The organism is Polaromonas sp. (genome assembly GCF_010365105.1).
GTDB lineage: Bacteria > Pseudomonadota > Gammaproteobacteria > Burkholderiales > Burkholderiaceae_C > Polaromonas.
In genome coordinates, this window is sequence record NZ_JAAFGZ010000026.1 from 1 (window position 1) to 54,171 (window position 54,171).

Genomic DNA, 54,171 nt, shown 5'->3' on the forward strand with positions numbered 1-54,171 from the left:
TCCCATCCCGAACAGGACAGTGAAACGACTCAGCGCCGATGATAGTGCGGATTCCCGTGTGAAAGTAGGTCATCGTCAGGCTCTTATAGCCCCCCTGAACCAGCCCGGTTGATCTCACGATTGACCGGGCTTTTTCTTTTGGCTCGCGTTTTGTGTATTGGTGTTTGTCATAAACTCCGCCTTTTAATTTCAATAAATGACAGATGACACATCTTTCTCCCCAACACATATGGGAAGACATTGCTGCGGTTCGTAAGAAGTCGCCGTTAGTCCACAGCATCACGAACCTTGTGGTTATCAACTTCACGGCCAACATTCTCCTGGCTGCTGGTGCTTCGCCCGTGATGGCTCATGCACATGAAGAAGTGCGTGACATGGCTGGTATTGCAAACGCATTGGTACTGAACATCGGCACGCTTGATCCCTACTGGGTGGAAAGCATGAAACTTGCATTGGTTGAAGCGACTCGGCGAGGCATTCCGACTGTAGTTGATCCGGTAGGTGCTGGCGCCACGCCTTACCGCAACCAGACACTCGAGGCGTTGCTTGCCTTGGCTGCGCCAACAGTGGTACGCGGTAACGGCTCTGAAATCATGAGTATGTCCGGCTCTGGCATGACAACTCGCGGCGTTGACAGCAGCGCTGCTGCCGTGGATGCGTTGGATGCCGCACAAAAGCTGGCTTGCTACACGGGCGGAACCGTTTGCGTCAGCGGCCAGACAGATCACATCCTGGATGCAAAAAAACGCTGGTCGCGCCTGTCCAATGGTCATGAATGGTTGACGCGAATCACCGGGGTAGGCTGTTCAGCCACTGCTTTGATCGGTGCATTCTGTGCCGTTCAGCCAGATGCCTGGCGCGCAACCACCTCTGCGATGGCTTTTTTGGGGGTCGCCGGGGAAGTTGCCGCTGAAAAATCCCAGTGTCGTGGCTTGGGATTGGGCAGCATGGCCGTTAGCCTGCTGGATGAGATTCACTTGCTGGATCGGGCCACCTTGGAAAGTCGGCTGAAACTGCAAGTGGCAAGTTGGTGACGCTTGTGTGATGGCATGCTGCGCTTGAATCCTGATTTTCTGCGGTTGTACCTCGTCACTGACCAGTCATCGCTGCGAGGTCGGTGCCTGCTTGACGTGGTCCATGCTGCGGTGCAGGGCGGTGTGAGCTGTGTACAGCTGCGCGAGAAGAATTTAGGCACACGCGATTTTCTCGCACAAGCGCTGTTGCTGAAAAAGCTGCTGGCACCCTATGGTGTACCGCTGGTTATCAATGATCGCATCGATATTGCTCTTGCTTGTCATGCTGAGGGCGTTCATTTGGGCCAGAGCGATCTCCCTGTACTTGAGGCGCGCAGCTTGCTGCCGTCCGAAGTATTCATCGGCTGGTCGGTCGAGTCCATATCGCAAGTGCTGCAAAGTGCCCGGTTGCCTGTTGACTACCTCGGCGTGAGTCCAGTTTTTTCCACGCCCACCAAGACAGACACCCAAACCGCCTGGGGAATTGAAGGCCTGGCAGCGGTACGTGCATCTACCTGCATCCCATTGGTCGGGATTGGCGGGATTCATGCGGACAATGCGCTCGATACATTGCGCGCTGGTGCCGATGGGCTGGCTGTTGTGAGCGCGGTGTGCTCGGCATCAGACCCGCGTGCGGCGGCTGCGTACCTTAGATCCCTGTGTGATGAAGAACTAAAAACGCGTAAAAAAAGCCATGACCAATAACACCACACGGTTTCTACCAACTTTTGAATTTTTTCGTGTTCTGTCCATTGCCGGATCGGACAGCGGCGGCGGCGCGGGAATTCAGGCCGATCTCAAGACTTTTGCGGCTTTGGGTTGCTACGGCATGACCGCCATTACCGCCTTGACTGCCCAAAATACGCAGGGCGTGCGCGCTATTCATGGTGTACCGCCAAAGATGCTGCGTGACCAGATTGATGCGGTGATGGAGGATATCGGCGCGCATGCGGTCAAAATCGGCATGCTCCACTCCCCCGACATTGTGCAGACTGTGGCAAGTGCCATTGATCGCCATGCCTTGCAAAACGTCGTGCTAGATCCTGTGATGGTTGCAACCAGCGGCGCCGTGCTGATTGACAACCCGGCTGTAGCCCTTCTGGTGCGTGAGTTATTTCCACGCGCTCTGCTGGTCACGCCCAACCTGGATGAGGCGTCGCTGCTGGTCGGACGTGCCTTGCATCACGAGCAGGACATGGAAGCTGCTGCACAGGAGTTGATGGCCATGGGAGCTCAGGCGGTACTGCTCAAGGGCGGCCATTTGGCGGGCGATCAGGTGTGCGATCTGCTCCTGCTGAAAAACAGTGCGCCGCACTGGATGCGTGCGCCGCGCATCCACACCGCCAATACCCACGGCACCGGCTGCACGCTATCTTCCGCCATTGCTGCGCATTTGGCGCAGGGCGCAGGCTTGCAGGAAGCGGTGGAGGCCGCACGATGCTACGTGCGTGCCGCGCTTGAGGCCAGTGCGACAGTGCGTACCGGGGCGGGTAGCGGGCCGCTTAATCACAGCTATGCACCGCTGACCATGCGTCTCAAACCGCTGCGCTGACCTCTGGGCTGTTCAACAGACTGCGTGTCAACCACGCCAGCACAAAAGTCAGCGCCAGCGTTGGCAGTGCCGCTCCCCACTGGGGAGACAGCTGTGCGAACAGGTGGTAGCAGGCTACGCCCAGCAACCAGATGGCCACCGCACTGGTGTTGACCTTGCGCTGTGTCATCAGCTGCTCCACATTTGGCTGGCCAGCCAGTCGCGCCAGAATTACACCGTAGAGTGGAACAAACACCGAACTTAGCATCAGCAAAAATGGCTCCAGGCTGCGCATCGGCAGCACCAGCGCGAGCGCTGTGCAAACTACCGCAAGGGCCATGCCCCAGCGCCGAACACTCCAGGCCGGCTTCAAACTGTGGCCAGCGACCGAGCCCGAATAAACGTCGCCATAGGCATTGTCCACCTCGTCGATCAGGATCAGACCCAGTGCAATCAGTCCGCCCTGGGCTAATAACAATGCCGCCACCAGGTCGGTGCTGGGCGTTGTCAATGCCACCAGCAAACCCAGGGAATAACACCACATATTGGCTACGGCGTAACCCAGCCAGGTGCCCCGAAGCGCACTGTTGCCATTGCGGCCATGTCGCGCGAAGTCAGCCACCAGTGGCAACCAGGACACCGGCATGGCGATCACCAGGTCCAGTGCGGACAGGGTGCTCATGCTGCCATCGCCGGTCCGGTTCCATATTTCGGACAAACCCTGCGCACTGGCCTTGGACAGGAATTGCCAGCTCAGCCACAGCAGTGACGCAAAGACCAGCGGCAGGCCGTAACGGCCGATAAACTTGCGCACCAGCTTGACCATTGAGCCCGACAGCAGGGCCAGCAGCACGGTGCCCCAGAGGATTGTCACCAGCACGGGCCACAAGTTGGCGCTAAAACCGCCCGATTGCCGTGCAATGGCCACAGTGCCGTCCCGCATCACGACCAATTCAAACGTGGTCCAGCCGATGAGCTGGACAATGTTCAGCAGGACGGGCAGACGCGCAAAACTGCTTCCATAAGTGGCATGCATGAGGCCGGCGCTGGACAAGCCGCTGTCGCAGCCGATCTTGGCCGTCCAGGCCAGCAAGCCTGCGCCCAGCACCGAGCCAAAAACGATCACCGTCAATGCGGCACGGGTTCCAAGTGCCGGCACAAGATAAGCGCCGATCTGCATGACCAGCAGGCCCACGCCCAGGCTGAGCCAGAGCGCCGCATGGTCGCGCCATCCGAACAGACGTTCGTCTGCAGGCAAGGGCGTCAGCGCGGTGTTGCCGCCCGGTGATGAAAGAGAAGTGGCGGCCATCTGCAGTTCCGTTCGTCAATGGCAGGGCGGCTTGCCGGGCATCCGTGCCGAACGGCGGATGCTTGAGACATGCTTCCCTGCGCGAGGATTACCTCAATCAGGTTCAAAGGGACTTTCTCAGTCACCGTGCCCACCCTTGGCAAGACCCGGTAACACCCCCAGCGAAAGTGTTTTTGCAAACACAGCGGGAATTGTAGAAGGATTTCCTGGCCAAGGACTTTTCCGCCAGGGTGGCGGACACGCCGGTGGACAATGAAAAAAGCCCGCACTAAGCGGGCTTGAATTGAAAGGATATAACGCCTGTCAGTCGAAAACTGGCGACTCCACGCCCAGCACCTTGTGCAATTTCGGGCTGGTGGTGGTGTATTGCAGGTGAATTTTCTTGTCCGGAAAAATGATGGGCGCCGCACCGAACGCAGCCAGGGCGCATTCATGGAAACCGCTCAGGATCAGCTTTTTCTTGCCGGGGTAGGTGTTGATGTCGCCCACCGCAAAAATACCTGGCATGTTGGTAGAAAATTTCTCGGTGTCCACCTTGAGCTGTTTGCGCTCGATGTCCAGACCCCAAAGAGCAATGGGCCCCAGCTTGGGCGACAGGCCAAAGAACACCAGCATGACATCAAGCGGCACGACGCGCGTGATGCCATCGGCGCCCGTGACCTTGGCCGCCGTCAGCTTGCCGTCTTTTTCGTCGTAGCCGGTGACCTGGCCAATCAGGAACTGCATTTCGTACGCATCGCATAATTCCTTCATCTTGGCGACGTTCGCGGGCGCAGCCTTGAAGCCATCGCGACGGTGAATCAGGATCACGCTTTCAGCCTTGTTCGGACCTTCTGCGACAAAGTTCAAGGCCCAGTCGAGAGCGGAATCGCCGCCACCGATGATCACCAGGTTTTTGCCGGCAAAGTCGGCCGGATTTTTGACACGGTAAAACAACTGGCTGTTGTCGAACTGTTCCAGACCTTCAACGCGCAGCAGCTTGGGCTGGAATGCGCCTACACCAGCGGCGATGAAGATGGTCTTGGTGAGAAATTTCGTACCCTTGGAGGTTTCAACGAAAAAGCGGCCGTCTTCCTGCTTTTCAACCACGCTGACTTCCTGGCCCAGGTGAAAGGTCGGGCCGAATGGCTCAATCTGCTTCATCAGGTTGTCAGTCAATTCTTTGCCGGTACACACGGGAATCGCCGGAATGTCGTAAATCGGCTTGTCGGGGTAAAGCTCTATCGGCTGGCCGCCAGGGTAGGCCAGCGAGTCGATGATGTGCGCCTTGATCTCGAGCAGGCCGAGTTCAAACACCTGGAACAGGCCGACAGGGCCTGCGCCCACGATGACCGCATCGGTTTCGATGGGGCCATCGTGCTGGGCTGCGGTGTTGATCACTTCTTGGTTCAGTTGAGGTTCCATGATTTTTTGACTTGAATTTTTAAATGGCTGGCGGGTGCAACCCGAACGTCATGCGCCCGTTTGCCCATGAGGCCGGTCAGCGCACCAGTTCGGACAGCTTGTCGGTCTTGTCTTTCCATTCTTCGGCGTCCGGCAGCGCGTCCTTGCGCTTGGTGATGCTTTTCCAGCCGGGTGCGCTGGTCAGGTCGGCATTGATCTTGATGAAATGCAGCTGGTCGGAGGGCAGGTCTTCTTCGGCATAAATGGCGTTGACCGGGCATTCTGGAATGCACACGGCGCAGTCGATGCACTCGTCCGGATCAATCACCAGCATGTTCGGACCTTCGCGGAAGCAGTCCACGGGACAAACGTCCACGCAATCGGTGTATTTGCAGCGGATGCAGGGATCGGAAACGACGTGGGTCATGGTGTTATGGGCGGGTCGGTGAAAACCCTGAATTTTAAGGCAATGCCTGACAAATTCACTTGACCCAACGCATACCTGTGGAAATCAACGGATTCCCCAGGTGTTACGTCAAGCGTCGAAGCGGGTCGAGCGATTTAAAAAGCAGGGTTGAACGGTTTAAAAAAGAATTGAAGTTACAAAACCAGCGCAGCGCCAGAGGTTTTGTGCGATGCGGTATCAACCAGTACCAGCGAGCCGAGGATGCGTGAGCGCACGTAAGGCAGCGTCACCAGCGGTTCCTGCAGGCTCAGTTCGACATGACCGATGGCGTTCGGCGGCAGTTCGCTGGCATCTTCCTCGGCCAGGGTGTTGACATCGAGTTTGTGAACAATGCGTTTGACCTTGGCCTTGACCCAGCGATGGCCTTGCAGCGCCCAGTAAACACGCCCGGCCACCAGCGGCTCGTCGTCCATCCAGGCGATGGTGACGGCAATTTCGCGCGATGGCGTGAACGTGTCTGGTGCCAGCAGCCAGTCGCCGCGCGAGACATCGACTTCGCGGTCAAGCACAATCCCGGCGCTGTGGCCGGCCACGACAGATTTGGGCTGGCGGGTATGGCCCAGCACCTGCGCCACCACGGCGGTTTGCCCGCTCGGCAACAGGGTCACGGTCTGGCCGGGCTGAACGCCGCCAGTAGCAACGCGTCCCCAGAAAATGCGACGGCCTTGCGAGGTGTCAGCCGAGGCTGAAAACTTTTCGACCCACTGCACCGGAAAGGAGAAAGCTTCATCCGTCTCGGCAGGTGTGGCGGGCAGTTGCTCCAGCAGCGCCAGCAAGGACGGGCCTTCGTAGCCGCACCAGCCGGGCGTGCCATCGACGATGTTGAAACCCTTGAGTGCCGACACGGGCACGGTGGCCGTAACCGGGATTTTTGCAGCGTGGGCAAAAGCGGCCAGCGCGGCGCTGATGTTGTTGAACGCCAGCGTGGCGTCTTCCACCGCGTCCAGCTTGTTCACGGCGAACACGATGGACGGCACACGCAGCAGGTTGACCAGCAGCGAATGGCGGCGCGTTTGCTGCAGCAACTCCAGCGCCGGGTTTTTCCAGTCGAGCTTGGTGGCATCGACCAGCACCACGGCAGCGTCGGCGCTGGATGCAGCGGTGACCATGTTGCGCGTGTACTGCTCGTGGCCGGGCGCATCGCCGATGATGAACTTGCGCTGTTCGGTGGCGAAGTAGCGGTAGGCGACATCAATCGTGATGCCTTGCTCGCGTTCGGCTGAGAGGCCATCGGTCAGCAGCGCCAGGTCGGTAACGCCGGCGCGTTGCACACCGGCCAGGTGATCTTGCAGCACGGCCTTGCTGTCCACCAGCAGGCGGCCAATCAGCGTGCTCTTGCCGTCATCGACGGAGCCGCAGGTGATGAATTTCAACGCAGATTTCAGGTCTTTTTGGCCTGTAGCGCACACTGCACCTGCGCTGCCAGCTATCAAATCTATAGTAGTCATCAGAAGTACCCGTCTTTCTTGCGCTTTTCCATTGATGCTTCGGAAGTTTTGTCGTCCATGCGTGTGGCGCCGCGTTCACTGACATCGGCTGTCAGGGTTTCAATCACAATTTCAGCAGCCGTTGCCGCCGGGCTTTCGACCGGGCAGGTGCAGGTGATGTCGCCCAGCGTACGAAAACGCACGGTTTTTTCAAGCACGGTTTCGCCGGCACGCGGCGGGGTGAGTTCCGACACCGGCACCAGCAAGCCCTTGCGCTCGACAATCTGGCGGCTGTGCGTGTAGTACAGCGACGGCAGCGCGATTTGCTCGCGCTCGATGTATTGCCACACGTCCAATTCCGTCCAGTTGCTGATCGGGAACACGCGAAAATGCTCGCCGGGCTGCAGGCGCGTGTTGAACAGCGTCCACAGTTCGGGCCGCTGCGCCTTGGGCTGCCACTGGCCGAAGCTGTCGCGGTGCGAAAAAATGCGCTCTTTGGCACGCGCTTTTTCTTCGTCGCGACGCGCGCCGCCAATCAGCGCGTCAAAACGGAATTCCTCAATCGCCTCCAGCAACGTCACCGACTGGTGCGCGTTGCGCGGCTCGTCCGCATGGGCCAAGCGCACCGTGCCGCGCTTCATCGAGTCTTCGACATGGCGAACGATCAGCTCCGCGCCGAGTTCCTGCGCGCGCAAGTCACGAAAGGCGGTCACTTCGGGGAAGTTGTGGCCGGTGTCGATCATCAATAGCGGATACGGAATACGGCCAGCACCAAAGGCTTTTTCAGCGCATTTCAGCATCACCAGCGAGTCTTTGCCGCCCGAAAACAGCAGCGCCGGGCGCTCAAAGGCGGCGGCGACTTCGCGCAGGATGAAGATGGTTTCTTCTTCCAGCGCATCAAGGTGGGAATTGCTCAGCGTGTTCAGCAACTGGGGTTCGGCTCTGGCGTTCATGCGGTGGTCTCTCTGGGGGGAAGGAGGCTGGAAAGCGGTTCAAACGCGGCGGGTTCCTGGGCTTCGTGGGTGCCATCGGCAGCGACGTGCAGGCCGCATTCCTTGGCGCTTGCGTTTTCCCACCACCAGCGACCGGAGCGGAAATCTTCGCCCAGCGTCACAGCGCGGGTGCAGGGCGCGCAGCCGATGCTGGGGAAAAACGCGTCGTGCAGCGGGTTGTAGGGAATGGCGTTGACCGAAATGCAGTGCCAGACATCGCCCAGCGTCCAGTCGGCCAGCGGGTTGATCTTGGCGCGTTCCGGCTGCTGCTCGATATCGTGGACTTCGGCTCGGGCGGCGGATTGCTCGCGGCGCAGGCCGGTCAGCCAGCCTTTTTTGCCGGCCAATGCGCGCTCTAGCGGCTCCATCTTGCGGATATGGCAGCACTGCTTGCGCAGTTCCAGGCTTTGGTACATCGCTTCAAGGCCGTTGGTTTGCACAAAGGCTGAGGCGGCGGCTTCGACAGGACGGTAAACATCGACCTTGACCGGGTAACGCGCTTCAATCCGTTCAATCAGCGCCACGGTTTCAAGATGCAGCATGCCGGTGTCGAGCACAAAAATGCTGGTGCTGGCGTTGTCCAGCAGGCCGGCTTCCTGCATCAGATGCGTCACCACCATGTCTTCAGCACCCAGGCTGGACGCTTGCGTCAGCGGCGAGTAGGTGGCTGCAGCCGATTGGAGCAGCGCCAGGCTGCGCGCGCGTTTTTGCGCGAACTCCGGCGAGGGTTTGGCGTAAAGGGAAATGGCACGCATAGGGGGCTTTCTCAGGCGGCCACGGGGTCAAGGGCTGCGGCACCAAAATGCGGCAAAACATCGACGGCGTCGCCCTGGTATTTGCCCACGCCGTAGCCGGGGTAAGCCGCCAGCACGCGCCGCGCCACGTCCAGGGGCTGGTCGGCGCGCAGCACGGCCACGTCAAAACCGCTGCGTTTCATTTGCGCCAGCTGGTCGACCAGCACATCGCCGGTGGCGCGGATTTCGCCCTTGAAGCCGAGCCGGCGGCGCAGCAAGAACGCCTGGCTGAACGCGCGGCCATCACTGAATTTGGGGAAATTCAGCTGCACACGTGCCACGCCTTCCAGCGACACGTCGCGTGGATCGGCGTCATTGGTCAATTCAATGCTGTTTTGGTCATTGGCGCATACGGCGTGGTTGTTGGCTGCTATCAATTTCATGGTGTTTCTCCGGTTTAGAGGTTCGGTATGAAGGTCAACAAGCCACTCAAGCGGCAACGCTTTCGGCGGCTTCGGGGCGTCGGGTGCTCATGCGGGCGGCGTTGGCAGCCAGCTTGAACGCATCCGGGCCTGTGCGGCGCAGCGTGTCGATGAAGGTTTCGCGGCCATTGCGCTGGGCCACGTAGGTCGCAATCAAGGCTTCAATGACTTCAGGCACTTCGGCGGCAGAAAACGACGGTCCCACGGTTTTGCCGGGCATGGCTGGGCCGGACAGCAAGGTGCCGTCAGCGCCGCCCAGCGACACCTGGTACCACTCCTTGCCGTCTTTATCGACGCCCAGAATGCCGATGTGGCCGCTGTGATGGTGGCCGCAAGAGTTGATGCAGCCGCTGATGTGCAGGTCAATCTCGCCCAGGTCGTGCAGCTCGTCCAGATCCTGATAGCGCTCGGTGATGGCTTCGGCAATCGGAATCGAGCGGGCATTGGCCAGCGAGCAAAAATCGCCGCCGGGGCAGGTGATCATGTCGGTCAGCAGGCCAATGTTCGGGCGGGCCAGACCCGCAGCACGGGCCGCTTGCCACAGCTCGGGCAGGTCGTCGGCATGCACCCACGGCAGCAACAGGTTTTGCTCGTGCGTGACGCGCAATTCGCTGGCGCTGAAACGGTCGGCCAGATCAGCCGCGATGTCCATTTGTTCGCCAGTGGCGTCGCCGGGGGCCTGGCCCAGACGTTTGAAGGACAGCGACACGGCGCGCAGCGCGGGGTTTTGGTGCGGCCTGACGTTGCGTTCCAGCCAGCGGGTGTATTCGACGTTGCCCTGTGCTTGCGTGCGCAATGCTTCGTGTGCGGCTTGCTCGGCGGGCGTGCGCACGCGCTGCGTGACAACGGGCGCGACGAAGCAGGCCGATACGCGGTCGAACTCGGCTTGCGTGATCAGGTGCGGCGCGCCGTCCTGCTCGACGATTTGCTTGAACTCGGCCTCGACCTGGTCGATGTAGCGCTGGCCTTCGGCTTTCACCAAAATCTTGATGCGCGCTTTCCAGGCGTTGTCGCGACGGCCGTAGCGGTTGTAGACGCGAATCACCGCTTCGATGTAGTTCATGATCTGGTTCCATGGCAGGAACTCGCGGATCACGCTGCCAATCACCGGCGTGCGGCCCATGCCGCCGCCGACCAGCACCTTGAAGCCCAGCTCGCCAGCCTCGTTGCGCAGCAATTGCAGGCCCACGTCGTACCAGCCGATGGCGGCGCGGTCTTCCAGCGCGCCGTTCAGGGCAATCTTGAACTTGCGCGGCAAGAAGGCGAATTCGGGGTGCAGCGTGCTCCACTGACGCATGATTTCTGCAAACGGGCGCGGGTCGGCAATCTCGTCGGGTGCAATGCCGGCCAGTGCGTCGCTGGTGATGTTGCGGATGCAGTTGCCGCTGGTCTGGATGCCGTGCATGTCCACGCTGGCCAGCAAGTCCATCACGTCGGCCGCATCGCTCAGCGGAATCCAGTTGTATTGCACGTTGGTGCGGGTGGTGAAGTGGGCGTAGCCCTTGGTCAACTTGGTGTGCACCGACAGGCCGTTTTTCAGAGGCACGGCACCGAGCTTGTCCTGCATGGCCTGTGCGTCGGCCAGCAGGGCAGCGTCGGGCTGGTCGTATTCGCGGGCGATTCTGGCCAGCACGCGCAGCTGGTGGCTGGCCAGCTCGCCATAAGGCACGGCCACGCGCAGCATGGGCGCGTAGCGCTGCACATACCAGCCGTTTTGCAGGCGCAGTGGCTTGAATTCGTCTTCGGCCAGTGTGCCTGCCTGCCAGCGGGTGAGCTGGTCGCGGAACTGGCTGGCACGGGCTTTTACAAACTGGCGGTCAAATTCGGTGTATTGGTACATAGAGGTCAAAGGTCAGGTGAAAAGGGAAGAATGGATCAGATGGAAATGAGTTTCACGCCGGCGTAAGCCAGCAGCATCGACAGCAGCGAGCGAATGGCGCGATCAGGCGTTTTGCGCATCAGCTGCGTTCCGAGCCATATGCCAGGCAGCGAGCCGGCCAGCAGCTTGAGCAGCAAAGGCCAGTCCACCGAGCCAATCGACGCATGGCCCAGGCCAGCGACAAGTGTCAGCGGCACGGCATGGGCAATATCCGCTGCCACGATGCGCGGCAAGGGCAGTGCGGGGTAAAGCAGCATCAGCACAATCACGCCGATGGCGCCTGCGCCCACCGATGTCAGCGTGACCAGCGTGCCGATCACCGCGCCAAAAATTATCGGCAGCGCCCAATGGCGCGCGTGCGTGGCCTGGGCCAGCAGTTCAGGGGCAATGTGCTGGGGCGGCGTCTTGCCGCGACACACCTTGTAGAAGGTCGATGCTGCCGTCAGCAGCAGCGCCAGACCCAAGGTGGTGGTCATGATCGACTGGGTTTGCGGATCTGCCGGGCCGAGGCGCTGCAGGAAATACAGCGTGACCAAAGACGCCGGAATGCTGCCCAACGCCGTCTGCCCCACGATGCGCCAGTCAATCACCCGGGCGCGCGCCAGGCTGACCGTGCCGCCCATCTTGGTGAAAGCGGCAAACAGCAAGTCCGTGCCAATCGCCAGGTGCGGCTTCACGCCAAACACGAAGATCAGCAGCGGCGTCATCAGGGAACCGCCGCCCACGCCGGTCAGCCCGACCACGAGGCCCACGAAAAAACCGGCAAAAATAAACGCGAATTCATGCATAAGACCGAGAATGTAACGGCGCTGCTTATGAATTCAAACTATAGATTTGTTCTTCCTTTATGCGAATAAGCATATTCACTCATGCGCACGCGGGTTTGCAGGCATTTCTGACAACTGGCTGGAGAAACCAAATATTGGTTTCATGATTGCGCGCAATGCAAGCCGAACTGTGCGCGGTAAAGTCTGTTTTTTTTCGGGTTGGTTTCGTAGAGGCAAACCCACCTGATCGCCGAATTTTTTACTTTTGGAGAAAAATCTTGAAATTTGCAAAATCTGCCTTACTGGGCACTCTGTGGCTGGCCACTGCGCTGTCTGTGCAGGCCGCTTCGGATGTGCCCATCAAGATTGGGGAAATCAACAGCTATTCGACGATTCCGCAGTTCACCCTGCCTTACCGCCAGGGCTGGCAGTTGGCCGTGGAAGAAATCAACGCGGCCGGTGGCCTGCTGGGACGCAAGGTCGAAGTGATTGCCCGCGATGACGTAGGCAAGCCCGAAGAAGCGCTGCGCCATGCCATCGAACTCACCTCGCGCGAAAAAGTCGATGTGCTGGCCGGCGGATTTTTGTCCAACGTGGGGCTGGCCCTGGCTGATTTTGCGCAGAAAAACAAGCGCGTCTATATCGCCAGCGAACCGTTGACTGACGCGCTGGTCTGGGAAAAAGGCAACCGCTACACCTTCCGCGTGCGCCCCAGCACCTATATGCAGGCGGCCATGCTGGTCGAGGAAGCGGCCAAGATGCCGGCGAAACGCTGGGCCACGATTGCGCCCAACTACGAATACGGCCAGAGCGCCGTCGCCAGCTTCAAGGAGCTGCTCAAGGCCAAGCGGCCCGATGTGGAGTTTGTCGGCGAACAGTGGCCGGCCCAAGGCAAGCTCGATGCCGGCACCACGCTGCAAGCCACGATGCAAAGCAAGCCCGACGCGATTTTCAATGTCACTTTTGGCGCAGATTTGGCCAAACTCGTGCGCGAAGGCAACCAGCGCGGCATTTTTCCAAAAACGCCGGTGGTGTCTTTGCTGTCGGGCGAACCCGAATACCTCGACGTGCTGAAAGACGAAACGCCCAAGGGCTGGATCGTCACCGGCTACCCGTGGGACCAGATCGACTCCACCGAACATGCCAGCTTTGCAGCCAACTACTACCGCCGTTTCAAGGAATACCCGAAGGTCGGCTCGGTGGTCGGTTATTCGACCATGCAGGCGATTTTTGCCGGCATCAAGAAAGCCAACTCGACGGACAACGAAAAGCTGGTCGTAGCGCTGCGCGGCGTGAAGTTCAGCACGCCGTTCGGTCCGGCTGAATTCAGGGCCGTCGACCAGCAATCGACAATGGGCGCCTATGTCGGCAAGCTCGATCTGCGCGGCAACAAGGGCACGATGGTGAACTGGCGCTATGCCGACGGAAAAGCCTATTTGCCAAGCGACGCCTACGTCAAAGCCAGACGACCGGCAGAAGCGATGAAGTGAAATTGCTATTAAATAAATAGCTGCTTGCGCAGGCCCACTATGCGCAAGCGCCACTTTTCATCTAAATATCAGGTTTTCAGGACGTTAGCGTGATGTTTGGCGTATTGGGGCAGCAGCGCATCGGCCAGGCGCTGCTCCACCGGCAGCGGCTCGCCATGCAGCCGCGCCGCCAGCAGTTCAGCGCACAGCGCGGCAAAACTCAGGCCACGCGATCCCATGCCGCTGCTGACCCAAACATTCGGCACGTTTTCCAGCGGACCTAAGGAAGGCAGGCGGCTTGGTGTGGCGCAGCGGACGCCGGCCCAGCCTTGCACCTGATGATGGTCAAACTGGCTGGCCAAAGCCTGCGCCGCAACGGGCAGCAGCGTCTGCAGCTTGCTGAAGTTGTGTTGTTCGTCTGCAGGCCGGATGTCACGGCTGCGGCTGTCGCGTTCAAACGTCGAGCCGATGACCCAACCCATTCCCTGCGCCAACGGGACGTTTGGCACCAGACTTCCGTGGCCATTCACAGGAAAAGCCGGCATGGCGGACGCCGTGTCCGGCGAATGCAGCCCCCAGGACGCCTGGCCGCGAATGGGCTGCAGCGCCAGTGGATTCACCACTCCAGCCGATGTAGCCAGCGCGGCGCTGCCGTGGCCAGCCGCCAGCACCAACAGTTCGGCTTGCGCCAGCAATTGGCCTGCGGCGTCGAGCACCTGCCATTGATCCGCTTTATGCAGCAACTGACGCGCCTCGGACTGGCCGCGCCATGTCACGCCCGGCGTTGCCAGCCACGCCTGCACCAAACTCGCCGGTTTGATCCAGCCGGCCCGAACATGCCACAAGGCCGGGGTTTCGGGTGGCAGGCCGCAGTGTTTGAGTTGTTCGGCGGTGGCCAACGTAGTCCAGTCGTGTGCGGCAACGGCCAGCGCTTGCCCGGCTTGCCATGCTGCAGGAAGCTTGCGGGCATGCTCGATGCAGTGCTCCAGCACGCCGGTGGGGTGCCAGTCGGTTCCGGTTTGCAGCCGCGACTCCGCTTGTTGCAGCATCACCCGGATACCGCTACGCGACAGGCGCGACAACACGCTGTCGTCGGGCGAAACATGCGCCGCCAATACTCCGGCGGGCAACCCCGACGCGCCTTCGGCCGGCGTGCTGGCTGCATCCAGTACCGTCACCTGCCAGCCACGACGCGCCAGGCTGGCCGCCACGGCTGCGCCCGCCAGGCCTGCACCGATAACGATGCAGCGCGCTGGCGTGGGTCGATGTTCTGTGGTTGATTTTCTTTTGGGTTCCCATGCGGGCTGGTATTCGCCCTGCAGGTTGTCGCGCTTGGGCGGAATGCCGGGGACTTTCTTCACCACGAAGCCGCATTGCGCCAACGCGTCGCGCACGCTGCGCGCCACCGTCCAGGTGGCAAGGCGTGTACCGCGCCGGCAGCAACGGGCGACGGTCTTGAAGGTATGCACGTCCCAGATATCGGGATTCAGCAAGGGGCTGAAACCGTCAAGGTAAACCGAATCAGCTTCAAAATTGTGTTCACGCAGCATCGCTTTGGCGTCACCAATGCACAGCGTCAAAAGCACCTGGCCGTTTTCAAAACTCAGCCGGTGAAAGCCGGGCAACAGTCCCCAAAGCTGGCGCTGCAATTGCTCAGCAAAAGGGAGCAATTTGGGATGGCTGCGCGCGCTGCGCAAGACGTCTTCGGCGCTGGCCGGAAAAGCCTCGGTCGAGACGAAATGAAGCAGGCGAGGGCGCTGCGCATCGGCCTTCCATGCCGCCCAGGTGACCAGGAAATTCAGCCCCAGGCCAAAGCCGGTTTCCAGCACGCACCATTGCGACTGGCCAGCCCAGGCTTCAGGCAGGCCGCAGCCTTGAAGAAAAACGGCCTTCGCCTGTTCAAGGCCCCCGAGCTCACTGCGGTAGCGGTCGCCAAAGCGCGGACTGTAGGGGCTGCCGCCTGCCGTGCCGTCTTCCAGCCACTCAATGCGCTCGGCCATCCGCCGCGCTCAGACGCCGGGAGGTGTCGGCGGAACATAGCCCTGCACCGCATCGGCGCCGTCGCCGAAGAAATGCTTTTCCATCTGCCGCGCCAGGTACTGGCGGGCGCGCGCATCGGCCAGGTTCAGCCGGTTTTCATTCACCAGCATGGTTTGCTGCTTCATCCAGTCAGCCCAGGCCTGCTTGCTGACTTCTTCCCAGATGCGCTTGCCCAGCGGGCCGGGGTACGGTGGAAAGTCCAGGCCTTCGGCTTCCTTGCCGAGCTTGATGCAATTGACGAGACGTGCCATGTGAGAAGTTCTTTCTTGCTTTTGAAGTTGGGAAGTTGAGATATGGGAGGAAATTTTTTCGAATAAAAACGATGTTTTATCCGTCTTGAACAGGAACGCCTGAATCCAGAGTCCATTTTGTCCGCATTTGGCGGCATTTCTGGAACACGGCGTAAACCCTGAGGTCGTGTCGCCACTTTATCAAGCTTTGCATTCACGCCGCCATGGCAATGGTTCTGGCCGCCCCGGCAGGGGGGCGATACGGTCTGAACCCACCATGAGCGGCTTGCCGCGACGCCTTTCGGATCGGCTGCAAAGGCAGCCCGAAAGACCGCGTTGCAAATCAGGATAGTGACGGTATTCGGTTTTAACGGTAAAATGCGGCTCCAACCCACGACAGGCAAGCGTGAAAAGCTATTAAAAATATAGCGCTAACGTTTGTCGGGCCGGGCTTTCAGTAGCCTGGCAGCCTATCCACCCATGGAGAAGCCGACTGGCAAAGCGCTTGAATTTGGGGAAGGAACCCCCAAATCTGTTACATGAACGCAACCAAACCAAACGCCCGTAAAACCGATCTGACCGTGACCCATGTGCTCGCTGAATTGCTTGAGCGCCTGGAGTGCAGTGCGGTGCCTGTCGGCGCCGAACAGTACCGATCCGTCGTGCAGCATCTGGTGAGCGAGCTGGGTGAAGTCGAGCCGGGAACGGCCCTTGGTGCCTTGCTCGACAGCCATCCTGCCGCCGCCGAACTGTACGAAAACGTTTATTACCAGCATGCCGGGCTTTGCCGCTCGGCGCTGGACGCTTCGCTCGCTGCGGAGCAACAAGCCAAAGAGGCCTTGGACCGCGCAATGCGCCGGGCCATGGACCGCTCCAATCAATCACATAAGGAAGACCCCACCCATGGCAAGAGCTGACGCCAAAACCGCCGTACTCGCAGACGGCCTGCGCTACAAATCCAAAGTTTCGGGTTCGCCCTTTGCGGCCACCACGTCGTTCGGAGCGGCAACCATGTCGTGCTTCATGTGCGGAAAGCACCGCGCCCGCTCCCTGATGGGCACCCGCAAGGTGCTGGGCAAGTCCCAGGCCGTCTGCTCGCCTTCCTGCAAGGGGCTGGATGAAGCGCTTGAGGCCGCTGCCGCTGCGTCGGCTGCCGCAGCCGCCGCGTCTGCGGCCTGAGGTTTTGCTGGTTCGCCGGGTGGGCTGCGGCGTTTGCTGGCTTGACCCGGGCTTGATTTTGTGGTTTGCGGCTGCGTACAGTGCGCTGCCGGGCACACCAAAATTTTTGTCATTCATCCTCAAGTGACTCGCAAAGGGAAACCCGTCATGAATCCCCATTCCAGAAAACTTAACGTGTTGCATCCTGACGAGGCCACCGACCACATTTCCGGACCTGCGTCTGCGCCAGTCACACTGGTGGAATATGGCGATTTCGAATGCCCGGCCTGTTTCCAGGCCTATGGCGCAGTCAACATCCTGCGGGCGCATTTTGGCGATCAGTTGCGCTTCGTGTTTCGTCATTTTCCCCTGCGTGAAGTGCATCCGCATGCCGAACTTGCCGCGGAAGCAGCCGAGGCAGCCGGCGCGCAGGGCCATTTCTGGCCGATGTATGACCTGCTGTTCACCCATGCGCAGCACCTGAAGGAAAAGCATCTGCTGGACTATGCCGGTCAGATCGGTCTGGACATGGCACGCTACCGCAATGAAATGGCCGACCATGTCTATCTACAGCGGGTTCAGGAGCATGTGCTGGGCGGCCGGCACCTGGACGTCCGCTCGACGCCGGCCTTTTACGTCAACGGCGTTTTGACCGACGTGTCCTTCGGCCTCGAGCATCTTCACGAGGCGGTGGACAAGGCATTGCTGCAGCGCAGTTGAGCCCAGCCGCCGTGAAGGCGCCAGCGGTGGACCGATAATGGTCCGCTTCTGAGTCACGTCCGCAAGGGGTGAATCGCATCAAACCCCCATTAGGACCATTCCGTGAGAAAAACATTCCTCCTCAACCTCGAAGGCAAGAACCGTGACCGTCTGGTCGAGGCCAGCAAGCACGATATCCGCAAATACGTCAAGCGCGAACGCAGCCGGGCCTTGCCTGCAGGCGTTGACTTCTGGGATTTTGACTGCAAGTTCGGCAGCAATGAAAGCGCTTCGGCCGTGGTTCACTTTGCCACGCTCATGACGCTGATCGACACCGCCGTGCAGGAAGGCGCCGAGCAGTTTTATGTAGAGGTGGTCACGAAGCATGGCCATCGCAGCGCCCGGCCGCAGGGCACACAAGCCGATTCTGGCGACGACACAGACTTCGAATAAGCCAGGCCCACGCCCCGTGGCCTCAAGGCTTATTCGCCTTGAGCCGGCTTGATTTGGCCGGCTGCTTCACGCAGCTTGTCCTTCTTGCTCGGGCGCTTGCCCTTGACGCCGCCCACCGACAGCGGATCGGCGGCATTGGGCTGGAGGATTTCAACCGGCTCGAAACCGGCGACCTGTTCACGCGGCACGCTCAGGCGCTGGCGCTTTTCGATCAGCCGGAAATGCGCCTCGGTGCCGGCGCTGACAAAACTGATCGCCATGCCTCTTTCACCGGCCCGGCCGGTGCGGCCGATGCGGTGCGTGTAGTCGCTTGACGAACGCGGCAGGTCGTAGTTGACCACCACCGGCAGCTGAACAATGTCCAGGCCCCGCGCCGCCACGTCGGTGGCCACCACCACCTGCACGCGCTTTTCCTTGAAATCGAGCAGCACCTGGCTTCGCTTGCCCTGGCTCAGCTCGCCGTGGAAGGGCTCGGCCTCGATGTCGGCCTTGCGCAGCTTGTCGGCCACGATCTCGGCGGCATGTTTGGTGGCGACGAACACCAGCACCCGGCTCCATTTCTCGGTTTGCACCAGATGGCGCAACAACTGCGTGCGCCGGCTCGGATCGACTTCGATGGCGCGCTGCGCAATGTCGGGCTCGGCCTGCGGCGCAGCCTGTACTTCGATGCGCAAGGGTTCGCGCAGCATGCTGGCGGCCAACGCTTCGATGGCTGGCGGAAAGGTGGCCGAGAAAAACAGGTTCTGGCGCTGCGCCGGCAGCATTTGCAGGATGCGGCCCAGCTCCTCGCCAAACCCGAGGTCGAGCAGCCGGTCGGCCTCATCGAGCACCAGGGTATCGACGGCGTCCAGCGTCAGCGCCTTGTGGTCGATCAGGTCAATCAGCCGGCCCGGCGTGGCGACGATGATGTCGGCGCCGCCGCGCAGGTTCATCATCTGCGGATTGATCGACACGCCGCCAAACACCACGGCGACCTTCAGGCGCTGCTGCAGGTGCTTGCCCAGGCTGACGATGGCTTCGCCCACCTGGGCCGCGAGTTCGCGCGTCGGCACCAGTACCAGGCCGCGAATGCGCCGGCGGGCGCCAACAGGCGATTCGGCCAGCTGGTGCAGCAAGGGCAGGGCGAAAGCCGCCGTTTTGCCCGAGCCGGTCTGGGCCGAAGCGACGATGTCGCGGCCCAGCAGAATGGCTGGAATTGCCGCTGCCTGAACCGCCGTGGGCGCAAGGTAGCCCATGTCGGCAATCGCGCGCGACAGCGCGGGCAGCAGGGCCGGCGAAAAGCCGAGGGATGAAAAGGGCATGGAAAAGTGCTCGGAAAAAAGGCAGAAGAGACGAAGAGAAGACGCCGAAAGCCGGTTGGGGGCTGCGACCGGTTGTCGCCAGAACCCGCAAGTTTAAGCCCGGCCCTTTCGGCGTTCGTCCATGATGCCGGCACGCCCGTCAGGCCGGCATCGGGCGTTTTATCATGCTGCTATTGAATCCATAGCTGCTTGCGCACAAGGGACGTGCGCAAAAGCCTGTTTTTGCTTGAATTCAGCACAGATTGCGCCGCCGCTTGCCGGTGTGTAGCCCAAACGCAGTGGCTGCCGGTCCTGACTGGCATGGGCGTCTTTCGGGACACGCATCGTCAGACGCTTATAACCCTGTCTGCGTTGACCAGCCTACGAAGGCGGCTGCCAGCTTTCATTCGCGTGGTTGTCTCCACCGACCTGTTGAACCAAGGAACAAGCATGCTGGCAATGAACTGCCGTAGTACCTACCGGGTGCGCGCTGAGAAAAAATCCGCGCCCTGCATCGAGCATCCGGGCGACGCCATCATCCGTGTCAACCGCGCCTGCGTATGCATTAGCAGCTATTAATTAAGTAGCGATAAATACTGGGCTGCGGAATGCAGCGCTTGCCCGTCAAGCGCGTCGCGCTCTAGCGGCACATGCTGTAGCCGCCGGTTTCCAGGTGGAAATGGTCGCGGTGCACCGCGTTGTAGTCGGGTCCCAATACGCCATTGAAAAACCGGCAGGCGCCAGCATGCGCATCGTTCAGCATCTGCCCTTGCGGTCTGGCAGCTGAGCGGTCTGCAGCGCGCGGCCAGGCGTTCAACACCGTGATTTTCTGGCCGTTTTCCAGCGTGAAGCCGGCAATGTCCAGCGCATTGGCCGTGGCATGCCGGCTTCGCGCACCCCCCGCCGCATCCGGTTGGGCGCCTTCACCCCGGTTGATGTTGCGGCAGGCGTAACTGCCCAGGTGGTCAATGGCGGCCACGCGCTGGCCGAAATGCTGCTGCGCGGCGGGCTGGAGCGCATGCTTTTCCCACATGAAAAACGACAGCGCCATCGGGCAACTGAGCGACAGCGGTGAGCCGATGCGAACACCTGCACTTTTCAGGCGCACGGCATTTTCAAAGCCGCAGCCCGGCGCCGTGATGCGGTCGGGCAGCACGTCGTACTGCATGCCGGTCTGCGCCAGCGCTGCCCGGCAGTGTTCAGGGCTGCTGCGGGCGCGCGAGAGTTTGTAGGAGGTCAGCAAATTGGGCGTTGCCATGACATCAAGCGGCGCCCAGGGGTTGAAGCGTTCGGGAACTACCAGGCGTCCGCTGTAAAGCCCATAGCCTGCCGCAACGACAAGGCTCCATAGAACAATGCTCAGCACACGCGACTTGCGCGGCCGTTCAGGCGAGGGGGAAGAAGTGGGTGGGGACATGGTTTTTGGGCAAGCGCAAGGATCAGGACCCGCCTGCCGGACGATGGCGCTGCAGGCAGGGCATGATTTGCGACGCATCTGCTGCAAGGGCTGCCCTGATTCTTTGTATCACGAGGAAACTTGTGCGGCCTGTCCTGTCTTTTTGAAAGGTGAAATTTGCCGACGAATGGGTGGTGAAGACAGCCTGTCGCAGTGTGAAATCCGGCATCCCGGGCTCCTTGCTGCTATGACAGGCGCAATGTGGTGATGACCTGCGGTTCGGCAAAAGGTTCACGCCGCAGGGCAGGTTGGCGCCTACCCAACTGCCATCGCATCGCCTGACATGAATCAGGCAGACGGGTGAAATTTTTGTAGACTGAATGCTTTAAAAGAAGCGCACTTTTATGGCTGTTTATAAAAAGACAGAAAAGGGCATGAATGAACTGCTGGCCTCGACACACAGCCTTGACGCAAGGCTGGTCAGTGTGCTGATTCTGGTGGACGGCGCCCGGGAATCCGACGAAGTCAACCGGCTGGCCCAGGAGGGTCATTTGCCGGTCGATGGACTGGAGATTTTGTTTCACGGCGGCTTTATCGACCGTAAGTTCAAGGGCAGCGCACCACCTGCCGAAGGAAAAGCACCAAGCCCTGCCGAGCCGCTGGCGCCTGTGGCGGCAACGCCAGCCCGCACGCTGGAACGGTTCAATGCGCTGTATGCCTACCTGGTCGAGCAAACCAAGGCCTTGCTGGGACTTCGCGGCTTCATCTACCAGCTTCGCATTGAACGGGCCTCGACGCTGCTGGAGTTGAAGGCATTGATCGAGCCGATTGGCAAGGCGATTGAAAAAAGGCAAGGCCTTGGCATGGCAAAGCACTTCATGCGCGAAAGTGAGCGACTGGCCGTTGCGGCGATTGCCGAGCGTGATATCTAGAGCGCAACCCGTTCGGCTGGCCATCACGGAAGGCTCTAAAGCCAGCATTTTTTTTGCTACCAAAATAATAGCTTCTTGCGCACGCCGCACTTGCGCAAGAAGCGTATTTGATTAAAAAAAGTTGTGGGTCGGCGAAAACCTGTGCCTTTTAACGCAGCACGTAACCCGCCAGAACGCTTTGGACTTCATAAATGCTCAGCTTCTTGTTGAAGCGTTTTTGCACTGGCACGGCAGTGCCTGAAATCCAGATTTTCAACTCGGCGTCCAGGTCGAAATGGCCGCCGGTCTCGATGCTGAAATGCGTGATGCTTTTGTAGGGGAACGAGTGGTATTCGACCTTGCTGCCGGTCACGCCCTGCTTGTCCACCAGCACCAGTCGCTTGTTGGTGAAGACAAAATAGTCGCGGATCAACTGGTAGGCATGCTCGACCTGCTCGCCCGCCGCAAGGATCTGGCTGAACTCCTGTTGAATCTTGTCGGCATCGATTTTCGATGCATTGCCCATCATTCCGTCCAGTAAACCCATGGTGAAGTCCTTGTTAACAATCATCGGTCCGGCGATCTTATGCGCTCGACACAAAGGCGCTCAGCCATTGGAAATCGACGGCTGAGGCTTATCGCTGCGTCCCGGATTTACCCGTCAGGACCCCGGCCATGCCCACGCGCCCTTTTCCTTTGCGCTTGAACAGCAAGCGCAGCGCCAGGTAGGCAGCGGCGCTGCCCGCATACACCATGGCGCGTTGCTTCAGGCTGACATGGCGTGGCGCTTTAGGGGGAGCCTCGATGCCAACCGGGGCTGAGGGTGACGAGAACGGGCCAATGATGACCAGGTCGCTTTGAAGAGGCAGGTCCGGCAGCTTGGCAACGGGCTGGCGGTGCTTGTCCTCCCTGCTGGAGGTGCTGAACGGTTCGGCCGGTAGGGCGGCAGTGTCTGGTTTTTTCTTGCCGGCCAGCGAACCATGTTCATTGGCAAACACCCAGGTGAATTCGGCGCCCAGCAAAAAGATTTGCGCCGAGTAGTACACCCAGACCAGCAGCACCACCAGCGACCCGGCGGCCGCGAATGACGAGGTGATGCTGCTTTTGCCGATGTACAGGCTGATCAGCCACTTGCCCACCTCGAACAGCACGGCAGTGACCAAGGCGCCTGTCCAGACATCGCGCCAGCCGACCTTCACTTGGGGCATGACCTTGAAAATCATCGCAAACAAGACCGTGGCTATGCCGATGGAAAACACGATGTTGATGGCGAACAGCAGATTTTCCCATCCCGGCAGCAGCCTGCCGATCCAGCTGCCAAAGGCGGCCAGCGCCGCGCCGCTGACCAGCGACACCAGCAGCAAAAAGCCCAGTCCCAGGATGAAACCCAGCGACAGCAGGCGGCTGCGCACGATGGCCCAGATGCCCGACACCTGCGGTGCCTTGGGTGCCCGCCAGATCCGGTCCAGCGCGCTTTGCAACTCGGCAAATACCGTGGTCGCGCCAATCACCAGCACCACAATGCTGATCGCTGTGGCAACCAGGCCCTTGGTGGGCTGGTTGGCGCTTTCGATCAAGGCCTGTATGCCCTGAGCGCCTTCCTGGCCGATCAGGCCCGACAACTGGCCGACGATTTCCCCCTGCACCGCCTCTCGCCCCCAGACAAAGCCGGCCACTGCAATCACGATGATCATCAGCGGCGCAATGGAAAACACCGTGTAGTAGGAAATGGCCGCGCCCATGCTCGGCGCGTAGTCGTCGATCCAGGCGACGACCGACTTTTTGGCAAGTTGGTAGAAATGTTGAAGGTTCATGGTTTTTTTCAGGCGCCTTGAAACATCAAGAGCTTTCTGCAAACCAGTGTGCCAAGCGCCCGCCGGCGCCATCGTCGGCCTGAACTCACGGATGCTGTAGGCGACGGGCGACTTCATGCCGCCTGCCACAGCGCTCAAGGCGTGATGACGGGCTCGGATTGACTATCCGGGGCATGGTCCAGGTCGGGACGCTTCCACGGGTCCACATGGGTCATCAGGTTCAGCACCCGGTGGCGCCTGAGCACGCGCTGCCGCGCCTCGACGGCAATGTCGTGGCCGGCTTCGACTGTGATGAAGGCCTCGACCTCGATATGCGCATCGACCACGATCATGTCGCCCATCTTGCGGGTGCGCACGTCATGCACATTCCTGACGCCGGGCGTTTCAATCAGCGTACGGCGAATGGCCGCGACTTCCTGCTCGTCCACGGCGCGGTCCATCAGGTCGTGCATGGCGTCCCAGCCAAAGCTCCAGCCCATTCGGGCGACCATGAAGCCGACAATCAGCGCGGCAATCGGGTCCAGGATCGGGTAGCCCGCCAGGTTGCCGACAATGCCGATGCCCACGACCAGCGACGACGCGGCATCCGACCGTGCATGCCAGGCATTGGCCACCAGCATGCTCGACTTGACGCGCTTGGCCACGGCCAGCATGTAGCGAAACAGCAGTTCCTTGGCAATCAAGGCGCTGCCCACGACCCAGAGGGCGCTGATATGGACCTGCGCCACCGTCTCTGGCGACTGGAGCTTGCTGATGGCCGACCAGATCATGCCCACGCCGACCACCAGCAAGATAGCCCCGAGCGCCAGGGAGGCGGCGGTTTCAAAACGCTGGTGGCCGTAGGGGTGGTCTTCGTCGGCGTCCTTCTTGCTGTGGTGGCTGGCAAACAGCACCACGAAGTCCGAGATCAAATCTGACAGCGAATGGATACCGTCGGCAATCAGACCCTGCGACTTGGACAGGATGCCGGCGCTGATCTGGCCAATCGTCAGGACAATGTTGACACCCACGCTGACCCAGGTACTGCGCGAGGCGGCTGCCGCGCGTTCAGCCAGGCTGTGTTGGGCGTCTTCGGGATCATCGGCGAGGTCGTTGAAATTCATGGGAAATTATTGTTGTTGTTGGATGGCGAGCGGATGCCCGGGATTCAGGCGCAGAGCTTACCTTGTGGCGTATTGCCAATGCGAGACAGGGGCAGGATCAGAGCGGCGTCAATGCGCGTTTCAACTCATGTGCCTGTCAACCATCGCGCCAACCGTGCGGGGTTCGCCAGGGTGATTGCCCAAGCTCATGGGAATCGACATGAAAGCCGTGATGATGACTGGCACGAGTGCGGCGCACACGACCCAAAGGTATTGACGGATGAAGAGGCTGAGGGTGGGATGCATGAGGTATTTCCTTGGGTAGTGGCGAATGAGTCAATCCTGGCGGCTGGCGCTTAAGGCCGTCTTAGCGCGCGTATCGCAGCTTAAGAAAGCGCTAAGAACGCGGCCGCAACATGAAGGCAACCTAAAAACAAGGAGTCTTCATGAAGCGGTCATCCCTGCGCCAATCGTCGTTTCTGGCCCTGCTGGCCACGACCGGTCTGACCTGTGCGCTCATCACCCCGGCGGCGCATGCCACGACGCCGGCGGAACAACTGGGGGCTTACACCGCCCAGTCCGGAGCGCCTGCGGTGCCAGCGCGGGGCCAGCAGTTTTTCAACAACCGCCAGGGCCGTGACTGGAGTTGTGGCTCCTGTCACGGCGCTTTGCCCACGCAGGCTGGCAAGCATGCGTCCACTGGCAAAACCATCGGCGCGCTGGCGCCGGCTTTCAACCCGGAGCGTTTCACCGATTCGGCAAAGACCGAAAAGTGGTTTCGCCGCAATTGCAACGATGTGGCGGGCCGCGAATGCACGGCCGCCGAAAAAGCCGATGTGCTGAGCTGGCTGATGGCACTCAAGCGCTGACCGTCCGTACTTCCTCTATGCGTCAAGGATAAAAACCATGTCACTTCGATTTCACTCCCGCGTTCCCCAAGTCCTGTTCGGCTTGCTCGCAGCCCTTGGCATCGCGCAAGCGGCGATGGCCGACGGTGACCAGCGCAGGGTGCCGCTGTTGCCCAAATACCAGCAGGAATGCGCCGCCTGCCATCTGGCGTATCCGCCCGGCATGCTGCCAGCGGCCTCCTGGAACAGGGTCATGGCCAATCTGCCCAGGCATTACGGCACCGATGCATCGCTGGACCCGGCGACGGTGAAGGCGCTTTCGACCTGGCTGGGCGCCAACGCCGGAACCTACAAACGCGTCAATGAAGAGCCGCCGCAGGACCGCATCACCACCTCAAGCTGGTTTGTGCGCAAGCACCGCGAGGTAGCGCCAGATGTCTGGAAACGGACCGCCATTGGCAGCCGGGCCAACTGCGCCGCCTGCCACACCCGCGCCGACCAGGGCGACTTCGATGAAGACAACGTCCGCATACCCAAGTAAGAAAAACCATGACTGCCCATACCTTTCCTTCTTCAGAATCTGCCACCGCACCGTCTGGACTACAAGCGCAGGCGCCCCGGCCCGCAAGCCGCCGGGTGACAGACGCCACCACGCGCATGCTGCACTGGCTGATGGCGCTGAGTTTTACCGGCGCCTACCTCACCGCCGACGGCGAGCACTGGCGGATGGTGCATGTGACGCTGGGCTACACCCTGGCCGGGCTGCTGGTCTGCCGTGTGCTGTGGGGCCTGTTCGGTCCGCGCCAGGCCCGGCTTTCGGTGCTGTGGCGCAAGTTGAAGGGCCTGCCGGACTGGCTGAAGTCGCTGCCCGATGTAAATTCACAGGCGACGCTGCAGCCGGCCTGGCGTCAGGGCCAGAACCTCATGATGGCGCTGGCCGTGGCGCTGATACTGGTGGTGATCCTTCCGCTGACACTCAGCGGTTATGCGGTATGGGACGAGTGGGGCGGCGAATGGCTGGAAGACGTGCATGAGTTTTTCGGCAATGCCATGCTTGCAGTCGTGCTGGTTCATATCGGCTTGATCGCCTTGCTGAGCCTGCTGCGGCGCAAGAACCAGGCCTTGCCCATGCTGACCGGCCGCGCTGCAGGTCCCGGGCCGGATCTGGCCAAGCGCAACCACGGCATTCTGGCGGCGGCGGTGCTGGCCTGCGTGATCGGTTTCTGGGGTTGGCAGTGGACCGAGGCGCCGCAGGACCATGCAGTGTCCCAGGGTACGGTGCGGATCGATAATCACAGTAACGACGATAGCGATTGAAAGAGCCCCCACATGCGTATTCTGCTCGCTGAAGACGATTCTTTATTGGGTGACGGCCTGCGGGCGGGGTTGCGCCAGCTGGGCTTTCAGGTGGACTGGGTGCGTGATGGCGAGGCCGCAGAGCGCGAACTGCGCGCACAAGCTTATGAGGCCGCCGTGCTCGACCTCGGGCTGCCGCGCAAGGACGGGCTGGATGTACTGGCCGACATTCGCCGTTCGGGCATTTTGACGCCGGTGCTGGTGCTCACCGCGCGCGACGCCGTGCCAGACCGTATCCGCGGGCTGGATGTGGGCGCCGACGACTATGTGGTCAAGCCGGTGGACCTGCATGAGCTGGCCGCACGGCTGCGCGCGCTGGTGCGCCGGGCGCACGGCCAGCCGCAGGAATGCCTGAGTGCGCAGGATGTGGTGCTGGACCCGGCCTCCCGCACGGTGCGCCAGGCGGGCGAGCTGGTCACGCTGTCCACCCGGGAGTTTGATTTGCTGCAGGCCTTCATGCTGGGCGCCGACCGTGTGCTGTCGCGCGAACAGCTGGAGCAGCAGCTCTACAGCTGGGGCCAGGAGGTCGAAAGCAACGCCATCGAGGTGCACATCCACAACCTGCGGCGCAAGCTGGGGCCGGCGCTGATCCACACGGTGCGCGGTGTCGGCTACATGCTGCAGCGCGACGTGCCCAAACCATGATCCGGTCGCCGCGCTCGCTGCAAGGCCGCCTGCTGGTGATGGTGCTGTCAATGGTGGTGGCCGTCTGGCTGGTCGCGGCGGCGCTGACCTGGTTCGATGCTCGCCACGAACTGGACGAGTTGCTTGACGGTCACCTGGCGCAGGCTGCCGCCCTGCTGGTGGTGCAGCAGGCGCAGGCGTTCGAAGACGGTGACAAAAGCATCGACGCGCCCACGCTGCACCGGTATGCGCCCAAGGTCGCGTTCCAGGTGTTTCATGAAGACCGCCCGGTGCTGCGTTCAGCCAATGCGCCCGTGACACCGATGATCGAGGCCGGAAAGCGCTTCAAGTCCGGCTTCAGGACGGTGCAGATCAGTGGCATGGCATGGCGTGTTTTTGCGGCGTATGGAGCCGAGCAGGACGTGCAGGTCTACGTGGGCGAACAGACGAGTTCGCGGGACGCCATTTTGTGGGCCGTGCTGCGCAGTACCTTGTGGCCGATTCTGGTGGCGCTGCCCCTGCTGGGGCTGGCGGTGTGGTGGGCGGTGTACCGCGGTGTGCAGCCGATTCGGCGACTCGGGCGCGCATTGGCAGCGCGCCAGCCGCAGGCGCTGGATCCGGTCACCCTGCGCAATGCGCCCGCCGAGATGACGCCGATGATCGCCGCATTGAACAGTCTGTTCGAGCGCATCGGGCACCTGCTGGAGTCCGAGCGGCGTTTTACCGCCGATGCCGCCCACGAACTGCGCACCCCGATTGCAGCCATTCGCGTGCAGGCGCAGGTGGCGATGGGCGAAGCGGACGAGTCCTTGCGCAAGCATGCCCTTCAGGGCACGCTGGAAGGCTGCGACCGTGCCACGCGCCTGGTCGAGCAGCTGCTCAGCCTGTCCCGGCTGGAAGCGCTGGAAGCGCCGGTCATGGCGGCGGTCGATCTGCGCGCCGTGGCGCAGCGGGTGGTGGCCGAGCTGGCGCCCAAGGCGATTGGCAAACACCAGACGCTGGAATTCGACGGTGCCGGGTCCTGCCCCATTCCGGGCAACGCGACGCTGCTGGCGGTGCTGGTGCGCAACCTGGTCGACAACGCGGTGCGCTACAGCCCGCCGTTGGCGCGCATCAAGGTGGCCGTTCGGTTACAGGACGGGCAGGTGGCGCTGAGTGTGGAAGACAGCGGGCCGGGCCTTGAGGATGCAGACAGCACCCGCCTGGGCGAGCGATTCTTCCGGGTGACCGGCAGCCTGGAAAGCGGCAGCGGTCTGGGCTGGTCCATCGTGCGGCGCATTGCGGCCGTGCACCGGCTGGAAATCGAGGTCGGGCATTCGGCGGAACTGGGCGGGCTGGCTGTACACGTCATTTCGAAGAAAAAATAGCATTTGCGCTGTATGGATGGGCATTTACAGCTATTAATACAGTAGCAAAAAAGGATTGTAAAACGTTGTCTTTGCCCGGCGGAAAATCAACTGCAGGCTTCATGCAAGCTTCCTGCAGGAAGAAGCGTTCAATAATCGCGCATCCCATCAGACATCGTTTTACCCACAACAGGAGCGCCACTTCCATGAAGCCAATGAATCGCCACCTGGAGCGCCACCGAACCGACCGCATCGGCTGGCTGCGCGCCGCCGTGCTGGGGGCCAATGACGGCATTGTTTCCACGGCCAGCCTGGTGCTGGGCGTGGCGGCGGCCGGTGCCACCCCGCAAGCCGTTCTGGTGGCAGGCGTTGCCGGGCTGATGGCCGGGGCCATGTCGATGGCGGCAGGCGAGTATGTCTCGGTGCATTCGCAGGCCGACACCGAAAAAGCCGAAATGGAGCGCGAGCGTCTTGAACTGGAGCGGCATCCCGAGGCGGAACATGCCGAACTGGCGGGCATTTACATCAAGCGCGGGCTCACCCCTGAACTGGCCCGCCAGGTGGCCGGTCAACTGATGAATCATGACGCACTGGGCGCCCATGTGCGTGATGAACTGGGCATTTCCGACGATTTGCTCGCCAACCCGATCCAGGCCGCCCTGGCATCGGCCGCGAGCTTTGCTGTGGGGGCTGCGCTGCCGCTGGCGGTTACGGCTTTGGCACCAGCCAATGGCTTGACCGTCTGGGTATCCGTCACTTCACTCGGGTTTCTGGCCCTGCTGGGGGCCATGGCCGCACGTGCGGGAGGCGCTGCCATCGTGGCGGGTGCCTGGCGCGTCACCTTCTGGGGCGCTCTGGCCATGGCCATCACCGCCGGGGTTGGTGCGCTGTTTGGGGCTGTTGGTTAGCGCGAAATCAACCGGGCCTTGTCTCGTGGCATTCAAGACTGCAGCAGATTTTGCTATTGAATCAATAGCTTGAAAATTAAGCTGGACGGGCGTAGATGGCCTTTTTTGATACTAAAAAATGTGGACCAACTGAAACCCGTGTGCGCTAGGCGCGGTGGGCAAGGGCCGCTGCCGGATACAGCTGTTGCAACACCGAAGAGGTGATGCGCAGCAGAAGCGCTTGCGCAGCGCCGGCCGATGTTTCTGCAGGAGAAGAGGGCTGCCGCAGCGTCTGCCACAAGCGGCCCACGGCGGCTTCCTCGGCCACCACCGCCCGCTCGACCTCAGCCTGCCAGAAAGCCGGCGCCTCGCTTTGTGCAAAATGGCCGCGCCCGCGCCCGAAATGCGCCACCGTCAGGTAGCGCAGCACGCTGGCCACCAGCAGCGTGCGCAAGAATTCATCGGTGAACTGCACCGTGGTCTGTTCCCGGTCGGTGCTTGAATTGAAGCCCCAGGCCGCACCCGCAAACCCCAAGGCGCCGACCACGCTGCCCAGCAGCGCACCGGCGCCCAGGCTCAAGCCGCCCGCCATCAGATCCGCCGACAGGCCGGTCGCCGCGCCCGACAATACCGCGCCTAGCAGGCCCGCCTGCGCCTTGTCGATGGGCGCGCGAACCGCAAAATTCTCGCGCACCCGCTGGTTGATGCGCGTCGCTTCGCCGGGGTCGATCCGGTGCAGCGTCAGCAGCTGGCGCGTGGTGTCGGCAATGCCGTCGTTGAGCCGCTCGACCAGGATGCCCATGGCCTGGTCTTCGCGTTTCAGCTTGCCCGTCTTGCGCAGGCCGGTGGCCTGCAGGGCTGAATTCAGCAGCGAACGACTCTCGGGCTCTACCGCCTGGCGGTCCTGCGTCGCTGCCGCCAGCTGCTGCGCCCCCAGCCGCATCGACGCCTGAAAGCGTGTGTCATGGTGGGCGTCCCAGGCGGCCAGCAGGCGTGCGAAGCCGGCGGCTTTGTCAGGTTCGATCCACTGGCCGACGGCTTCGTAAAACACCCGCTCATGCACCCAGCAGCGGGCAAAGGCGTCAAGCGCCAGCACCTTGCGCACGATCGGAAAGGCTTCCAGGTGGCGGCGCCAGCGCATCAGTTCTGCCTGCTCCTCTGGTGCCGGGCGCGGCGGCCCCGTCTGGTTGAGCAGCACCATCACCGGCTTGCCCAGCCACTGCAGGATGTTCATCTCGGCCGCCAGGTAGCCGGCGTCGCCGGGATGCTCCGCCGAATTGACCAGGTAAAGCACCACGTCGGCCGCATCGCGGGCGGTGCGCAATGCCTGCTGGCTGAGCCAGAACGGCCGGTCACTGTAGCGGTCCAGCACTTCCCGCAAAAACCAGCCTATCGGGTTGTCGGCCATGCCCAGCCGCTTGAGGAGCCGCACCGAATCGCCAAAGCCCGGCGTGTCCCACAGCAGCAGGGCATCGCCGGCGCTGGTCGTCAGCAGCGGATGCGCTTCGGACGACAGGGTGACATGGGCTGCATCGCGCACTTCGCCGACATCGGCGCCCAGCAGGGTCCGGGCCAGCGTGGTCTTGCCGTTGTTGGTGTGCGACACCAGCGCCAGCTGGATCTGGACCGGGGCGGCGCTCATGCGGTTGCCGACAAGGCAAGGCCTGCGCCGACGTCCACCGCATGGGCATCGGGATGGAGCAGGTTGACGAAGGTGGCGGGCGCCTTGTGAAAGCTGCAGAACTGCTGCCACAGGGCGATGCGCTCGGCCATTCTGTCCTTGCCGCCGGCTTGCGTGCCGACCCGTTCCAGGTAGCCCGATTCGTCGACCAGCACGGCGATGCCGCGTGACGACACCCGCACCAGGTGGTCGAGCAGGGCGCCATGGTTTTCCTTTTCGGGCGTGGCCGCCAGGCTGAACAGAACCGCCGTGATGGTGGCGTCGCTGTCGTTCAGCTTGACGTCGCGCAGTGCCTCGTGCGGCTCGTCGCCATAGGCAATCGACGGGCGCAGCATCAGCCGGGCCTGCTCGCCCAGCAGTCGTGCCGCCAGTTGGCTCAGGCCCTTGTCGCGCGCTTCGTCGATCGCGAAGCTGTAGGGCAGCACCCGCAGCATGCCGGGCGCACCGCCAAGTGCCTTGAGCAGCCTGCGGAAATAGGGCTGCTCCAGCTCCAGTGGAAAATTACGGCTCCATTTTTTAATGCGCCACTGGGCGGCGCCGGCCAGCAGCAGGCGCGGCAGCATGACCAGCAGGAACAGCGTGGCGGCATACAGATGCACCCAGCGCGCGCCACCCAGTGGCGAGGAGGGTGCCTGCCCGAACCGGAGCGCTTCAATGTCGGCCAGCGAAAACCCCTGAAGCGGAAAAATCGTCAGGGCCGGCATGAACAGCGCCGACAGCAGCGCATGCACCTGCCCGGCATCCAGAAAAGTGCTTTCCCAGCCCGCCGAATACTGCGCGACATAGCCGCGCGCATACAGCGAAAGCACCGCACCGATGGCAAACAGGGCCGAGCCCAGGTGCAGGGTGCGGCCCAGCCGGGCCAGTGTCAGCCGCCGGCTGAGCTGGGTCCACTCGGCCATGAACGCCAGCAAGGCACTGACGAGGGCGGGTGGCAGCTTGCGCGGCAGGCGTGTCCGTCCCAGGCTGAGCAGGTGAACCAGGTCCGCACCCGGCTTTTTCAGTTTGCCAAACGGCAGCCAGCGCCAGACCAGCAGGCTTGCATAGACCGCCAGGTTCCAGCCGATGATCAGCAGCAAAGGCGGCGACAGCAAATCAACCCGGTGCGGGTCGGTGATCTGGTCCAGGAAAATGCCGGCCAACAGGGCCAGGACCGGCAGCCCGGTCCAGAATACATGAAGCGCCCCGGGCAGCCTGAGCATTGGACCGAACGCCGCATGCCGCTCCGACAGGCGCTGGAGAATCTGCCCTGCGCGCTGCTGCAGGAACGTGTCCGCCGTGACGGGGGAGCCGGCGTGGGACGCCTGCCACTGTGCCAGTTCCGTGGCGCTGCGGCTGGCATGGCGGCGGTCGTCCTCGCTCAGGATTTCGTGCGCATGGTCCGCCGTTTCAATGGCACGAACCATGACCACTTCCCGGGCCGCCTGTTCATTCATGCATTTCTTCCGTGAGGCGCGGCATGGCTGAAGTGAGCAGCGGCATGCGGATGCTTACGCGGGCAGCATCACCTGGTGGTCCACGCTGAACTGGTAGTCGCGGAAGATGTGTTCGGCGCTCAGGGCCAGGTAGGTGCCGTCGGGCTGAAGGCGGGACGTGTCCTTCAGGCGGTAGGTGCTGCTGCCGCAGGTCCAGACGTTGTAGTTGCGCATGTGCGTGCACAGGCAGGTCTTGTCCATGACCGAGATGTTCTTGCCGTCCGGGTGCAGGGCGATCTGCTCGTTGTACGCGGTGATGTAGGCACAGTTGCCGTTGCCGTCAAGCAGGTAACCGTAGGACTCGCAGTTGGGCCGGATGCCCGAGCCGATGGCCGGGGAATTCTTCAGCATGCGCATCGGATAGCCGGTCGGCGAGATGGTGTTGACCGTGATGTCGGCTTCGCTGGCGCGGAAGTATTCCTGCTTGTCCTTGGCCGGCAGGCCGCATTCGTTGGACACGGTGAAGCGCGTGGCCACCTGCACCGCCGCCGCGCCGTTTTCGAGGAAACCGACCGCATCGCTGCCGGTGAAAATGCCGCCGGCGGCAATCAGCGGAATGTCAAGCTGCTCGGTCTTCAGGAAGGCGGCAATCTCGGCCACGATGGTGGCCAGGTCGTACTTTTCCCAATCCATGCCAAAGCCCAGATGGCCGCCGGCCAGCGGGCCTTCGACAATCACATAGTCAGGCAGCCGGCCCAGGCGGGCGGTCTTGCGCAGGAACAATTGCAAGGCACGCACCGACGACACAATGATGCCCATCTTGGCATCGCGAAAGCGCGGGTGCTCGGCCATCAGGCCGAACGAGCCCAAATGCAGGCCGGCGCTCAGGGTAATGCCGTCAATGCCCGCATCCAGCGCCGAATTGAGACGCACCTGCAGCGTGTCGCGCGGAGAGTTCATCGTCAGCTTTTCCATCACGTTGACGAACACCATGCCGTCACCGCGCTTGGCTTCCATGGTCTTGCCGACATGCAGCCGTGTGGCTTCGGCCAGCTCGCCCAGGTCGAACTGCACGCTGCTCTTGTCAGAATTGGATATGTTGCTTTTGTAGAACTTGGTCTTGCCCTTGACGAATTCGGTGTCAAAGCGACGATCGGACACGTCATGGACCAGCGCGTCGGAAATATGGCCGATGCCGCCCAGTCGCGCTGCTTCCAGTGCCAGCTCGGCGGTGGAAATATCGACGCCCATTCCGCCAATGATGATCGGCACCAGTTCCTTTTGGCCGAATTTCAGGCGGAAATCATCAACTCTTTTCATCGGGATCCTTGTAGCTAGGGGGTGAAGGCGCCGTCAAGCGCTTCGGCATTTCCTGAAGATTTGCGTGTCTGAAGGAATGCACTTGTCAATACCCATAATGGTAATGCTTTGACACGTCCGAGTTTGAAGTGCGATGCAGTAAACGTCCGGGAAACAGGATTTGGATCAATGACCGTGCATTGCGTGGCCGGGCTGCCCGGCTTCGGCCCGCAGAATTTGGCTGTGCTTTGCATAATGGAGCCGTTCGTGCCGCTTTCTTTCATCAACCGCCTGACCGGGTTGCCGGTCGGTTTTCTGGAGGTATTTCATGGCTCAGTACCAAATCGCCGTCGTGGTGGGCAGTCTTCGCAAGGACTCGTTCAACAAAAAACTCGCTGGGGCGCTTGAAAAACTGTTTCCGGCCGATTTCAGTTTCATCCATGTCCGGATTGACGACCTGCCGCTGTACAACCAGGACGACGATGGCAGTCCGTCGGCGCAGGTGACGCGCCTCAAGGCTGAGATCGCGGCAGCGCAGGGCGTGCTGTTTTTCACGCCTGAATACAACCGGTCCATCCCCGGCGTGCTGAAAAACGCGATTGATCATGCCTCCCGCCCGTACGGCAAAAGCAGCTGGAACAGCAAGCCAGCCGGGGTAATAGGCGCATCGGTCGGCCCGATCGGCACGGCCATGGCGCAGCAGCACCTGCGCAACATACTGGCTTACCTGAACATGCCCACGCTCGGCCAGCCCGAAGCCTTCATACACAACAAGGAAGGGCTGTATGACGCGGCGGGCAACATCGGCGAGGCCAGCCTGAAATTCCTGCAGGGCTGGGTGGATGCCTATGTGGCCTGGGTCAAGCAACACGCCTGAAGATTAGCCGACGCCGGGCGGCGATACGCTTTACGCAGTGCAAGACCGAAATTAGCCAGCGCTCATGAATTGGAGTGCGCTTGCTATAAAGAAAGTATTCGTCAGGAGTCCAATTAAACTGTCAAAAACTCAGGAGATTGGTATGAAAATCAGCCCGGCTATTGCACTTTTCCCATTTTTCATCTTTCCTGCGCTGGCTGTGGGCCAACCCGCCCAGCCTGTCAAGGTGCTGCGCGATCTGGAACCCCTGCAGCCCCACATCCTGTCCAAAGACGAACTGCAGCAACTCCTGCCTGGTGCTGCAATCCGGCGAATCAATGAAAAAGGCAACACCCACGCCTGGACCAACGATACCGATGGTTCCTTCGTGGTCTCGTCGGACAACCGTTCTACTACGGGCCGAAATGCTACAGCGCGGGGCAAGTGGCATCTGTCCGATGACGGGCGTTACTGCATTCTCATCGACTGGAACCGTGCCGATAATGAAGAATGGTGTCGATTAATCATCAAGACCTCGGACGGCTACTACACCACCAAATCAGACCGGATGGGTACGGAAAAGGTCTATAAGCTCGACATTGTTGCCAAATAGCGGGCTTTAGGCCACCAACGCGGCCTGGGGCTGGTTGGCCGCGCTGTGCGTGTGCCCCAGGATGTCCAATTCAGCGGAAGCCAGTGCGGCGGCTTTCCCGGCTTCGCCCATCGCCAGCCCTTCGGCCCGGACAAAGCGCACATCGGTCACGCCAAAAAAGCCGAAGACGGTTTTCAGATAGCTTTCCTGGTGCTCCATGGCGTTGCCCGCATCGCTGGTCGAATACATGCCGCCGCGCGTCGAGGCCACGATGATGGTCTTGCCGCCAGCCAGGCCGACCGGGCCTTTGTCGGTGTACTTGAAGGTGCGGCCAGCCTGGGCCACCCGGTCAATCCAGGCCTTGAGCTGGCTGGGAATGGAAAAGTTGTACAGCGGCGCGCCGATCACCACCACATCGGCGGCCAGGAACTGCGCCACCAGTGCTTCGGACACGGCGTTTTCGCGCTGCTGCGCATCGCTCAGCTCGGCTGCGCCTGCAGGCAGGCGAAAACCCAGCGACTCGACCGACAAATGGCTGGGCGTGTCCACCGCCAGATCAAGGTAGCTGACCTCGGTGGCCGGATGGGCCGCGCGCCAGGAGGCCACGATTTGCGCCGTCAGCTGGCGCGATACGGAGTTGGTTCCGAGGATGCTGGAGTCGATGTGAAGAAGCTTGGTCATGATGGAAAATTTCCGGATTTAAAGGTTGTGTGAAAGCGACGATCTGGTTTTAACCATGGATAGATTGTCCGGGCAAGCCAATACCTTGATAAGCCGGCAATATCGCGATTGATCGTTCTATGTACAGGACAATACAAGCCACGGAGCACGTGAATGGAAGACCTGAATGACATGCTGTACTTTGCCGAAGTCGCCGAGCGCGGCGGTTTTGCCGCTGCCGGACGGGCGCTGGGCGTGCCCAAGTCCCGGCTGTCGCGCCGTGTCGCCGAACTGGAGGCGCGGCTGGGTGTTCGCCTGTTGCAGCGCACCACCCGCAAGCTCTCGCTGACCGAGGTGGGCGACATCTACCTGCGCCACTGCAGCGCCATGCGCGATGAAGCGCTGGCCGCTGCCGATGCTGTGGCGCAGTTGCAGGTCGAGCCGCGCGGCCTGCTGCGCGTGACATGCCCTGTCACGCTGGCCCAGAGCACGCTGGGCTACCTGATTCCCTGCTATCTGGCGCTGTATCCGCGCGTCAAGCTGGACCTGCGGGTCACCAACCGGGTGGTCGATCTGGTGGACGAGGGCATCGACGTGGCGCTTCGGGTAAGGCCGACACTGGACGACAGCGGCAGCCTGGTCGTCAAGCAGCTTGGTGCCACCTTCGGGCATTTGCTGGCCAGTCCGGATCAGCTGCGCCGGCAGGGCGTGCCGGCGACCACGGACGAACTGTCGCGGCTGGACACGGTGGCCATGTCATCGTTCGTCGGGCGCAGCGCCTGGACGCTGGTCGGGCCGCAAGGCCAGGAATTTGTCTTTCAGCACCAGCCGCGCTATGTGGCCGATGACCTGCAAACGCTCAAGCTGGCGGTGCTGGCCGGCACCGGCATCAGTTTTCTGCCGGACAGCCTGAGCCAGGCCGAAATCCAGGCGCAACTGCTGGTCCCCGTGCTGCCGGGATGGGCACCCAGGCCGGGCATGGCGCATGCCGTGTTTCCTTCGCGGCGCGGTCAGATACCCGCTGTGCGCAGTTTTCTGGACTTTCTGGGCGAGCATATGCAGGGCGATGAACTGGTCGGCCATGCATCGCCGCCTTTATGACAGGTGAATTTTTAAGCCAAATCAATACTTTTCGCACACCCAGCATGCATGAACAGCTATATAAAATATAGTGAAAACAGGCTGGCTGTCGTCTGCTGTATCAAATTCAATCGAATTTCTATATTCTATTTAAATCATAAATTAAGAGAAATATATTCTTTTGAGTTTTAAAGATTTCGCGCCAGAATACCCGATTCCCAACCTTTCAAGGAGCGAGTCATGACCCCAATGCTTCCACGAAGGCAACGGCGCGCAGCGATGTGCTTCATCAATCCGAAAAAAGTCATCTGCGCCACCTTCACCTATGCGGCCATTACCGGCTAGCCCCAGCCCAACAAGTAAACAGCGCATCAGCTATCCTTTCCGACTTTTCCCTTTGCCTTCCTGGAACCCGCATGACCTCTAAATTCAAGATTGCCCTGGCAACGCTGGCATTGGCCGCCAGCAGCATCGCCTCTAGCCAGACCCTGCTGAACGGCTCGTATGACGTGGCTCGTGAGTTCTACAAGGACTACAACGCGGCGTTTATCGCCCATTACAAGAAAACCACCGGCAAGGACGTGAAAATCGACCAGTCGCATGCCGGCTCCAGCGCCGTGGCGCGTTCGGTGGCCGACGGCCTGGACGCCGATGTGGTGACCATGAACACCTCGACCGATGTCGAATTTTTGGCGAATGCCGGCGTGGTGGCCAAGGACTGGGCCAAGCGTTTCCCCGGCAATGCCTCCCCGACCACCTCGACCATGCTGTTTCTGGTGCGCAACGGCAACCCCAAGGGCATCAAGGACTGGGACGACCTGACCAAGCCCGGCATCCAGGTCATCGTCGTCAACCCCAAGACCGGCGGCAATGGCCGCTACACCTACCTGGCCGCCTGGGGTTACGCCAAGAAAAAGGGCGCGACCGACGCGCAGGCTGCCGAGTTTGTCGGCAAGCTGTACAAGAACGTACCGGTGCTGGGCAAGGGCGGACGCGACGCAACGACGGCCTTTTTGCAGCGCAACATCGGCGATGTGCTGGTGACGTTTGAATCCGAAGTCGTGTCGGTCAACAAGGAGTTCGGCGCAGGCAAGGCCGACGCGGTGTACCCGTCCATCAGCATCCTGGCTGAAAACCCAGTGGCAGTGGTGGAGCGCACAGTGGCCAAGAAAGGCACGGCGGTTCTGGCCAAGGCTTACCTTGACTACCTGTATTCCGATGAAGGCCAGGAAATTGCGGCCAAGCACGCCATGCGTCCGTATTCGCAAGCCATCCTGAAAAAGCACAGCGACATTTTCAAGCCGATCCAGCTCTTCACGGTGCAGGAAATGTTCGGCTCGCTGAGCGAAGCGCAAAAAGTCCACTTCAATGACGGTGGCCAGTTCGACAAGCTCTACACCGTCCGGTAAACATGAGTGCCTTGACTTCCGGGGCGCCATCCGCTGGGGTGGCGCCCCCTCTTCGTTCCGGCGCCAAGAGAACACCGCAGCGGGTGCTGCCGGGTTTCAGGTTGACGCTGGGCTACACGGTGTTGTACCTCAGCCTGATCGTGCTGATTCCTATAGCCGCGCTATTCTTCAAGACCTTCACGCTGACGTGGGAGCAGTTTGTCTTCGCCGTCACGTCGCCGCGTGTCATGGCCTCGTACCGGCTGACGTTTGGCGCGTCGCTGATTGCCGCACTGGTGAATCTGGTGTTTGGCCTGCTGCTGGCCTGGGTGCTGGTTCGCTACAAGTTTCCGGGCAAGAAAATCGTCGATGCGCTGGTAGACCTGCCGTTTGCGCTGCCCACGGCAGTCGCCGGTATTTCGCTGACGGCGTTGCTGGCCGGCAACGGCTGGCTCGGCCAGTACCTCGAACCCATGGGCATCAAGCTGGCGTTCACGCCCGCCGGCGTGGTGATTGCCTTGATTTTCGTCGGCATGCCGTTTGTGGTGCGCACGGTGCAACCGGTGCTTGAAGACGCCGAAAAAGAGCTTGAAGAAGCCGCCACCGCGCTGGGCGCCAACCGTTTCCAGATTTTTACCAAGGTGATCTTTCCGCACATCGCGCCGGCCCTGATGACCGGCTTTGCGATGGCATTCGCCCGCGCCATCGGCGAATACGGCTCGGTCATCTTCATTGCCGGCAACATGCCGATGATTTCCGAGATCACGCCGCTGATCATCATCGGCAAGCTGGAGCAGTATGACTATGCCGGCGCCACGGCCGTGGCGGTGGTGATGCTGGTCATCTCGTTCATCCTGCTGCTGGTCATCAATGCGCTGCAGACCTGGCAGCGAAAAACCACCGGAGCGTCGTCATGAGCGGTCCGTCTTCGCAACCCATTCGCCGCGCCAAGGCCGGCACAACCGAGGCGCCGTGGGTCCGCTACCTGCTCATTACCGTGGCGCTGCTGTTCGTGCTGCTGTTTTTGATCCTGCCGCTGGCTGCCGTCTTTACCGAGGCGCTGCGCAAGGGTTTTGGCGCTTATCTGGAAGCACTGAAGGAGCCTGACGCCTGGTCGGCCATCCAGCTCACCCTGATCGCCGCCGCGATTTCCGTGCCGTTGAACCTCGTGTTCGGCGTGGCCGCCGCCTGGGCGATCGCCAAGTACGAGTTTCGCGGCAAGTCGTTTTTGACGACGCTGGTCGATCTGCCGTTTTCCGTCTCGCCGGTCGTTGCTGGCCTGATGTACGTGCTGCTGTTCGGCGCCCAGGGCTGGTTTGGCCCGTGGCTGCAGGCGCATGACATCAAGATCATCTTTGCCGTTCCAGGCATCGTGCTGGCCACCGTGTTCGTGACCTTTCCCTTCATCGCGCGGGAACTGATTCCGCTGATGCAGGCGCAGGGCAACGACGAGGAGCAGGCCGCGATCGTATTGGGCGCGACCGGCTGGCAGACCTTTTGGCGCGTCACGCTGCCCAACATCAAGTGGGGGCTGATCTACGGCGTGATTCTGTGCAATGCGCGTGCCATGGGCGAATTCGGCGCGGTATCGGTGGTGTCGGGCCACATTCGCGGGCAGACCAACACCTTGCCGCTGCATGTGGAAATCCTCTACAACGAATACCAGTCGGTGGCTGCCTTTGCCGTGGCCTCGCTGCTGGCCATCCTTGCGCTGGTCACGCTGGCCATCAAATCGGTCGCCGAATGGCGGCACGAGGCTGAAATGAAAGCCGCAGCCCAGCTGCCGCCTGAGCGGCCCGCTCTTAATTGAACGCAGACCCTCACCCCAACCTTCTGGCGAAGGGCGAGGGAGAAAGAAAGAAAAAATCATGGGTATCGAAATTCGCAACGTCAGCAAGCAGTTTGGCAACTTCCAGGCCTTGAGTGACGTGAGCCTGGACATTGAAGCCGGCGAACTCGTCGCCTTGCTCGGCCCCTCGGGCTGCGGCAAGACCACGCTGCTGCGCATCATTGCCGGGCTGGAAACGCCCGACCAGGGCAGCATTTTGTTCAGCGGCGAGGACACCACCGACGTGCATGTGCGCGAGCGCGGCGTCGGCTTTGTGTTCCAGCATTACGCGCTGTTCCGGCACATGACGGTGTTCGAGAACGTCGCCTTCGGCCTGCGCGTCAAGCCGCGCAGCCAGCGGCCCAGCGAAGCGCAGATCAAGGAAAAAGTGCATTCGCTGCTCGGCCTGGTGCAGCTCGACTGGCTGGCTGACCGTTTTCCGTCGCAACTGTCGGGCGGGCAACGCCAGCGCATCGCTCTGGCGCGCGCGCTGGCGGTCGAGCCGAAGGTGCTGCTGCTTGACGAGCCGTTTGGCGCGCTGGACGCCAAGGTGCGCAAGGAGTTGCGCCGCTGGCTGCGCCGCCTGCATGACGACCTGCATGTCACCAGCATCTTTGTCACGCACGACCAGGAAGAAGCGCTCGAAGTCGCCGACCGCGTGGTGCTGATGAACCAGGGCAAGGTCGAGCAGATCGGCTCGCCGCAACAGGTCTGGGATCATCCGGCGAGCCCGTTCGTTTATGGCTTCCTCGGCGACGTGAACTTGTTTCATGGCCGCGCCCATGAAGGCGAAATCCAGCTCGACGGATTGACACTCGATGCGCCGGAGCACAGCGGCGCGCAAAACGCCAAGGCCTTCGCCTATGTGCGGCCGCACGATTTCGATGTGGCGCGTTATACGCCAGGGGCCGACGGCATCGTCGCGACACTGGACCGCGCCATCGTCATCGGCCCGATTGCCCGGCTGGAACTGGTTCCGGTTGATTCGGACAAGCCGTCGGCCGAATCCCTGATTGAAGTGCAAATGCCATCGCATCAGTTCAGGGACATGGGACTGAAAGAGGGAGAAAAGCTGGTGATCACGCCGCGCAAGGCACGCGTGTTTGTCGATGCGGGCGAGGGGATTTGACGGCAAGCACGGCTAGCAAGCGTCGGTTCTGACAAAAAATATTTTTTTGGTATCAAAAAGGTCTCTTGCGCAGGCTGCATATGAGATGACAGCTATTTATTCAATAGCAAAAGAATGTTGGGTCATTTGAGCCATTTGGGTTCACTGAGCATTCCGGCCAGCGTTATCCGAACGACTTGTCACGACACCCCCGAACTTGTTCTTCAGGCATACGCACAGCGGGGCATGCGCGTGCAGGAACTAATCCGGGGCGGTTTCAACGAACCATCGGACAATCCTTGAATCGATCAACCAAGAGGGAATTGAATGTTTTTGACGTATTTCGACACCATGCCGCGCCGCTTGCTGGCACTGACGGCCGCAGTATGTGTGGCGCTGCTTGCTTTTGGTCTTTACTTGCAGCATGTGGTGGGGCTGGAGCCTTGCCCGATGTGCATCGTGCAGCGCTATGCCTTGGCGCTGGTGGCCATCGTTGCAGGCGTCAGCGCCCTGAGCGCCCGGCGGAATTTCCTGATCACCGGTGCCAGCTTGCTGGTGTTGCTGTCGGGTTTTGGCGCCTTCGTGGCGGCGCGGCAGAGTTTCCTGCAGTGGTATCCGCCTGAAATCGTCTCGTGTGGCCGTGATTTTTACGGAATGATCGAAACCTTTCCGCTCAAGCGCGCGATTCCGCTGATTTTCAAGGGCAGTGGCGACTGCACTGCGATTGACTGGACCTTTCTGGGCGGCTCGATTGCCAACTGGTCTTTTGTCTGCTTTGCGCTGATTGCCGTGATGGCGCTGACGCTGGCCGTCAGGCAGGCCCGCCAGCGCTGATAGTGCGCATGCGCTGCCATGTTCACGTTAATTGCTATTGAAAATATAGCTATCAGCGCCCGTGCAGCCTGCGCAAAAGGCTGATTTGATGCAAAAAAATGCCAGTCAGCGCGGGGCTGACTGGCATGGGTTTGAAGCGGCGTCTTTTCGGCACGCCCGCGACTGCTTTAGATCACCTTGGCAATCGATGCGCAAACATAGTCGATGTTCTTGCTGTTCAGCGCGGCCACGCACATACGGCCGGTGTCGGTGCCATAGACGCCAAACTCACTGCGCAGGCGCACCATCTGGTCCTTGCTCAAGCCCGAATAGCTGAACATGCCGATCTGCTGGGTGATGAAGCTCATGTCTTCCTTCACGCCAGCGGCTTTCAGGCCATCGACCAGCTTCTGGCGCATGGCCTTGATGCGCACGCGCATCTCGCCGAGTTCCTTTTCCCACAACGCACGCAGCTCGGGCGTGTTCAGCACCATGGCGACCACCGTGCCGCCATGAATCGGCGGGTTGCTGTAGTTGGTGCGGATGACGATCTTGAGCTGGCTCAGCACGCGGCCGGCTTCTTCCTTGCTCTCGCACACCACGCTCAGGCCGCCGACGCGTTCGCCGTACAGGCTGAAACTCTTGGAAAAAGAGGTGGAGACGAAAAAGTCCAGGCCGGCCGCAACAAACTTGCCGACAGCCGCGCCGTCTTCTTCAAGACCATAGCCAAAGCCCTGGTAGGCCATGTCCAGAAAGGCTACCAAGTTGTTGGCCTTGACGGCGGCAACGACTTGGTCCCACTGGGCGGCGGTGATGTCATAGCCAGTCGGGTTGTGGCAGCAGGCGTGCAGCACGACGACCGTGCCAGCAGGCGCAGCGTTCAGCGCGGCCAGCATGCCGTCGAAGTTGATGCCGCGCGTGGCTGCGTCGTAATACGGGTAGCTTTCGACCGTGAAGCCGGCGTTGGTGAACAGCGCGCGGTGGTTTTCCCAGCTTGGGTCGCTGATCAGGACTTTGGCGTCCGGGTTCAGGCGCTTCAAGAAGTCGGCACCGACTTTCAGGCCGCCCGTGCCGCCGATGCACTGCACCGTGGCCACGCGGCCCGAGGCAACAGGTTCGCTGTCGGCGCCAAACACCAGGCCCTTGACGGCCGAATCGTAGGCGGCAATGCCGTCAATCGGCAAATAGCCACGTGCCTTGGGCGCTTCCATCATCTGTTTTTCAGCAATCTGGACGCATTCGAGCAGCGGTAGCTTGCCGTTGTCGTCGTAATAGACGCCCACGCCGAGGTTGACCTTGGCGGGGTTGGTGTCGGCGCCAAATTGTTCGTTCAGGCCCAGGATCGGGTCGCGCGGGGCCATTTCGACGGCGGTAAACAAAGACATGGAATATCCTTAGAAGTGAAAAATGTGCCTTGGGCAAGGCGGATGGCGCCGGGTGTTGTCCCGGCAAAAGGTCTGGTGGTCGAGCGGCAGGGATTGCAATTCCCGCCTTTGCCCGAATGTCATAGTGTGTTTAATTGCCCCGGATTTTAACGGGGCCTGATGGGATTTTTTATGCCAGAAATCATGGAAGTCACGGCCGATGCCGGGGGCGTCGGCCAGTTCATCCGTTTTCCGGATTCGCCTTTCGAGTTGTTCCAGCCCTATCTACCCGCAGGCGACCAGCCGCAGGCCATCGACAAGCTGGTGGACGGCGTGAGGGACGGCGAGGTCTTTCAAACCCTGCTCGGCGTGACCGGCTCGGGCAAGACCTTTACCATGGCCAATGTGATTGCCCGGCTGGGCCGGCCGGCGATCGTGTTTGCGCCGAACAAGACGCTGGCCGCGCAGCTGTACAGCGAATTTCGTGAATTCTTCCCGAAAAACGCGGTCGAGTATTTCGTCAGCTACTACGACTACTACCAGCCCGAAGCCTATGTGCCGCAGCGCGACCTGTTCATTGAAAAGGACTCGGCCATCAACGAGCACATCGAGCAGATGCGGCTGTCGGCGACCAAGAGCGTGCTGGAGCGGCGCGACACCATCATCGTCGCGACCGTGAGTGCCATCTACGGCATTGGCGCGCCCGAGGATTACACCCAGATGCGTTTCATTGCCCGCATTGGCGACAAGATGGGCCAGCGCGATGTGATTGCGCGGCTGATCCGCATGCAGTACAGCCGCAACGACGCTGATTTTTCGCGCGGCACTTTCCGGGTGCGTGGCGACGTGATCGATGTGTTTCCAGCCGAGCATTCGGAGCTGGCCATTCGCATTGAGTTGTTCGACGACGAGATCGAGACGCTTTCATTGTTTGACCCGCTGACGGGCCGTATCCGGCAGAAAATCCCGCGCTTCGTGGTGTATCCGAAAAGCCATTACGTCACGCCGCGCGACAAGGTGATGACGGCCGTGGAAACCATCAAGCTGGAGTTGTCCGAGCGGGTAGGGCAGTTCATCGCCGACGGCAAGCTGATCGAAGCCCAGCGCATCGAGCAGCGCACCCGGTTTGACCTTGAAATGCTGGGCGAAATTGGCCACTGCAAGGGCATCGAGAACTACACCCGCCATCTGAGCGGCGCGCCACCGGGTTCGGCACCATCGACGCTGTGCGACTATTTGCCGAAAGACTCGGTGATGTTCCTGGACGAGAGCCACGTCATGATCGGCCAGCTCAACGCCATGTACAACGGCGACCGGGCCCGCAAGACGACGCTGGTCGAATACGGTTTCCGATTGCCCAGCGCGCTGGACAACCGGCCGCTCAAGTTCGAGGAGTTTGAAACCAAGATGAGGCAGGCGATTTTTGTCTCTGCCACGCCGGCCGCTTACGAAAACGAGCATGCCGGACAAGTCGTCGAGCAGGTGGTCCGGCCTACCGGGCTGGTCGATCCGCAGGTGGAGGTTCGGCCGGCCACGCACCAGGTCGATGACGTGCTGCAGGAAATCCGCATCCGTGTGGAGATCAACGAACGGGTGCTGATCACCACGCTGACCAAGCGCATGGCCGAGCAGCTGACCGATTACCTGAGCGAAAACGGCGTGAAGGTGCGCTACCTGCACAGCGATGTGGAAACCGTCGAGCGGGTCGAGATTTTGCGCGACCTGCGCCTGGGCGCTTTCGATGTGCTGGTCGGCATCAACCTGCTGCGCGAAGGGCTGGACATTCCGGAAGTCTCGCTGGTGGCGATTCTGGATGCCGACAAGGAAGGTTTCCTGCGCTCGGAGCGCAGTCTGATCCAGACCATTGGCCGCGCTGCCCGCAACCTGAACGGCCGGGCGATTCTGTACGCCGACCGGATCACCGATTCAATGCAAAGGGCGATGGGTGAAACCGAGCGCCGGCGAAACAAGCAGCTGGAGTTCAATACCCTGCACGGCATCACGCCGCGCAGCATCGTCAAGCGCATCAAGGACCTGATTGATGGGGTGTACAGCGAAAAATCCGGCAAGGAAGCCGAAAAGCTGGAGATGCAAAAAGCGCTGGTTGAGGACATGAGCGAAAAGGACGTTTCGCGTGAAATCAAGCGCCTCGAAAAGCAGATGGTCGAACATGCGAAAAACCTGGAGTTCGAAAAGGCGGCCCGGGTGCGCGACCAATTGCACGGAGCAGGCTTTCGGAGCGCCCGGAACCGACAATGTGGTGCCGATTTCCTCGGCCGCATGACAGCGTCGTTGCCGGATCGGATCTTCGGGATGTTGATTTGATTGGGGTTATTGCCATACGCAACGGAGCTTCAGCCTGCGAAAAATGACCTTGCGTGGTATACTTGACGAAATTAGTCAAGAACCTGACACCCATAAAAAAACTCCTGCAAGCGGCTTTGAAGCCAGTCGGGACATTGAGGGATAAGTTCCCTGAGAGTCACAAGCTTTCGGGGTCAAAACGACAGTCAAGCGCACTTTAAGGAGCTTGTTATGCGTCTTACAACCAAAGGCCGTTTTGCGGTCACAGCGATGATCGATCTGGGATTACGCCAGAACAACGGTCCGGTCACGCTGGCAGCGATCAGCCAGCGCCAGCAGATTTCCCTGTCCTACCTGGAGCAGTTGTTCGGCAAGCTGCGTCGCCATGAACTGGTCGAATCCACCCGTGGCCCCGGCGGCGGTTACACGCTGGGCCGCAAGGCGTCCGAAATCACCGTTGCCGACATCATCGTGTCGGTGGACGAACCCATTGACGCCACCCAGTGTGGCGGCAAGGAAAATTGCCAGGACGATGGCACGCGGTGCATGACGCACGACCTGTGGTCCTCGTTGAACACCCGGATGGTCGAGTTTCTTGATTCGGTCAGTTTGCAAAAGCTGGTTGACGACCAACTTGCCAAGGGCGTCATGGTGGAAAGCACGCCGCAGGTCAAAAAGGCAGTCTTTGCCTCCCCCATTGTCAAGCCCGTCCGCGTGAATGCGCCCAACTCCGTGTTTGCACTCGGCAACGCTTTTTCCAAATCCTGACCGGTTCGGAATACATCGCCGGAATGCCATCGTTTCATCAAGTCGCCAGCCCGTAAAAACAAGAGAGCCCGCCCTATGGATACCCCACACTTCCCGATTTACATGGACTACAGCGCTACCAACCCTTGCGATCCACGGGTAGTGGACGCGATGATCCCGTGGTTGCGCGAGCATTTTGGCAATCCCGCGTCCCGCAGCCATGCCTGGGGCTGGGAGGCCGAAGCCGTGGTGGAGAAATCCCGCGAGCAGGTGGCAGCATTGATCGGTGCCGATCCGCGCGAGATTGTGTGGACCAGCGGCGCCACCGAATCCAACAACCTGGCGCTCAAGGGCGCGGCTCATTTCTACAAGTCCAAGGGCAAGCACCTCATCACGGTCAAGACCGAGCACAAGGCGGTGCTCGATACCTGCCGCGAATTGGAGCGTCAGGGCTTTGAAGTCACTTACCTGGATGTTCAGGCTGACGGTCTGCTGGACCTGGACGTGTTCAAGGCGGCAATCCGCCCGGACACCATCATTGTGAGCGTCATGTTCGTCAACAACGAAATCGGCGTGATCCAGGACATGGCCGCCATTGGTGCGATTTGCCGCGAAAAAGGCATTATTTTCCACTCGGATGCAGCGCAGGCCACTGGTCGCGTCGATATCGATCTGGCCAGCCTGCCGATCGATCTGATGAGCCTGACCTCGCACAAGACCTACGGTCCCAAAGGCATTGGCGCGCTGTATGTGCGTCGCAAGCCGCGTGTGCGCCTTGAAGCGCAAATGCACGGCGGCGGACATGAGCGCGGCATGCGCTCAGGCACCTTGCCGACGCACCAGATCGCCGGCATGGGCGAGGCCTACCGCATTGCCAAGGCCGAAATGCATGAAGAAAACAAACGCATCCGTGCATTGCATGAGCGCATGCTCAATGGCCTGAAGGATGTAGAGGAAGTGTTTCTCAACGGCCATGCCGAAAAGCGTGTGCCGCACAACCTGAACATGAGCTTCAATTTCGTCGAAGGCGAGTCGCTGATCATGGGCATCAAGGGTCTGGCGGTGTCGAGCGGTTCAGCCTGCACCTCGGCGAGCCTGGAGCCCAGCTACGTGCTGCGCGCCCTGGGCCGCAGCGACGAACTGGCGCACAGCAGCCTGCGCATGACGATTGGCCGCTGGACCACCGAAGAGGAAATCGACTACGCCGTTGCCACCATCAAGGAAAATGTGGCCAAGCTGCGCGACCTGTCGCCCCTTTGGGAAATGTTCAAGGATGGTGTTGACCTGTCCACCATCCAGTGGGCAGCCCATTAATCAAACAGGCATCCCGATGGCGCTGAACCCGCCATTTGCCCGATAACCAGCATTCAAGGAGTACTTCAATGGCTTACAGTGAAAAAGTGGTGGACCACTACGAAAACCCCCGCAACGTCGGTTCTTTTGAAAAGGGCGACGAAACGGTAGGCACCGGCATGGTCGGCGCACCGGCTTGCGGCGACGTGATGAAACTGCAGATCAAGGTGAATCCGGTCACCGGCGTGATTGAGGATGCGCGCTTCAAAACCTACGGCTGCGGCTCGGCCATTGCCTCCAGTTCACTCGTGACGGAATGGGTCAAGGGCAAGACGCTGGACCAGGCGGCGAGCATCAAGAACAGTGCCATTGCCGAGGAACTGGCGTTGCCCCCTGTGAAGATTCATTGCTCCATCCTGGCAGAAGATGCCATCAAGGCAGCGGTCAACGATTACAAGCAAAAGCATCTGCCTGCCGTTGCAGCCGCGCTCTGATCAACCCCTGTTTACTTCAAGCGATTGATATGTCCGTTACCCTTACCGACGCTGCCGCCCGCCACGTTACCCGCTACATGAGCAAGCGTGGCAGGGGTGTGGGCGTGCGCCTGGGCGTCAAGACCACCGGCTGTTCTGGACTGGCTTACAAGCTGGAATACGCCGATGAAATCGCACCCGAAGATGTCGTGTTTGAAGACAATGGCGTCAAGGTGCTGGTGGATCCCAAAAGCATGGCCTACATTGATGGTACCCAGCTTGATTTTGTGCGCGAAGGCCTGAACGAAGGCTTCAAGTTCATCAACCCCAATGAGCGTGACCGCTGTGGGTGCGGTGAAAGTTTTCGCGTTTGAGTGGCAAACCGGCGATATCTTGCACGGCGCAGCATTGCGCATCGATTTTTTCCAATGCCGCCTTCACTGACCATGCTGGCGGCTTTTTCATTCCATGAACCTTCAATCCAACGACTTCGAACTTTTCAGCGTTCCCATGCAGTTTGTCCAGGACCGGGCGCAACTTGACGCGCGCTGGAAAGAACTGCAGCGCGAAGCTCATCCTGACAAATTTGCAGCGCAGGGAGCGGCGGCGCAGCGTTTGGCCATGCAGTGGTCTGTCCGGATCAATGAGGCGTACCAGCGGCTCAAGGACCCGCTCAAGCGCGCCAGTTATTTGTGCGAACTGCATGGCGCGCCGATCAATGCCGAGAACAACACCGCCATGCCAGCCGTCTTCCTGATGCAGCAAATGGAATGGCGCGAAGCGCTGGAAGAGGCCGAGGGGATCGAAGACCTGGATAAAATTGCCATTCAGGCAAGGAATGGCGGGCATAGACAGCTATTAAAAATAGAGCAGATGCTGGATCAGAAGAGAGATTTTTTCGAAGCTGCTCAACAGGTTAGAAGCCTCATGTTTATCGAACGCTTTACCCGTGAGGTCGATGAACGCATTGATCTGCTGGAACAATAAGCTATTTAAGAAACTCAGTAAAGAACAGCGCCATGGCACTTTTGCAATTATCCGAACCTGGCCAGACGCCAGACCCGCACCAGCGGCGCATCGCCATCGGCATTGACCTCGGCACCACCCATTCACTGGTGGCCAGCGTGCGAAATGGGCTGTCAGAATGCCTGCCCGATGACCAGGGTCAGGTGTTGCTGCCAAGTGTCGTGCGTTACCTCGAGGACGGGCGGACGCAGATCGGTTTTGATGCCCTCACGGCCCAGGTTGACGATCCGTGCAACACAATTTCTTCTGTCAAGCGGCTGATGGGGCGGGGTATCGACGACATTGGCAAACGCGAGCAAATGCCTTATCGCTTCATCGACAAGCCGGGCATGGTCACGCTGCAAACCGCAGCCGGTGAAAAAAGTCCGGTGCAAGTCAGTGCCGAAATTCTGGCGTCGCTGCGACAGCGCGCCGAAGACACTTTTGACGATGATATCTATGGGGTCGTGATCACCGTGCCCGCCTATTTTGATGATGCCCAGCGCCAGGCAACCAAAGATGCGGCGCAACTGGCCCGATTGAATGTACTGCGCCTGATCAACGAACCCACTGCCGCGGCCATTGCCTATGGGCTGGACAATGCCAGCGAAGGCGTGTATGCGGTTTATGACCTCGGGGGCGGAACGTTTGATATTTCCATCCTGCGCTTGTCTCAAGGGGTGTTTGAAGTGGTCTCGACAGGCGGAGATTCTGCCCTTGGCGGCGATGATTACGATCGTGCACTGGTTGAATGGACGCTGACCAAGGGCGGGGTGACCGTGGATACGCTGAGCGCATCAGACAAGGCTGTACTGCAAAAAACTGCTCGAGCCTGCAAAGAGGCGCTGTCCAAAGCGCCATCAGTGCCATTTTCCGTACGCCTGTCGAAGGCATCGATCAATTTTGAAATAAATGCAGCAGATTTTGAAGCTGTTTCAGCGCATCTTACCCAGCGTACCCTGAATGCCGCGCGCAAAGCCTTGCGCGACGCTGGCCTGAAGCGTGAAGAAATTGATGGCGTGGTCATGGTGGGCGGCTCCACCCGCATGCCGCAGGTGCGCAAGGCCGTCGCAACTTTTTTCGGACGTGAACCGCTGGTCGATCTCAACCCCGACGAAGTGGTGGCACTCGGGGCGGCCATTTCTGCCAATCAACTGGCGGGGAACAACACGGGTGATGACCTCTTGTTGCTCGATGTGATTCCCCTCTCACTGGGCGTCGAAACCATGGGCGGCTTGGTCGAGCGCATCGTTCCGCGCAACCAGACCATCCCCACGGCCATGGCACAGGATTTCACCACTTACCAGGATGGACAGACTGCCCTGGCGCTGCATGTGGTGCAGGGTGAGCGCGACCTGGTGGCTGATTGCCGCAGCCTGGCGCGTTTTGAATTGCGCGGCATATCTCCGATGGTCGCTGGCGCTGCACGCATTCGTGTGACGTTCACGGTGGATGCCGATGGCCTGCTCAGCGTCAATGCCCGTGAGCAGATCAGCGGTGTCGAAGCACAAATCGACGTCAAGCCCTCCTATGGTTTGTCGGACGATGAAATCGCCCGCATGCTCCAGGATAGCTTTGCCACCGCCCAGCAAGACATGCGTTCGCGTGCGTTGGTGGAGGCGCAGGTGGATGCGGATCGTATGATCCTGGCGATTCAAAGTGCGCTGGAAGCTGATGCGGACCTGCTCAGTTCAAGCGAACGTGTGCAGACTGACCACCTGATGGCTACGCTCGCCGATGCCCGTATTAACGGCGATGCCGTTTCCATCGAGGCAGCAACGCAGGCGCTTGCCAAAGGCACCGAAGCTTTTGCAGCCCAGCGCATGAATCGGGGCATTCAGAAAGCACTGGCCGGAAAGAACATCGAGTCGGTCTGACCACCTTGCCGCACTCTTCGCACTCTTATTACCCACAGATCGACACCATGCCCATCATCAAGATTCTTCCCCATCCCGAATATTGTCCACAAGGCGCCGAAATATCGGCGCCAGCAGGTACTTCCATCTGTGAAGCGTTGCTCGACAACAAGATCAACATCGAGCATGCCTGTGACTTGAGCTGCGCATGCACGACCTGCCATGTCATCGTGCGCGAGGGATTCAGGTCGCTCAACGAGATTGATGAAAGCGAGGAAGACCTGCTGGACCGGGCCTGGGGCCTGGAACCTAACTCACGCCTGAGTTGCCAGGCCTTTCTGGCACAAGCGGATGTCACTGTTGAAATCCCCAAGTATTCAATCAATCATGCCAAGGAAAATCATTAAATGCGTTCAAGCCGAGAATTCTGACCATGCGCCAAATTGTTCTGGATACTGAAACCACGGGCCTTTCTGCCGAAAACGGTGACCGTGTCATTGAAATCGGCTGCGTGGAACTTGTCGCGCGCAAGTTAACCGGCAGCAACAAGCATTTCTATCTCAATCCCGGGCGCGACAGCCACGAAGATGCATTGAAGGTTCACGGCATCAGCAATGAATTCCTGAAAGACAAGCCCAGGTTCGCAGCCGTGGCGGACGAGTTGCTTGACTACCTGCAAGGCGCCGAGGTGATCATTCACAACGCGCCTTTCGATGTCAGTTTTCTGAACAAGGAACTCGAACTGATCGGCAGGGAACCCCTCATGCATTGGGTGGCCAAGGTCACCGACAGCCTGATGATGGCGAAGGAGATGTTCCCGGGCAAGCGAAATTCGCTCAATGCCCTGTGTGACCGCCTTGAGGTCGACAATTCCGGTCGTACCCTGCATGGCGCATTGCTGGACGCTGAGTTGCTAGCGGATGTGTACATCAACCTTACCCGCGGTCAGAACAGCCTGATGATGGATATCGGCAGCCCGGTACAGTCAGACAATGACGAACTCATGATCGACCTGCGCATTTTTGACCTTCCAGTGGTACTGCCTAGTCATCATGAGATGCAAGCACATGAAAAAGTCCTGGCAATGCTCGACAAGGCAAGCCGCGGAAAAACAATTTGGCGTTTGGAAAACTCGGGAGTTACAAATAATGCTTGAAAAGCAGCATATAATCGAAAGCTGACCAACAGGGCGGTTAGCTCAGGGGTAGAGCACTGCATTCACACTGCAGGGGTCGCAAGTTCGAAACTTGCACCGCCCACCAATGAAATCAAGGACTTACGCATCTCGCTAAGTCCTTTTTTTATTGACAACGTTCAAAGCTCCTGATTCCATTTTCAAATCAATCCGCGATGAGGTGTGAAGCCGGAGAACAGCCTGCAGCACGGCAAGGCCAAGTAACGACATATCGGATTAATTTGAAAACAGAATAATTTGAAGAATCCATCTCGCCAAAAAATCTGTTATCTGTTTCCCCGGCTTACAGGGTATACATTTTTCCGGCGTTGCGCATGGATTCAGCAAAGTGGCGGCTACTCGACTTCACCAGTTAAAAAAGTAAAAAGCCAGGTCAACTGACCTGGCTTTTTACTGGATTCATGCCATGGCCGTCTTGGTTTTTGTCCTGCGACCAGCCAACCGCACGAAATCCGGACAAGTGCCTTTAAAGCACTTCGCTGGCAAAATCCGCCAGTCGCGAACGTTCTCCACGCGCCAGTGTGATGTGGCCGCCATGCGGCCAGCCCTTGAAGCGGTCAACAGCAAACGTCATGCCCGACGATCCTTCTGTCAGATACGGCGTGTCGATCTGCGCCAGATTGCCCATGCAGACGATCTTGGTGCCAGGCCCGGCACGGGTGATGAGGGTTTTCATCTGCTTGGGTGTCAGGTTCTGCGCTTCATCAATGATGACGTACTTGTTCATAAAGGTCCGGCCGCGCATGAAGTTCATGCTCTTGACCTTGATTCGTGAACGGATCAGTTCATTGGTCGCAGCGCGGCCCCATTCGCCCGCTCCGCCGTCGGTTTTGCCCAGAACTTCCAGGTTGTCATCGAGCGCGCCCATCCACGGTCCCATTTTTTCTTCCTCGGTACCGGGAAGAAAGCCGATGTCTTCGCCAACCGACACCGTGGCACGGGTCATGATGATTTCGGTGTAACGCCGGTCATCGAGCACCTGTGTCAGCCCGCTGGCCAGAGCCATGAGCGTCTTGCCGGTGCCTGCCGTACCGGCAAGGGTGACAAAGTCCACTTCTGGATCCATCAGCAGGTTCATGGCGAAATTTTGTTCGCGGTTGCGCATCGTGACGCCCCAGACCGAATTCTTCAGGTGGGTGAAATCCTTCAGGGTTTTCAGGACAGCTGTTTTCCCCTGGATTTCCGTGACACGCGCATACAGCGATGGTTCGCCGGGAGACTCGAAAAACACGAACTGGTTGATCAGCAGGCTCGGCACGATCGGGCCGGTGATCCGGTAGAACGTGTGGATGCCTTGCTGCCAGCTTTCAATGGTCTTGCTCTGGCGCGTCCAGAAGTCGGGCGGCAGGGCCAGCGAGCCTGCATACAGCAGGTCGCCATCTTCAAGAACCTTGTCATTCTGGTAGTCGTCGGTATTGAGTCCCAAAGCACGCGCCTTGACGCGCATGTTGATGTCCTTGGAGACCAGCACGACCTCGCGCGGTGCATATTCCTTGCGCAGGGCTTCAACCACGCCAAGGATCTGGTTGTCGGCCTTGCCCTGCGGCAGGCTCATGGGCAAGGTGTAGTCCAACACCTTGGTCTGAAAAAACAGGCAGCCACTGGCTTCAGGGTGCCCGGTGGTGTTCAGCTTCAGGC

57 protein-coding genes, 1 tRNA gene, 1 pseudogene and 1 riboswitch (1 of these 60 only partly in view) are annotated in these 54,171 nt (G+C 60.3%); of the genes and pseudogenes, 34 read left to right on the top strand and 25 right to left on the bottom strand.

Features of this window, described 5'->3' with window-relative positions:
* Window positions 1–203: 203 nt before the first annotated feature.
* From thiM to thiD, 3 genes are read left to right on the top strand one after another with little or no spacing between them, the layout of a single operon-like run.
* Window positions 204–1,034 (top strand): hydroxyethylthiazole kinase, encoded by an 831-nt coding sequence (gene thiM / locus GZ092_RS15515; RefSeq protein WP_293637715.1) that lies wholly within the window; start codon window positions 204–206, stop codon window positions 1,032–1,034.
* 15 nt (window positions 1,035–1,049) lie between these two features.
* Window positions 1,050–1,718, top strand: a complete 669-nt coding sequence (thiE, locus tag GZ092_RS15520; RefSeq protein WP_293637717.1) for a thiamine phosphate synthase — start codon at window positions 1,050–1,052, stop codon at window positions 1,716–1,718.
* A complete protein-coding gene (thiD, locus tag GZ092_RS15525) occupies window positions 1,708–2,565 on the top strand; it encodes a bifunctional hydroxymethylpyrimidine kinase/phosphomethylpyrimidine kinase (RefSeq protein WP_293637718.1) in 858 nt (285 codons plus the stop codon). Before thiE ends, thiD begins: the two co-directional genes overlap by 11 nt.
* On the opposite strand, the gene GZ092_RS15530 is transcribed toward thiD, so the two are convergent.
* From GZ092_RS15530 to GZ092_RS15570, 9 genes are all read right to left on the bottom strand, one after another.
* Window positions 2,549–3,853 carry a cytosine permease gene (locus GZ092_RS15530; RefSeq protein WP_293637719.1) on the bottom strand — a complete coding sequence of 435 codons (1,305 nt, stop codon included), beginning with the start codon at window positions 3,851–3,853 and terminating at the stop codon, window positions 2,549–2,551. The two genes, thiD and GZ092_RS15530, sit on opposite strands and share 17 nt — an antisense overlap.
* A 57-nt stretch (window positions 3,854–3,910) precedes the next feature.
* A riboswitch (TPP riboswitch) is annotated at window positions 3,911–4,023 on the bottom strand.
* Between the two features lie 133 nt (window positions 4,024–4,156).
* On the bottom strand, window positions 4,157–5,257 hold the full coding sequence (locus tag GZ092_RS15535) for an NAD(P)/FAD-dependent oxidoreductase (RefSeq protein WP_293637720.1): 1,101 nt from the start codon (window positions 5,255–5,257) through the stop codon (window positions 4,157–4,159).
* A gap of 76 nt (window positions 5,258–5,333) precedes the next feature.
* Complete coding sequence (gene fdxA / locus GZ092_RS15540) at window positions 5,334–5,663, bottom strand: ferredoxin FdxA (protein ID WP_293637721.1); 330 nt, start codon at window positions 5,661–5,663, stop codon at window positions 5,334–5,336.
* Between the two features lie 173 nt (window positions 5,664–5,836).
* Window positions 5,837–7,150, bottom strand: coding sequence for a GTP-binding protein (locus GZ092_RS15545; protein WP_293637722.1), 1,314 nt, complete (start codon window positions 7,148–7,150; stop codon window positions 5,837–5,839).
* The gene (cysD, locus tag GZ092_RS15550; RefSeq protein ID WP_293637723.1) at window positions 7,150–8,082 is read right to left on the bottom strand and encodes a sulfate adenylyltransferase subunit CysD; all 933 of its coding nucleotides are present in this window, start codon (window positions 8,080–8,082) and stop codon (window positions 7,150–7,152) included. Before cysD ends, GZ092_RS15545 begins: the two co-directional genes overlap by 1 nt.
* Entirely contained in the window at window positions 8,079–8,876 is a 798-nt protein-coding gene (locus GZ092_RS15555) for a phosphoadenylyl-sulfate reductase (protein ID WP_293637725.1), read from the bottom strand. Before GZ092_RS15555 ends, cysD begins: the two co-directional genes overlap by 4 nt.
* Window positions 8,877–8,887: 11 nt before the next feature.
* Window positions 8,888–9,298: a DUF934 domain-containing protein gene (locus tag GZ092_RS15560; RefSeq protein ID WP_293637727.1), complete on the bottom strand. Its 411-nt coding sequence runs from the start codon at window positions 9,296–9,298 to the stop codon at window positions 8,888–8,890.
* Between the two features lie 46 nt (window positions 9,299–9,344).
* Window positions 9,345–11,177 (bottom strand): nitrite/sulfite reductase, encoded by a 1,833-nt coding sequence (locus GZ092_RS15565; protein WP_293637729.1) that lies wholly within the window; start codon window positions 11,175–11,177, stop codon window positions 9,345–9,347.
* 35 nt (window positions 11,178–11,212) lie between these two features.
* Entirely contained in the window at window positions 11,213–12,004 is a 792-nt protein-coding gene (locus GZ092_RS15570; protein ID WP_293637731.1) for a sulfite exporter TauE/SafE family protein, read from the bottom strand.
* A gap of 290 nt (window positions 12,005–12,294) precedes the next feature.
* Here GZ092_RS15570 and GZ092_RS15575 point away from each other — a divergent pair, with 290 nt between their 5' ends.
* Window positions 12,295–13,473 carry an ABC transporter substrate-binding protein gene (locus tag GZ092_RS15575; RefSeq protein ID WP_293637826.1) on the top strand — a complete coding sequence of 393 codons (1,179 nt, stop codon included), beginning with the start codon at window positions 12,295–12,297 and terminating at the stop codon, window positions 13,471–13,473.
* Between the two features lie 68 nt (window positions 13,474–13,541).
* Here the strand turns inward: GZ092_RS15575 and mnmC are convergent, their stop codons facing one another.
* Together mnmC and GZ092_RS15585 are read right to left on the bottom strand one after the other, a co-directional pair.
* Window positions 13,542–15,452 carry an FAD-dependent 5-carboxymethylaminomethyl-2-thiouridine(34) oxidoreductase MnmC gene (gene mnmC / locus GZ092_RS15580; protein WP_293637733.1) on the bottom strand — a complete coding sequence of 637 codons (1,911 nt, stop codon included), beginning with the start codon at window positions 15,450–15,452 and terminating at the stop codon, window positions 13,542–13,544.
* Window positions 15,453–15,461: 9 nt separating this feature from the next.
* Window positions 15,462–15,743, bottom strand: coding sequence for an oxidative damage protection protein (locus GZ092_RS15585; protein WP_293637735.1), 282 nt, complete (start codon window positions 15,741–15,743; stop codon window positions 15,462–15,464).
* A gap of 518 nt (window positions 15,744–16,261) precedes the next feature.
* Between GZ092_RS15585 and GZ092_RS15590 the strand changes: the two genes are divergently transcribed.
* The 4 genes from GZ092_RS15590 (at window position 16,262) to GZ092_RS15605 (ending at window position 18,032) form a co-directional block, all read left to right on the top strand.
* Window positions 16,262–16,639: a hypothetical protein gene (locus GZ092_RS15590; RefSeq protein ID WP_293637737.1), complete on the top strand. Its 378-nt coding sequence runs from the start codon at window positions 16,262–16,264 to the stop codon at window positions 16,637–16,639.
* On the top strand, window positions 16,626–16,901 hold the full coding sequence (locus tag GZ092_RS15595; protein WP_029524630.1) for a hypothetical protein: 276 nt from the start codon (window positions 16,626–16,628) through the stop codon (window positions 16,899–16,901). The genes GZ092_RS15590 and GZ092_RS15595 overlap by 14 nt, the downstream gene beginning before the upstream one ends.
* Before the next feature lie 147 nt (window positions 16,902–17,048).
* The gene (locus GZ092_RS15600; protein WP_293637742.1) at window positions 17,049–17,600 is read left to right on the top strand and encodes a thioredoxin domain-containing protein; all 552 of its coding nucleotides are present in this window, start codon (window positions 17,049–17,051) and stop codon (window positions 17,598–17,600) included.
* Between the two features lie 102 nt (window positions 17,601–17,702).
* Entirely contained in the window at window positions 17,703–18,032 is a 330-nt protein-coding gene (locus GZ092_RS15605; RefSeq protein ID WP_293637743.1) for a DUF6172 family protein, read from the top strand.
* Between the two features lie 29 nt (window positions 18,033–18,061).
* On the opposite strand, the gene GZ092_RS15610 is transcribed toward GZ092_RS15605, so the two are convergent.
* Entirely contained in the window at window positions 18,062–19,333 is a 1,272-nt protein-coding gene (locus tag GZ092_RS15610; RefSeq protein ID WP_293637744.1) for a DEAD/DEAH box helicase, read from the bottom strand.
* Between the two features lie 429 nt (window positions 19,334–19,762).
* On the opposite strand from GZ092_RS15610, the gene GZ092_RS15615 reads away from it, so the two are divergent.
* Window positions 19,763–19,891, top strand: a complete 129-nt coding sequence (locus GZ092_RS15615; protein WP_293637828.1) for a hypothetical protein — start codon at window positions 19,763–19,765, stop codon at window positions 19,889–19,891.
* Between the two features lie 61 nt (window positions 19,892–19,952).
* On the opposite strand, the gene GZ092_RS15620 is transcribed toward GZ092_RS15615, so the two are convergent.
* Window positions 19,953–20,729 carry an extensin family protein gene (locus GZ092_RS15620; protein ID WP_293637745.1) on the bottom strand — a complete coding sequence of 259 codons (777 nt, stop codon included), beginning with the start codon at window positions 20,727–20,729 and terminating at the stop codon, window positions 19,953–19,955.
* A gap of 413 nt (window positions 20,730–21,142) precedes the next feature.
* On the opposite strand from GZ092_RS15620, the gene GZ092_RS15625 reads away from it, so the two are divergent.
* A complete protein-coding gene (locus GZ092_RS15625; RefSeq protein WP_293637746.1) occupies window positions 21,143–21,640 on the top strand; it encodes a hypothetical protein in 498 nt (165 codons plus the stop codon).
* A gap of 148 nt (window positions 21,641–21,788) precedes the next feature.
* On the opposite strand, the gene GZ092_RS15630 is transcribed toward GZ092_RS15625, so the two are convergent.
* The 4 genes from GZ092_RS15630 to GZ092_RS15645 all read right to left on the bottom strand — a co-directional run bounded on the left by GZ092_RS15630 (window position 21,789) and on the right by GZ092_RS15645 (window position 24,821).
* Window positions 21,789–22,166: a PH domain-containing protein gene (locus GZ092_RS15630; protein ID WP_293637748.1), complete on the bottom strand. Its 378-nt coding sequence runs from the start codon at window positions 22,164–22,166 to the stop codon at window positions 21,789–21,791.
* Between the two features lie 88 nt (window positions 22,167–22,254).
* Window positions 22,255–23,433, bottom strand: a complete 1,179-nt coding sequence (locus tag GZ092_RS15635) for a YihY/virulence factor BrkB family protein (protein WP_293637749.1) — start codon at window positions 23,431–23,433, stop codon at window positions 22,255–22,257.
* Between the two features lie 134 nt (window positions 23,434–23,567).
* On the bottom strand, window positions 23,568–24,536 hold the full coding sequence (locus GZ092_RS15640; RefSeq protein WP_293637750.1) for a cation diffusion facilitator family transporter: 969 nt from the start codon (window positions 24,534–24,536) through the stop codon (window positions 23,568–23,570).
* A 120-nt stretch (window positions 24,537–24,656) separates the two neighbouring features.
* The gene (locus GZ092_RS15645) at window positions 24,657–24,821 is read right to left on the bottom strand and encodes a hypothetical protein (RefSeq protein ID WP_293637751.1); all 165 of its coding nucleotides are present in this window, start codon (window positions 24,819–24,821) and stop codon (window positions 24,657–24,659) included.
* A 140-nt stretch (window positions 24,822–24,961) separates the two neighbouring features.
* Here GZ092_RS15645 and GZ092_RS15650 point away from each other — a divergent pair, with 140 nt between their 5' ends.
* The 5 genes from GZ092_RS15650 to GZ092_RS15670 are packed head-to-tail and all read left to right on the top strand — an operon-like array spanning window position 24,962 to window position 28,710.
* Window positions 24,962–25,384, top strand: coding sequence for a DUF1924 domain-containing protein (locus GZ092_RS15650; RefSeq protein ID WP_293637752.1), 423 nt, complete (start codon window positions 24,962–24,964; stop codon window positions 25,382–25,384).
* A 37-nt stretch (window positions 25,385–25,421) separates the two neighbouring features.
* Window positions 25,422–25,904: a diheme cytochrome c gene (locus GZ092_RS15655; protein WP_293637754.1), complete on the top strand. Its 483-nt coding sequence runs from the start codon at window positions 25,422–25,424 to the stop codon at window positions 25,902–25,904.
* Between the two features lie 8 nt (window positions 25,905–25,912).
* Window positions 25,913–26,680, top strand: coding sequence for a cytochrome b/b6 domain-containing protein (locus GZ092_RS15660; protein ID WP_293637756.1), 768 nt, complete (start codon window positions 25,913–25,915; stop codon window positions 26,678–26,680).
* Window positions 26,681–26,692: 12 nt separating this feature from the next.
* Complete coding sequence (locus GZ092_RS15665; RefSeq protein ID WP_293637757.1) at window positions 26,693–27,364, top strand: response regulator; 672 nt, start codon at window positions 26,693–26,695, stop codon at window positions 27,362–27,364.
* On the top strand, window positions 27,361–28,710 hold the full coding sequence (locus GZ092_RS15670; protein WP_293637758.1) for an ATP-binding protein: 1,350 nt from the start codon (window positions 27,361–27,363) through the stop codon (window positions 28,708–28,710). The genes GZ092_RS15665 and GZ092_RS15670 overlap by 4 nt, the downstream gene beginning before the upstream one ends.
* Here GZ092_RS15670 and GZ092_RS15675 read toward each other — a convergent pair.
* The gene (locus GZ092_RS15675) at window positions 28,691–28,897 is read right to left on the bottom strand and encodes a hypothetical protein (protein WP_293637759.1); all 207 of its coding nucleotides are present in this window, start codon (window positions 28,895–28,897) and stop codon (window positions 28,691–28,693) included. The genes GZ092_RS15670 and GZ092_RS15675 overlap by 20 nt on opposite strands.
* On the opposite strand from GZ092_RS15675, the gene GZ092_RS15680 reads away from it, so the two are divergent.
* Window positions 28,896–29,597, top strand: a complete 702-nt coding sequence (locus GZ092_RS15680) for a VIT family protein (protein WP_293637760.1) — start codon at window positions 28,896–28,898, stop codon at window positions 29,595–29,597. The genes GZ092_RS15675 and GZ092_RS15680 overlap by 2 nt on opposite strands.
* A gap of 145 nt (window positions 29,598–29,742) precedes the next feature.
* On the opposite strand, the gene GZ092_RS15685 is transcribed toward GZ092_RS15680, so the two are convergent.
* Genes GZ092_RS15685 through GZ092_RS15700 form a run of 4 tightly spaced genes read right to left on the bottom strand, consistent with a single transcriptional unit; the run spans window position 29,743 to window position 34,255 of the window.
* On the bottom strand, window positions 29,743–31,218 hold the full coding sequence (locus GZ092_RS15685; protein WP_293637761.1) for a DUF3482 domain-containing protein: 1,476 nt from the start codon (window positions 31,216–31,218) through the stop codon (window positions 29,743–29,745).
* On the bottom strand, window positions 31,215–32,693 hold the full coding sequence (locus GZ092_RS15690; RefSeq protein WP_293637763.1) for a DUF2868 domain-containing protein: 1,479 nt from the start codon (window positions 32,691–32,693) through the stop codon (window positions 31,215–31,217). Before GZ092_RS15690 ends, GZ092_RS15685 begins: the two co-directional genes overlap by 4 nt.
* Before the next feature lie 54 nt (window positions 32,694–32,747).
* Complete coding sequence (locus GZ092_RS15695) at window positions 32,748–33,992, bottom strand: nitronate monooxygenase (RefSeq protein ID WP_293637765.1); 1,245 nt, start codon at window positions 33,990–33,992, stop codon at window positions 32,748–32,750.
* A 14-nt stretch (window positions 33,993–34,006) separates the two neighbouring features.
* Window positions 34,007–34,255 (bottom strand): hypothetical protein, encoded by a 249-nt coding sequence (locus GZ092_RS15700; RefSeq protein WP_293637767.1) that lies wholly within the window; start codon window positions 34,253–34,255, stop codon window positions 34,007–34,009.
* Window positions 34,256–34,299: 44 nt separating this feature from the next.
* Here GZ092_RS15700 and GZ092_RS15705 point away from each other — a divergent pair, with 44 nt between their 5' ends.
* Both GZ092_RS15705 and GZ092_RS15710 read left to right on the top strand, forming a co-directional pair.
* The gene (locus GZ092_RS15705) at window positions 34,300–34,848 is read left to right on the top strand and encodes an NAD(P)H-dependent oxidoreductase (protein WP_293637769.1); all 549 of its coding nucleotides are present in this window, start codon (window positions 34,300–34,302) and stop codon (window positions 34,846–34,848) included.
* Window positions 34,849–34,990: 142 nt separating this feature from the next.
* Window positions 34,991–35,440 (top strand): hypothetical protein, encoded by a 450-nt coding sequence (locus tag GZ092_RS15710; protein WP_293637771.1) that lies wholly within the window; start codon window positions 34,991–34,993, stop codon window positions 35,438–35,440.
* 6 nt (window positions 35,441–35,446) lie between these two features.
* On the opposite strand, the gene GZ092_RS15715 is transcribed toward GZ092_RS15710, so the two are convergent.
* Complete coding sequence (locus GZ092_RS15715) at window positions 35,447–36,100, bottom strand: NAD(P)H-dependent oxidoreductase (protein ID WP_293637773.1); 654 nt, start codon at window positions 36,098–36,100, stop codon at window positions 35,447–35,449.
* Window positions 36,101–36,253: 153 nt separating this feature from the next.
* Here GZ092_RS15715 and GZ092_RS15720 point away from each other — a divergent pair, with 153 nt between their 5' ends.
* The 6 genes from GZ092_RS15720 to GZ092_RS15745 all read left to right on the top strand — a co-directional run bounded on the left by GZ092_RS15720 (window position 36,254) and on the right by GZ092_RS15745 (window position 42,317).
* Entirely contained in the window at window positions 36,254–37,180 is a 927-nt protein-coding gene (locus tag GZ092_RS15720) for a LysR substrate-binding domain-containing protein (RefSeq protein ID WP_293637775.1), read from the top strand.
* A gap of 395 nt (window positions 37,181–37,575) precedes the next feature.
* Window positions 37,576–38,568, top strand: coding sequence for a sulfate ABC transporter substrate-binding protein (locus tag GZ092_RS15725; RefSeq protein WP_293637777.1), 993 nt, complete (start codon window positions 37,576–37,578; stop codon window positions 38,566–38,568).
* 2 nt (window positions 38,569–38,570) lie between these two features.
* The gene (gene cysT, locus GZ092_RS15730) at window positions 38,571–39,464 is read left to right on the top strand and encodes a sulfate ABC transporter permease subunit CysT (protein ID WP_293637778.1); all 894 of its coding nucleotides are present in this window, start codon (window positions 38,571–38,573) and stop codon (window positions 39,462–39,464) included.
* Window positions 39,461–40,357 (top strand): sulfate ABC transporter permease subunit CysW, encoded by an 897-nt coding sequence (cysW, locus tag GZ092_RS15735; protein WP_293637779.1) that lies wholly within the window; start codon window positions 39,461–39,463, stop codon window positions 40,355–40,357. Before cysT ends, cysW begins: the two co-directional genes overlap by 4 nt.
* A gap of 58 nt (window positions 40,358–40,415) precedes the next feature.
* Window positions 40,416–41,504: a sulfate ABC transporter ATP-binding protein gene (locus GZ092_RS15740; protein WP_293637781.1), complete on the top strand. Its 1,089-nt coding sequence runs from the start codon at window positions 40,416–40,418 to the stop codon at window positions 41,502–41,504.
* Between the two features lie 306 nt (window positions 41,505–41,810).
* A complete protein-coding gene (locus GZ092_RS15745; protein ID WP_293637784.1) occupies window positions 41,811–42,317 on the top strand; it encodes a disulfide bond formation protein B in 507 nt (168 codons plus the stop codon).
* A 167-nt stretch (window positions 42,318–42,484) separates the two neighbouring features.
* Here GZ092_RS15745 and GZ092_RS15750 read toward each other — a convergent pair whose 3' ends face one another.
* Window positions 42,485–43,681: an amino acid aminotransferase gene (locus GZ092_RS15750; protein ID WP_293637785.1), complete on the bottom strand. Its 1,197-nt coding sequence runs from the start codon at window positions 43,679–43,681 to the stop codon at window positions 42,485–42,487.
* A gap of 171 nt (window positions 43,682–43,852) precedes the next feature.
* Here GZ092_RS15750 and uvrB point away from each other — a divergent pair.
* The 10 genes and pseudogenes from uvrB (at window position 43,853) to GZ092_RS15800 (ending at window position 52,600) form a co-directional block, all read left to right on the top strand.
* Window positions 43,853–45,944, top strand: a pseudogene (uvrB, locus tag GZ092_RS15755) (excinuclease ABC subunit UvrB).
* Window positions 45,945–46,195: 251 nt separating this feature from the next.
* Window positions 46,196–46,732: a Fe-S cluster assembly transcriptional regulator IscR gene (gene iscR / locus GZ092_RS15760; protein ID WP_029524665.1), complete on the top strand. Its 537-nt coding sequence runs from the start codon at window positions 46,196–46,198 to the stop codon at window positions 46,730–46,732.
* Between the two features lie 75 nt (window positions 46,733–46,807).
* Window positions 46,808–48,025 (top strand): IscS subfamily cysteine desulfurase, encoded by a 1,218-nt coding sequence (locus GZ092_RS15765; protein ID WP_293637789.1) that lies wholly within the window; start codon window positions 46,808–46,810, stop codon window positions 48,023–48,025.
* A gap of 68 nt (window positions 48,026–48,093) precedes the next feature.
* On the top strand, window positions 48,094–48,498 hold the full coding sequence (iscU, locus tag GZ092_RS15770) for a Fe-S cluster assembly scaffold IscU (protein WP_293637791.1): 405 nt from the start codon (window positions 48,094–48,096) through the stop codon (window positions 48,496–48,498).
* A 29-nt stretch (window positions 48,499–48,527) separates the two neighbouring features.
* Window positions 48,528–48,851 (top strand): iron-sulfur cluster assembly protein IscA, encoded by a 324-nt coding sequence (iscA, locus tag GZ092_RS15775; RefSeq protein ID WP_036811265.1) that lies wholly within the window; start codon window positions 48,528–48,530, stop codon window positions 48,849–48,851.
* Window positions 48,852–48,945: 94 nt separating this feature from the next.
* Entirely contained in the window at window positions 48,946–49,464 is a 519-nt protein-coding gene (gene hscB, locus GZ092_RS15780; RefSeq protein ID WP_293637802.1) for a Fe-S protein assembly co-chaperone HscB, read from the top strand.
* Between the two features lie 32 nt (window positions 49,465–49,496).
* Window positions 49,497–51,359 carry a Fe-S protein assembly chaperone HscA gene (gene hscA / locus GZ092_RS15785; protein WP_293637803.1) on the top strand — a complete coding sequence of 621 codons (1,863 nt, stop codon included), beginning with the start codon at window positions 49,497–49,499 and terminating at the stop codon, window positions 51,357–51,359.
* 47 nt (window positions 51,360–51,406) lie between these two features.
* Complete coding sequence (fdx, locus tag GZ092_RS15790; RefSeq protein WP_036811272.1) at window positions 51,407–51,745, top strand: ISC system 2Fe-2S type ferredoxin; 339 nt, start codon at window positions 51,407–51,409, stop codon at window positions 51,743–51,745.
* A gap of 26 nt (window positions 51,746–51,771) precedes the next feature.
* Window positions 51,772–52,494, top strand: coding sequence for a DNA polymerase III subunit epsilon (gene dnaQ, locus GZ092_RS15795; protein ID WP_293637806.1), 723 nt, complete (start codon window positions 51,772–51,774; stop codon window positions 52,492–52,494).
* Window positions 52,495–52,525: 31 nt separating this feature from the next.
* Window positions 52,526–52,600 (top strand) — tRNA-Val (locus GZ092_RS15800).
* Between the two features lie 399 nt (window positions 52,601–52,999).
* Here GZ092_RS15800 and GZ092_RS15805 read toward each other — a convergent pair.
* Window positions 53,000–54,171: the 3' portion of a PhoH family protein gene (locus GZ092_RS15805; RefSeq protein WP_293637808.1), read on the bottom strand. It continues 514 nt past the right edge of the window; 1,172 of the gene's 1,686 nt are visible here — the last part of the coding sequence; its start codon lies off the right edge, out of view; its stop codon occupies window positions 53,000–53,002.

What these genes read in the sequence shown, in the direction of transcription:
- GZ092_RS15670 (WP_293637758.1), top strand. Translation starts at nt 27,361, where the DNA reads ATGATCCGGTCGCCGCGCTCGCTGCAAGGCCGCCTGCTGGTGATGGTG.
- GZ092_RS15665 (WP_293637757.1), top strand. Translation starts at nt 26,693, where the DNA reads ATGCGTATTCTGCTCGCTGAAGACGATTCTTTATTGGGTGACGGCCTG.
- thiE (WP_293637717.1), top strand. Translation starts at nt 1,050, where the DNA reads ATGCTGCGCTTGAATCCTGATTTTCTGCGGTTGTACCTCGTCACTGAC.
- iscA (WP_036811265.1), top strand. Translation starts at nt 48,528, where the DNA reads ATGTCCGTTACCCTTACCGACGCTGCCGCCCGCCACGTTACCCGCTAC.
- cysW (WP_293637779.1), top strand. Translation starts at nt 39,461, where the DNA reads ATGAGCGGTCCGTCTTCGCAACCCATTCGCCGCGCCAAGGCCGGCACA.
- GZ092_RS15715 (WP_293637773.1), bottom strand. Translation starts at nt 36,100, where the DNA reads ATGACCAAGCTTCTTCACATCGACTCCAGCATCCTCGGAACCAACTCC.
- iscU (WP_293637791.1), top strand. Translation starts at nt 48,094, where the DNA reads ATGGCTTACAGTGAAAAAGTGGTGGACCACTACGAAAACCCCCGCAAC.
- hscB (WP_293637802.1), top strand. Translation starts at nt 48,946, where the DNA reads ATGAACCTTCAATCCAACGACTTCGAACTTTTCAGCGTTCCCATGCAG.
- fdx (WP_036811272.1), top strand. Translation starts at nt 51,407, where the DNA reads ATGCCCATCATCAAGATTCTTCCCCATCCCGAATATTGTCCACAAGGC.
- GZ092_RS15690 (WP_293637763.1), bottom strand. Translation starts at nt 32,693, where the DNA reads ATGAATGAACAGGCGGCCCGGGAAGTGGTCATGGTTCGTGCCATTGAA.
- GZ092_RS15555 (WP_293637725.1), bottom strand. Translation starts at nt 8,876, where the DNA reads ATGCGTGCCATTTCCCTTTACGCCAAACCCTCGCCGGAGTTCGCGCAA.
- GZ092_RS15565 (WP_293637729.1), bottom strand. Translation starts at nt 11,177, where the DNA reads ATGTACCAATACACCGAATTTGACCGCCAGTTTGTAAAAGCCCGTGCC.
- GZ092_RS15750 (WP_293637785.1), bottom strand. Translation starts at nt 43,681, where the DNA reads ATGTCTTTGTTTACCGCCGTCGAAATGGCCCCGCGCGACCCGATCCTG.
- GZ092_RS15685 (WP_293637761.1), bottom strand. Translation starts at nt 31,218, where the DNA reads ATGAGCGCCGCCCCGGTCCAGATCCAGCTGGCGCTGGTGTCGCACACC.
- mnmC (WP_293637733.1), bottom strand. Translation starts at nt 15,452, where the DNA reads ATGGCCGAGCGCATTGAGTGGCTGGAAGACGGCACGGCAGGCGGCAGC.
- GZ092_RS15595 (WP_029524630.1), top strand. Translation starts at nt 16,626, where the DNA reads ATGGCAAGAGCTGACGCCAAAACCGCCGTACTCGCAGACGGCCTGCGC.
- GZ092_RS15695 (WP_293637765.1), bottom strand. Translation starts at nt 33,992, where the DNA reads ATGAAAAGAGTTGATGATTTCCGCCTGAAATTCGGCCAAAAGGAACTG.
- GZ092_RS15710 (WP_293637771.1), top strand. Translation starts at nt 34,991, where the DNA reads ATGAAAATCAGCCCGGCTATTGCACTTTTCCCATTTTTCATCTTTCCT.
- GZ092_RS15700 (WP_293637767.1), bottom strand. Translation starts at nt 34,255, where the DNA reads ATGAAAGAAAGCGGCACGAACGGCTCCATTATGCAAAGCACAGCCAAA.
- GZ092_RS15655 (WP_293637754.1), top strand. Translation starts at nt 25,422, where the DNA reads ATGTCACTTCGATTTCACTCCCGCGTTCCCCAAGTCCTGTTCGGCTTG.
- fdxA (WP_293637721.1), bottom strand. Translation starts at nt 5,663, where the DNA reads ATGACCCACGTCGTTTCCGATCCCTGCATCCGCTGCAAATACACCGAT.
- GZ092_RS15765 (WP_293637789.1), top strand. Translation starts at nt 46,808, where the DNA reads ATGGATACCCCACACTTCCCGATTTACATGGACTACAGCGCTACCAAC.
- GZ092_RS15630 (WP_293637748.1), bottom strand. Translation starts at nt 22,166, where the DNA reads ATGGGTTTACTGGACGGAATGATGGGCAATGCATCGAAAATCGATGCC.
- GZ092_RS15675 (WP_293637759.1), bottom strand. Translation starts at nt 28,897, where the DNA reads ATGGAAGTGGCGCTCCTGTTGTGGGTAAAACGATGTCTGATGGGATGC.
- GZ092_RS15590 (WP_293637737.1), top strand. Translation starts at nt 16,262, where the DNA reads ATGAACGCAACCAAACCAAACGCCCGTAAAACCGATCTGACCGTGACC.
- GZ092_RS15625 (WP_293637746.1), top strand. Translation starts at nt 21,143, where the DNA reads ATGAATGAACTGCTGGCCTCGACACACAGCCTTGACGCAAGGCTGGTC.
- GZ092_RS15650 (WP_293637752.1), top strand. Translation starts at nt 24,962, where the DNA reads ATGAAGCGGTCATCCCTGCGCCAATCGTCGTTTCTGGCCCTGCTGGCC.
- GZ092_RS15560 (WP_293637727.1), bottom strand. Translation starts at nt 9,298, where the DNA reads ATGAAATTGATAGCAGCCAACAACCACGCCGTATGCGCCAATGACCAA.
- thiM (WP_293637715.1), top strand. Translation starts at nt 204, where the DNA reads ATGACACATCTTTCTCCCCAACACATATGGGAAGACATTGCTGCGGTT.
- GZ092_RS15545 (WP_293637722.1), bottom strand. Translation starts at nt 7,150, where the DNA reads ATGACTACTATAGATTTGATAGCTGGCAGCGCAGGTGCAGTGTGCGCT.
- GZ092_RS15740 (WP_293637781.1), top strand. Translation starts at nt 40,416, where the DNA reads ATGGGTATCGAAATTCGCAACGTCAGCAAGCAGTTTGGCAACTTCCAG.
- GZ092_RS15535 (WP_293637720.1), bottom strand. Translation starts at nt 5,257, where the DNA reads ATGGAACCTCAACTGAACCAAGAAGTGATCAACACCGCAGCCCAGCAC.
- dnaQ (WP_293637806.1), top strand. Translation starts at nt 51,772, where the DNA reads ATGCGCCAAATTGTTCTGGATACTGAAACCACGGGCCTTTCTGCCGAA.
- GZ092_RS15620 (WP_293637745.1), bottom strand. Translation starts at nt 20,729, where the DNA reads ATGTCCCCACCCACTTCTTCCCCCTCGCCTGAACGGCCGCGCAAGTCG.
- GZ092_RS15600 (WP_293637742.1), top strand. Translation starts at nt 17,049, where the DNA reads ATGAATCCCCATTCCAGAAAACTTAACGTGTTGCATCCTGACGAGGCC.
- GZ092_RS15530 (WP_293637719.1), bottom strand. Translation starts at nt 3,853, where the DNA reads ATGGCCGCCACTTCTCTTTCATCACCGGGCGGCAACACCGCGCTGACG.
- GZ092_RS15615 (WP_293637828.1), top strand. Translation starts at nt 19,763, where the DNA reads ATGCTGGCAATGAACTGCCGTAGTACCTACCGGGTGCGCGCTGAGAAA.
- GZ092_RS15635 (WP_293637749.1), bottom strand. Translation starts at nt 23,433, where the DNA reads ATGAACCTTCAACATTTCTACCAACTTGCCAAAAAGTCGGTCGTCGCC.
- GZ092_RS15705 (WP_293637769.1), top strand. Translation starts at nt 34,300, where the DNA reads ATGGCTCAGTACCAAATCGCCGTCGTGGTGGGCAGTCTTCGCAAGGAC.
- GZ092_RS15570 (WP_293637731.1), bottom strand. Translation starts at nt 12,004, where the DNA reads ATGCATGAATTCGCGTTTATTTTTGCCGGTTTTTTCGTGGGCCTCGTG.
- iscR (WP_029524665.1), top strand. Translation starts at nt 46,196, where the DNA reads ATGCGTCTTACAACCAAAGGCCGTTTTGCGGTCACAGCGATGATCGAT.
- cysT (WP_293637778.1), top strand. Translation starts at nt 38,571, where the DNA reads ATGAGTGCCTTGACTTCCGGGGCGCCATCCGCTGGGGTGGCGCCCCCT.
- hscA (WP_293637803.1), top strand. Translation starts at nt 49,497, where the DNA reads ATGGCACTTTTGCAATTATCCGAACCTGGCCAGACGCCAGACCCGCAC.
- GZ092_RS15680 (WP_293637760.1), top strand. Translation starts at nt 28,896, where the DNA reads ATGAAGCCAATGAATCGCCACCTGGAGCGCCACCGAACCGACCGCATC.
- GZ092_RS15745 (WP_293637784.1), top strand. Translation starts at nt 41,811, where the DNA reads ATGTTTTTGACGTATTTCGACACCATGCCGCGCCGCTTGCTGGCACTG.
- GZ092_RS15610 (WP_293637744.1), bottom strand. Translation starts at nt 19,333, where the DNA reads ATGCCCTTTTCATCCCTCGGCTTTTCGCCGGCCCTGCTGCCCGCGCTG.
- GZ092_RS15660 (WP_293637756.1), top strand. Translation starts at nt 25,913, where the DNA reads ATGACTGCCCATACCTTTCCTTCTTCAGAATCTGCCACCGCACCGTCT.
- GZ092_RS15645 (WP_293637751.1), bottom strand. Translation starts at nt 24,821, where the DNA reads ATGCATCCCACCCTCAGCCTCTTCATCCGTCAATACCTTTGGGTCGTG.
- cysD (WP_293637723.1), bottom strand. Translation starts at nt 8,082, where the DNA reads ATGAACGCCAGAGCCGAACCCCAGTTGCTGAACACGCTGAGCAATTCC.
- GZ092_RS15725 (WP_293637777.1), top strand. Translation starts at nt 37,576, where the DNA reads ATGACCTCTAAATTCAAGATTGCCCTGGCAACGCTGGCATTGGCCGCC.
- GZ092_RS15640 (WP_293637750.1), bottom strand. Translation starts at nt 24,536, where the DNA reads ATGAATTTCAACGACCTCGCCGATGATCCCGAAGACGCCCAACACAGC.
- GZ092_RS15585 (WP_293637735.1), bottom strand. Translation starts at nt 15,743, where the DNA reads ATGGCACGTCTCGTCAATTGCATCAAGCTCGGCAAGGAAGCCGAAGGC.
- thiD (WP_293637718.1), top strand. Translation starts at nt 1,708, where the DNA reads ATGACCAATAACACCACACGGTTTCTACCAACTTTTGAATTTTTTCGT.
- GZ092_RS15720 (WP_293637775.1), top strand. Translation starts at nt 36,254, where the DNA reads ATGGAAGACCTGAATGACATGCTGTACTTTGCCGAAGTCGCCGAGCGC.